Genomic DNA, 57671 nt, shown 5'->3' with positions numbered 1-57671 from the left:
TGATTGAAAATGCCGGACATGGTGTTGTTGTTTACCTGCGGCAAGAAGGACGGGGGATTGGGCTGATTAATAAGTTGAAGGCTTACTCGTTGCAGGATATGGGACTCGATACCGTAGAAGCGAATGAGCGATTGGGATTCCCCGCTGATTTGCGAGACTACGGTATGGGAGCGCAAATGCTGATGGATTTGGGGGTGCATAAGATTCGCTTGATTACCAATAATCCCCGTAAAATTGCTGGGTTGAAGGGATACAAGTTGGAAGTTGTGGATCGTGTACCCTTGTTAATTGAAGCAAACGACTACAATTCTTATTACCTGACAACAAAAGCGAAAAAGCTGGGTCATATGCTGTTGCAGACTTATCTGGTGACAGTGGCGATTAACTGGCAAGATGATCCCGAAGCAGTGACCGAACGCTACGAACGCTTAGAAAAACTACGGCATTTAGCGAAAAGTCATGACTTATTGTTACAGGAAGAAGCACGTCCTTTGGCGATCGCCCTGTTTGATAAGCCATCGTTAATCGTACACTTGGGTTTCGACCAAGCGAACGTTGCAACACACGATTGGTACAAGCAGAAAGGTCATCCTTATGTACAGGCGATTAGTCAAATCTTGGATCAACTCGTCAGTTTACCTGACATTGAAAAGCTAGAATTTCTGATGTCACCAGGGGTTGATCCTTTAAGTAACCTGCAAGTGCAATTGGATCGGCAGACGTTCCCCCTAGGGACATTGCCTTCGTCTATTTGTTGTGACCAGTTGGACACGCAAAAGATTTATAGTTTTAGTCGGTCTTATTGAGCTTTCGCTGCCTTAAACGATACTGTTGGCAATAATGTAGTAGGGTGAGCAATGCCCACCCTACAATGAAAAGTTTTCATAATTCGCCGACAACCTTTTATACCATTTCACTTTCAGGTTGCTACAAATCGGTAGCAGGGAGCAGAGGAGTACAACAGCACAACAGCACAACAGCAGGGAAGAATTATGTGTAGCCCTAACTAAGGAATTGGTATTAGGAGGAGAATTCAAGCCTGCCGGATCAAAGATTTAAGACAGTGGTTAATAACCAATACAGTTTGATTAACCGCGTCTGTGATCTGACGATCATGCTTTTTCGTGATCTGCGTTCGCGTAGCGGCTGCTTTGCAGCATCGTTCCTCACAGTCTCACCTTGACATTGCCCCTACCTTCTCGATAGAAGTTGCGGTGCTTCTTGCCCTTGCAGCAACGGCGCACTCACCACTTCGGCTAGTTCTGTACCCTCTGTCTTTAACAATGCTTCCCAATCAGCTTTTAATTCTGGATCATTGGGACGAGAGGTACGCAAACGGACTAGGGTGGCAATAGTGTCTTGCCAAATTCCAGCTTGTGCATAGAAATGGGGAAGCTGTTGTGGGCTAGCATTTTTGAGCTGTGTTGCCAGTTGATCTCCCGGTTGAATGCGTTTGATGGCTCCTTCAACTACGCGATCATGAGAACGTGCTTTGGGATTGCAAATCACTGAGAATGACCAACGATACTGCTTACCTGGTTCTAATGACGCCGTCGTTACGGGAATACTGACAACTCCAGCTTTGCCACTCGGTTTATAATATTGCTTGCTCAGAACATTACTTTTGTTTTCGTCCGAGATTACCAGTTCTAGCTGTGCTTGGGTAGAGGTTTTAGGAACATAAAATAGCAACACGGGATTTGCTACTGTTGTTAACCCTAGGTTCGCTTGAGGCATTATAGCTGTCAGACGTTTACTACCTGTATCTGCGAAGCATTGACTGTCCCGCGCGGCACCAGCGACACGTCTACCTGGTACTCCTAAAGCGGTTGGAGCCTTGAATGTTATCCGAGCTTCTGCAGGTGTAAAAGCGATCAGGACAGACGATAACCCTAATATGGCAGTCAAGGTGGCTGCTGTTAAAGAGCGGTCTTGTAAAAAGGTCTTCATAAGAATCACTGGTAAGGTGAAAACCTTGGTGGTAGATGCTTAAAAAAAGCTTACTCCACCATACGTTTTATAGCTAACAACAACAATATTATTAGCTATAAGTATTATACGGGGAGTTCCTTAGAGATTATGCAAGCAAAACTTTTGCTCTGATGTCTCCCAAAGCATGCTATAGCTTGCTCCTATGGAATTTTAGCAACAATTTGTAGAAATTTAGGAATATTCATGAACAACTATTAAAAGATTTGTACTTTACTGTCATTTTGCAACTTGACACGTAAGAGAAATTGCGGTTAGTTAACCGTAATACTACAATATCAAACCCTCACACCTTTCCCCCCTCTGAATTGATTTGTACCGGGCAGCGTTGGCACCGAGGGATTTTTGATGGGTGATGAGTACCAACATAGCTACATATAGAAGCCAAAACAATGATTAGTCAAGTTTCAGAAACAAAGATGCACTTCATCAGGTGGCTGCTTGCTATCGGCTGGCTGATGCTAATCTTCTCTTTATTTTACGATCCAATCTCACCTTGGTTGACACAACCCTACAGTATCGGCGCACGCATCTTTTGGACAGTCGTTATTCCAAGTGCGATTGTTATTTTGCTGGTGTTCGGTCATGAATTTTGGCGACGGATTTGTCCATTGTATTTCTTCTCCCAGATTCCACGGGCGCTAGGAATCCAACGCAAGCGTAAAACAGTTTACTCAGATACGGGTAGCGTTCGTTCGGAATTGGCAGGTATAGAAAAAGAGTCTTGGCTGGGTCGCAATTACCTATTCCTGCAATTTGGTTTGTTGTACTTGGGCTTGAATATCCGCATTTTGTTTGTGAATGGCGATCGCATTGCGATGGGGTTTTTCCTGCTATTTACGATCGCCTCAGCGATTACTGTAGGTTTTCTTTACAAGGGAAAAAGCTGGTGTCAGTATTTCTGCCCAATGGCACCTGTACAAATGTTTTTCACAGGACGACGGGGCTTGCTGGGCAGCGAAGCTCACCTCCAGCCACCACAGAGTATAACCCAGTCTACTTGTAGGACAGTTGATAGTTCTGGTAACGAGAAGAGTGCATGTGTCAGTTGCCAATCTCCTTGTATCGATATTGACGCAGAGCGTTCTTATTGGGAAGGAATTACCAGACCAGATCAGAAGCTAGTCTTTTACGGTTACTTCGGTTTGATGCTGGGATACTACGTCTTCTTTTACTTGTATTCCGGGAACTGGGAATACTATTTTTCTGGTGGATGGCTGTATGACCAAAACCCCTTAGGCACACTCTTGGGACCAGGATTTTACATCTTTGGTCGTGCAATTCCGATTCCCAAAATCATTGCAGCTCCCCTCACCCTCGCTGTTTTTTGCGCCGCTAGCTATTTCGCATGCGAATTTTTAGAAAGACTTTATAGAGCTTATCTGAAAAAGAAAAACAAATACCTTAATGAAGAACAAGTCCTGCACGTCTGTTTTGTTTTGTGTACTTTTGTATCGTTTAATGTCTTTTTTGTCTTTGGCATTCGCCCGATTTTAAACCTACTGCCAGATTGGGCGATCGTCGGGTTTAACATACTTGGCGTGCTCGTCAGTAGCTTATGGCTGGAGCGCAGTTTGGGGGGTAGCAAAGAGCGTTATGCTCGTGAAAGCCTGGCAAATAGTTTGCGCCGCCAGTTGAACAAGCTAGCAGTAGACTGGTCTAAGTTGCTTGAAGGACGTTCATTGCAAGACCTGATTCCTGATGAGGTGTATGTTTTAGCAAAAGTCCTCCCGGGTTTTAGACGTGTAGACCAAGTGCGAGTTTACCAAGGAGTTTTGCGTGATGCTCTAGAAGAAGGGAATGTGAGTTATGGAGAGAGTTTACACGCCCTCAAGGATTTGCGAAACCAATTGAACGTCACTGATGAGGACCATTACTCTGTTTTAGCAGAACTTGAGGTCGAAGACCCTACCTTACTCACTCCGCAAAAGCAACCCAGCCGCGAAAATAAATTGCGTATTGAAAGCTATCGGCGGGCGTTAGATTTGCTGATCCAAAAAATGGTGGAAAGAGGGATACCTCTAACAGAGGCCATTGATCGTAAGCAAAAGCAAATTCAGGCATTGAGACAGGAGTATGCGATTACTGTAGATGAACAGGAACAAGTTTTAGCTGAGATGTTTAATCAAAACGGCGTACTACTGCGGACAGCAGAAACACTTTTGGCTCAGTTGCAAGAATTGGCAGTACGCGATCAGATCCTGTACAACTCAGTAGTAAACCCCCAAGCGCCTGTTTATGTTTTGCTACGCAAAGCAGTGCAGGAGAAGAAAAAACTGATTGCCACCCAGTTACTCCGCATCTTAGAAATTTTAAAAGAATCTCCGGAAGCTCTCAATATTGCTCGTTCAACAGGCGTACTGGCGGCAAATGTGATTGCAGAAATTCTGGAAGTGAACGAAGAGCAGCCAAGCTGGCAAAAGCGTTTAAATCCAAGAGTTCTCGCTTCATTACGACAACAAGACCAGCTCAGCCCGCCTCTGCAAATATCAACACAACTTGGTATTGATGGGAACATTCATCAGGATCCACAAAAAAAACGCTATTCTCTGGATGTGACCAATCCTTTAACGAATATGCGTCTACCTCGTTCAGAAGCAATTCATCAAGTTTTGGTCGAACTCCTAGAGGACTTGGATCCCTTAGTGCAAGCTGCCAGTCTTTATGCACTGTATCAGCAGAATCCAGCAGTTGGTATGCAGTATGCTCGTCAAATACTGAATGTTAAGCAAAACAAAGATTCGCTTGTACAAGAAACAGCTCGAAGCATTGTTGGTCAAAGTCAGCACCAGAAGCAGCCTGATCATGTACCGACTTTGATTGTTCAGATCAAAGTCATGGGACGCACAGAAAGGCGGGTTTTCCAACAGCCGACAATTCAAGTCGGACGAGGACACGAGAATGATATTGTGATTTTGGATAACCGTGTTTCCCGACAGCACGCCATATTTTATTTAGATGAAACAGGAGTGAGTGTTAAAGATTTGGGAAGCAGCAATGGTCTGCGTATTGGTAAAGAAAATGTTCACGACCAGCAAAAGCAACTCAAACAGGGAGAAATTATTCGCCTCAGCAGTGGAGATGACTTGGTTATCCTTGTGCAATGGCAAATGCAATCCCCACAAGATCAGGCGATCGCCCACTCAGCAGGAACCCTAGAAAAGCTGTTATGGCTTTATGACAGCAGTTTCTTCCAAGGGCTGAAGGCAAATGTTTTGATTGAACTTGCTCGCAATGCAAGCGTGCGGGAATATCAGCCGCAAGAAGAAATTTGCCGGATGGGAGCAACTGCTGTTGAACTGATAGTCCTGATTGATGGCCAAGCAATGGTACTCTCAGGCAATACAGCGAATAATCAGACGATTTTGCCTGGGCAAACTATAGGTGAGCTAGAAGTCTTGACCCACAGCTATTATGTGGTAACAGTCGTAGCACTAGCGGAAAAGACTCGAGCCTTAGCTATCAAGGCAAAAGATTTCGAGGCGGCGCTTTCACATAATCCACCACTCGCGATCAATGTCTTAGAAATGGTCAGTCATCGTCTTCAAGAAAGTTTAGGGCAAGCTGCAGCTGTGACTCAACTTTAAAGATATTGCCGCCGTTCAAAGTCCATACTTTCGCCTTGGGCTTTGGGCGGCGGCGTTTTTGACTTTTGAGCCACACGAGCTAGGGTGGATATGAGTATATTGCAAAGACAAAGAGAATTTATATTCATTATTAACATTAACGTTTTTAAATACACATTAAGTATGCTTAAAATCAAGCTAGTAGATCCTAATACACCAGACCAGCTAAAAGACGTAGACTTAAAGCCAGAAACCAAGCCGAATCATGAGTGCCTGATTGGTCGCTTTGTGAACTGCGATTTAGTTCTAGACAGTGCTGAAGTCAGCCGGATGCATGGAAAAGTTTCCATGAAAAATGGAAATTATTATTTTGCTGATTTAGGTAGCAGAGGTGGTTCCCGGATTAATGGCGAAAAGGTGCAAATCAATCAAGATTATCTCCTCAACCCAAGCGACACGATTCAAATCGGTCGGTTTGTCCTGATGATTTCACAAATTGGGTCACAAGAAGACAAAACAGTTGTTGAAAAAAAAGGAGAACAACTCAGCTTTCGTCCGTCGAACTCTCAGGCAGTACCACAATCTTCTCCTGTCTCTGCCAAGAAATATATGCCTCTGGCGATGCTAGAACCAACCGAGTTGCAACGCTGGGTGAAGGGAGAGTTAACAGTGACCTGCATAAGTGTAATCGATGAAACAGATGATGTCAAAACCTTTCGCTTTGTGGCAGATCCTCCGGTATTGTTTACTTATAAACCAGGTCAGTTTGTCACCCTCAAGCTGGAAATCAATGGCAAACAGGTTTCGCGTTCCTACACTATTTCCTCAAGCCCCTCTCGTCCCCATACCTTAGAAATTACTATCAAACGTATTCCTCCTCCTTCCGCTTCGCCATTGGGGGAACCAGAAGGTTTCGTGTCTCAGTGGTTGCACGATAATATTACTGTTGGTAGTAAAATCAAGCTCTCAGGACCACTAGGCAAGTTTAGCTGCTTAGCCAACCCCTTCCCAAAAATCTTATTTTTAAGCGCAGGTGTCGGTATCACACCGATGATGTCCATGTCCCGGTGGGTGTGTGACACTGGTTCTGATTGTGATATAATATTTTTCCACAGTGCTCGTACTCCGCGTGATTTCATTTTCCGGCAGGAACTAGAACTGATGTCAGCACGACATCAGAATTTTCATCTGGCGGTTTCCACGACTCGTAGAGAACCTGGACAGACATGGTTTGGTTTAACTGGCAGGTTGGATGCAACCATGCTTCAAGTTGTGGCACCGGATTTTCGGGAGCGTAGTGTGTATGCCTGTGGCCCACATGGTTTTATGGACAACGTCAAAGGGATGCTGCAAGCTCTTGGTTATTCAATGCAAAACTACCATGAGGAAAGCTTTGGACCTGTGCGTAAGACTTCCAAATCTATCATTTCCACGCACAAGCAGACTGTGGTGGACAGTTCGAGTCATATTGTCAATCGTGAAATTAATTATAATTCAAAACAAAATTTTATACATTTACCCCGAGAAACAGTTTCTGACTCAAGTGTAAGCGATGCTGCAAGATATCCCACCAGCCAATGTTGTGTTCTTTTCTCTAGGTCGGGAATAGAAGTCAACAGTGATGGGGAAGAATCAATTCTCAATTTGGCTGAACAGCAGGGATTGAAAATTCGTAATAGTTGCCGTTCTGGAGTGTGTGGTAGCTGCAAGAAGTTAAAGTTACACGGACAAGTCAATTTAGAAGCCGAACCTGAAGGCTTGGACGAGAGTGAACGTCAGGAAGGCTACATTCTGACTTGCATCTCTTATCCTATTGGACGAGTTGTCATTGATGCATAATGATATGGAAGAATGGAAACACGCAAACCCTGGAAAAGGAAAGCTCCGAACTGCTATGATCCTATGGGCGATCGCCGAACGGGGCACAAGCATTGCCAATCGCACCGAGTTCCCGCTTTTTGGGCGATGCTCCCTTTGAGAGCCGCCTGCTTGCGAATCGCACATTTGTTGGAAATTTATAACAGTCTAAAAAATATAATAATTTTTTTTATATTAACTTGATAATTGCTTATGCTTGCTAGTTTAAAAAATCTACTGACACAGCCTGCGGTTTTTGCTAGCGCAATTGTAGGTGTGTTGCTGGTTACGGCTCAACAGTTGGGAGTACTAGAGCACCCAGAATTAATAGTTTTCGACCAGATGATGCAAAGGCGTGCAGATGTAAATCCAGATCCTCGCCTTCTGATTGTGGCATTTACTGAAAATGATATCCAAAAATTAAAGCAGTCATCGCCCAATGGCGATGTTTTGAGTACAGTCTTGAGCAAGCTAGAGCAATATCAAGCAAAAGTTATCGGTTTAGACTTTTTTCGTGATGTACCAGTGGAGCCTGGTCACAAAAAGCTCCTGACACGCCTCAAACAGAGTTCGCGCATTGTAAGTATTTGCAAACTTGGTGATGAAAGGGAGCCTGCTGTACCACCTCCACAAGGTGTAGCACCGGAAGGCGTAGGATTCGCCGATCTGTTGGAAGATGGAGATGGGGTGATTCGGCGGAATCTACTCATTGCTTCACCCGATCCCAAGTCAAAGTGTGCAACCCAAGCTTCCCTTGGATTTCAACTGGCTATCAACTACCTAAACGTTGTACCAAAATTTACTGAAAAGGGAATGCAACTCGGTAATACCGTGTTTCAACCTCTAGAACCTCATTCTGGGAATTACAGGAATCTTGATGCCCAGGGTTTTCAAATATTACTAAACTACGGTTCTAGGAAAAGCATTGCTCAAGAAGTCAGTTTCACAGATGTGCTGAGCGATCGCATCAATCCTAGTTTGGTCAAAAACCGTATTGTCTTGGTTGGCACAACTGCGCCCAGTTCCCAGGATATCCGCGTCACACCTTATAGCGGTGGCAACAAGCAGAACAATTCTGGCAAAATGGCTGGAGTTGTCATCCATGCTCACGTAGTGAGTGAAATTCTAGATGCCGTTTCAAACAAAAGACGACTGTTTTGGTTTTTCCCTGAGTGGGGAGAAATTCTCTGGATGTGGGGCTGGACTTTGGCGGGTGGAGTTCTGGCGTGGCGCATTCAGCATCCACTCGTTTTGGGGCTAGCAACGATCACTTCCTTAGGGATAGTGGTTTTAAGCTGTTTTGCTATCTTGACTCAGGCAGGGTGGGTACCAGTAGTCTCTCCGATTTTAGGGTTTCTTGTAGCCGAAGCGGGTGTTGTTGCCTACACGGCATTCCAGAACAAGCAACAGAAAGAAAAAGTTGCCCTGCAGATTCAAGAGCAAAAGGAAACCATCTCGCTATTGCAAGCGCTTCTCAGGGACGGTGGAAGTCAGGGAACGCAGACACAAGCGGGAATGGGTGATGGCTTACAACTACAAGCAATACTGAATAAGCGTTATAAAATCGTTGAATTGCTTGGTTGTGGGGGATTTAGTTATACCTATCTGGCTGAAGATACTCATCGCCCTGGGAATCCTCAATGTGTGGTCAAGTACTTGCAACCTGCTCGTAAAGATGAGGTCTTTTTAGATGTAGCAAGACGTCTTTTTAAAAGTGAAGCAGAAATTTTAGAAGTTTTAGGTCAACACGAGCAGATTCCACAATTGATGGCTTATTTTGAAGAGCGTAGCCAATTTTACCTTGTACAAGAGTATATCCAAGGGCATTGCTTAAATGAAGAACTGGTGCCCGGTAAGCGCTTTTCTGATGCTGAAGTGGTGGATTTCCTGAATGATGTTTTGCAGATATTAGACTTTGTTCATAGTCACGGTGTCATCCATCGAGATATAAAACCTAGCAACTTGATGCGCCGAGAAAAAGATGAACGAATTGTGCTGATTGACTTTGGCGCTGTCAAACAAATTCAGCCTCAGCACCCAACAGAGAACCCTACAGTCGCGGTGGGTACTGTAGGGTATGCACCTCCTGAGCAATTTATGGGACAGCCAAGGCTGAATAGCGATATTTATGCTTTAGGAATGATTGCTATCCAAGCTTTAACTGGGACACCTGCTAAATATCTGGAACGAGACTCTACAACAGAACTTATTTGGCGAAATTTTGCAGAAACTACGCAAGAATTAGCTGCGGTTTTAGACAAAATGGTGTCCTTTGACTTCCAAAGGCGATACCAATCAGCAAAAGAAGTTTTATATGCTCTGCAAAGTTTTTAACCGACTGGAGACTGGGGATTGGGAACCACCCCTTCGGGGAAGTCAAAATTCAAAATTCAAAATTCAAAAAAAGAATTTTACTTTTGACTTTTGACTTTTGACTTTTGAATTGTTTGGTCCCCAATCCCCTTTACAGCCAGTTGCCTACCAAAACATAGGGTGCCCAATAATACGGATGCTTGTACAAAGGATTCTTCTTCCACAACGACAGTTGAGCATCCTTTAAGGCTTGTGCTTTACTGATATCGGGTTTGCTTAACTGTTTGTAAAACTCACCCATGATGTCAGCAGTTGCTTCATCGTCTACAACCCAAAGCGACGCCAATGTACTACGTGCCCCAGCCTGGATAGCGACTCCAGCAATTCCCAATGCGGCTCGGTTGTCTCCTGCAGCCGTTGAGCAAGCACTCAGAACAAGTAGCTCAATTGCACCCCTTTGGTTGGTTGCTCTAGTTTTGAGTAAGTCACTCAACTCGTTGACCTTGACGCGACCATCAAAAGTCAAAATGAAAGTCTCTTCTGCATTAGAACTAAATTGACCATGAGTTGCCAGGTGAACCACTGGTGCATTCAACGATTTAACAGCCTCTTTAATAGCATCGGTGGTAAAGTCCTCATTAAGCAGCACGTCACTCTGGCGAACTGTTGATTTGATTTCCTTAAGTTCATCTTCGACAGCAGGGAGTGCCGGAAAGTTTGGCCTAGCTTCGCTGAGTCCACCCGCAATAGTTCGCCGTTCAGTGCGTGCAAAAGGTTGGGGGTTTAATAGCTCTAAACCTGGTGTCAGAGCAATGTTATATTTCTGGACAAGATAGCTCTTTCCATCATACAACGCCGCCATAGGGATGCTTCGCATCGGACCATCTAAGACAAACACCAAGTTTTTGATTTGGCGTTTTTCCAATTCCGATTCAATTGGTTGAATGATCCATTGATAAACTTCTTGGGACGGAACCTGAAACTCAAAAGTCGAGCGGGTTTCTAATTTTTGCCGCAGATCCTCAAGCTTTTGTTCAACTTCGTTTTGGGGTAGATTCTTTGTGTAGTTACGTAAGTACTGATTCTGATTCTGTTTCTGTTTAGTTGAGGAGGAAGGTAGCGAGACGATGACCTCCAAGCGATCCGGCAAAATCACTGGATAAATCACTGCTGCTGTGCGATCAATTTGGTCAATCTGGACGGGTGTTGCGTCTACACAAGCTCTGCGGAAGAAGTTGTCTAATTCTGCTACTTTGAGTGATTCTATGACATCTCTAGCTGTGTCAAGGTCATCTTGGCTAGTTTGCTTATTTCCTGACTGCAACAACAAACTCACTAGTTCGCGATAGATTGGCTCAACTTCTTCTTGAAAAGAATATTGCACCTCGCGCATGGCAACTAAATCGCCGCGTATAGACTTGAGGTTACTAACAGCTTTGGTGTATGCTGCTTTCGCTCCTGTCTGATCTCCTCTAGTTTTGAGAATACGACCCAACTGCCACTGCCAACGATAGCCAATATCCGGTGCTGGAATATTTTCAGCTAGTGCTGAGGCTTGCTGAGTGAGTTTTTGTGCTTCTGTCCACTGCTGAGTCTGCTCGTACAGTCCGCCCAAAGTCCCCAACGCATAAGCTTCAGCACGCTTATCTTGCAGGCTTTTGGCTTGCTCAACAGATGTTGCCACTATTTGGGCGATCGCCTTCCATTCTGGAATGTTGTTTGTTGTGATATTTTCTGCCGATGTTTCTTGTTTGGGGCAATTTACATTTACTCCATTTATTGCCGTTCCTGTTGCCTCATTTTTTTGCCTTAGACAAGCTAGAGTTTGGGCATAATTTATCCTAGCATAAACCGTCTTACGACTAGGTGCTAAGCTGTCAAGCTGAGATTGAATTTGAGGCAATAAAGTTTGCTGCAAGTTTTGGTAAGAAACCTTTTGCCCGGCTTCTTTGGGCTGTTCTTGTGGCTCTTCTAGAGATAACCGCAGTTGATTGATTTGCGCCACCACCCGAGTTGTCGGCGAAGCAGAAGACGCAGCAGCTTGTCCGTAATACTGCATCGCTGCATCAGTTCTTTGCAATGCTTGGGCTGTGTTCCCCAAACTCAGGTAAATTTGTGATACGAGTTCTCCAGAGTTGAGTTTAGAAGCTACATCCTTACTTTGCTCTAAGGCTTGTTTGGAACCAAAATTTTCTATTTCCTGTGGCTGTGGTTGTTTCTGTTGCTGTTGCTGTTCTTGTGGTTGTGTCTTATCTAAAACTCCCACGACTCGTAGAGCATTACCCAAGCTCAACAGTCCTTTTGCCTTAAGCAGAGAGTCGGGTTGCGCCTGCAGCCGTTTATTTATGTCTGTTAAACTTAGGCGAGCGCGACGGTAAAGCCCCAACGCTTGCAGTGCCTGAACCTGGTTAATTTTGCTACCAATCTCGCCTTCTAAATCCCCGTTTTTAGCGTAGAGGCTAGTTGCTTCCTCCCAACTGGCAAGAGCTTTTTCAGATTTCCCTTCGGCTAGTTGAATTTGACCTAGGTTATTAAGTGTTTGGGCGCGAACTTTTATGTATTCTTTAGAATTTCCCCGATTTTTTTGTAACAGATCCAAACTCTCTGCTATGGCCGTGTTTGCTTGGGGTAACTGTCCAAGCTGCTGATATGCCAATGCGGCATAGTTCAATGCTAAGGCTTGATTCAGGAAATCGCCTTGAGTTTGAAATGTTTTAGCTGCTTGTTGTAAAACCTGCACAGACCTTGAAAACTGTTCTGTCTGGTAGAGTTGCAAGCCTTGCTGCAACAGTTGTCTGCCATCCCTTTGCTGTACTACTTGGGTCGGCTGACTTTGTTGATGCGGATAATTGCTGCGATCAGCTGCCACAAGTGGGCTTGTAGCAACTGCAATTTGGGCAATTGCAGCTAGAAGAATAAGTCTAGACATAAGCTTTTAAACATTTGATTTTTATAGTGGTGGTTATGAGTGGTGGTTATGATTCAATCAGTACCAGCCGCGTCGTGGGTAGTAAATAGCAAAAAGAACCTTAATACTCGCGCTCGTCGCAAAGCGTCCCGTGAGAAATACGCTCTCTACCCATCTACCCAACTGATAACTGTTAAAATGATTGAGTATAAACAATGGAAAAATATAGACCCTTCTCTTGTAAACTTTCATCATCGCGTCTCACATCCACAAGAGGAATGCCGTAGTCAAATCTGGCACTTAAATTATTGCTTTGCCACAGTAATCCTACTCCTACAGAAGCGAGGTCACTAGCGTCGAGATTGGGGTTTCCAGAGCGATTCGAGGCTGTTCCATAGTCAACAAATGGAGTAATTTGTAACACGCCACCCACTTGGGGAATTCGTAAAATAGGATATCTTAATTCAGCAGATGCTAAAAAAGCATTATCTGTTAACAGCAGGTCTTGACGATAACCGCGTACCGTCCGTTGTCCTCCCAAACCAAACTGCTCTAAAGGGACTAATGCTCTGTCGGCTAATTGAGCATCTGCACGGAGTAGCACTATGGTATCTCGAGCTAAAAGCCGCACCCACTGTGCCTGTCCTCGCCAGGAAAAAAAGCGACCATCTGGTGAGTTGTCGTTGGTGGTAGCATCGAAGACATCTAAGCCAAAGCTAAATTGCGATCGCGCCGCTAGCACTTGTTGACTACTGCGCTGAGTCCACTCTTGAAAAAACCGCAATATTGATAAGCGAGTTTCTCCATCATCATTAGCTCCCGGTTGGGGAAATCCCACGCGGCGACCAACAAGCGATTCCAAAAAGCCAACGTCACTTTCCCGCCGATTTAAGCTCAGTCCGAGGGCAAATACTTCGGTGGGGGTTTCCACAATTGGTTGACGTAGTGTCAGAGCAAAATCTTGTGAGGTTCCTTCGATATCTAATACATCAAAGGGTTCTTCAATAACAGTGCTGTCTGTATAGTTATAGGCAAATTCCAACGTTCCATTATAGGCATTTATAGGATAGGTATAGCGGGCTTCGACATCGTTGCTACCATCAGTATTGGCGTAGCCGACACTTAAACTATCTCCCTGTCCCAGCAGGTTAGCTTGGTTCAGTTGAATTTGCCGCTGAAAGCTGCCAATACTAGGGTTACGATTGTTGTCTAAGCTAATTTGGGCAGAAAATGTTTTTGCCTCCGTCACAGTGACATCTAGCACATTACCACCAAGCGTTGATCCAGCCGCAAGTTCGGCAGAGATATTTTGAATTAATGGATTGAGCTGAAGCAGTCGCAGTGCTTCTAGCAATCTATTCAAGTTCAGGGGTTTGCCAGTAGCGATCTGCAAACGGCTGCGGACATAATTGGGGTTCAACCGCTTCAAACCTCTAACCTGGATATTTTCCAAGCGACCTTCCACCACCTGAATTTTGACGACACTTCCTTTAACGTTGTAGGTTTGCTCTGCTGGAAGGAAAGCCGCAGAGGTGACGTAACCTTTGTCGCTGTAAAGTTTAGTTATAGCTTCAGAAGCTTGGAGCAATTGAGCAAAGGTAATCGGTGTGTTGATGAATTGTTTGGTTGCCTCAGCTAGTTGTTCACGGCTGAATACAGTGCTACCAACCACTTCAAAACGCTCAACTTGGATAGTTCCAGGAAACGCATTCGGAACTGCTTCGGGAGTACGAGGAGTCTGGGGAGGAGATGGAAATAAGTTTTCTGGAGGTGGAAGGACTGGAGGTGTTTCCGGTGCGATTGGGGGATTTTCTCGTTCTGGTCGCCGGAATATGTCTGATGGAACCTGAGTTTGGGGAGTTTCAAATCCTGGCTGAGGAACCTGAATTGTATTCACCGTTTGTGCTGACAACGGCTGTTGCTGCCAGCTGCTAAATAGCATCAAGGTGAGTATAAATAGGCTGGACGAATGCCAGTTGTGATAGAAACTTGGGACGCTTTTATTTAGCATAACAACAAGCAGATACCGGAAAGTCATACAGATAAACGGTTGTAGCAAAGTGAGTCATAAGGACACATTGGTTTTCTTTAAAAGCCCAATGAGTCGTTGCTACAGTTAGGGCAACATTAGGATGAGAGATGTTCTCTATCCTAAAGGGGTTTTTGAGGAAAGCCTGTTTGCTAGTGGACGCAGAAAAGCGCTTAAATCTGCTACTTAGTGTCAGGTTTCCCTACACTACATCAGTAGTTTTAGCTGTTGCACAAACAGCAGAAACTATATAAATAATGACTATAGTGTATTCCAAAAGAATGCGGTTTCTTGTTAAAGAAAATATAAACAATCTTACTCAATAGGGATGGAAATCCCTTAAAAATTAGCCCAACGGTAGTATTTTACTGCTAAAAGCAGATTTACGCAATTCTACCGTGTTAAGCAGCAGGAGGCGAACCTGGTATTTTCAGGGCTGTATGCAAGTAGTACAATTCGTCAGAAGGCACAAATGCTATTTGTATAAGGTTTTTGTTCTTTTTAACGGTCAGATTATTTCCGCACCTGTTGTACTTATGCCGCTTTTTTAAAACTCAAAAGTCTTCTTGCCTTTAACTTTCGGCTTTTTTGACTGTAGTTAGTTACTTCTGCGGTGCCTCAACTAGTAAATCTCAAGTTTGGCTGCATTTGTTCAGACAACACTGGTAGCAAAGAGTCCGACTCTATATGAATTAAATTTGACTAAAATTGTTACGTATGTTAATGATGAGCAGAACTTGGTCAAATTCCTATGTGCAACCGTTACAAGTAATGCTTTTAGTATCTTTTTACAGAAGCAGAATGAGTGTTAAAAATATTAAAGACTCTTGCACAACAATGTTTAGATGTAGATAGATGAAACATCGATAAGTTTTATGGATTAAGCTTTCCTCTTTATCTAAAAAGTTGTTTATTTACTAGTAGTAATACGTTGGTATCGTGCAGTTAATAACACCTGCATTGTTGGAGGAGGGTGGTATGTCCAAAAAGAGTAGTTGTTGGGGTTGGTACTTAGGGCTGGGGATGATGATTGCTAGTGCCTACGTTGGCTGGGCAAAGTGTGCGATCGCTCAAATCTCCCCTGATGGCACTCTACCCAATAATTCCACCATCAACATCAACGGGAATATCTTTGATATCACTGGCGGAACCCGAGCAGGAAATAACCTGTTCCACAGCTTCAGAGATTTTTCCGTTCTTAATGGTAGTGAAGCTCACTTTAACAATGCAGTTGATATTAACAACATCATTAGCCGAGTCACAGGTTCATCTGTCTCGAACATTGATGGTTTAATCAAAGTCTTGCAAGGCAATGCCAACCTGTTTCTACTGAATCCTAATGGCATCATCTTTGGACAAAATGCCCGTTTGGACATTCGCGGTTCGTTTGTCGCGAGTACGGCGAACAGCATCAAATTTGCGGATGGCTTTGAGTTTAGTGCCAAGAATGCTCAAACTACACCGCTACTGACAATCAGCGTTCCCCTTGGTTTGCAATTTGGGGCGAATCCGCAAAGGATTCAGGTGCAAGGCGATGGTCAGGGGGTCAGGGGAACAGATATTTTAGAAGATACTCAAAATGCTCTGCGCGTGCAGCCTAATCAAACCCTAGCTTTGGTGGGCGGTGATGTCAGCTTAGAAGGAGCAACGCTCAAAACTGCTGGGGGACGGATAGAATTGGGCAGTGTTGCAGGTGAAGGTCTAGTCACTCTCACGCCCATCAACAAAGGCTTTTCTTTAGGTTATGCAGCCGGGCAAAACTTTGGCAATATTCAACTATCGCAAAAGGCGGTAGTTGATGCTTCTGGTGCAGGCGGTGGCGATGTACAGGTAACAGGTAGGCGTGTCTCTCTCAAAGGTGGTTCTCAGATTGAGGCAAGTACTTTGGGATCACAGGCTGGAGGAACTTTGGGACTGAACGCTAGTGAATTGCTGGAAGTGAGTGGTTCCGGGAGTGGTTTGTTTGTTGATGTTTACTCACGCGCAACAGGGGCGGGGGGAAACCTGACGATTAACACACCTGTGCTGCAAGTGAAAGATGGGGCAATTGTCAGTGCTAGCACTTATGGTGCAGGAAACGGGGGAAACCTGACGATTAACACACCTGTGCTGCAAGTGAAAGATGGGGCAATTGTCAGTGCTAGCACTTATGGTGCAGGAAACGGGGGAGACCTGACGATTAACACTGGTACCCTACAAGTGGAGAATGGCTCACAGGTTAGAGCTAGCACTTTTGGTGCGGGTAGGGGAGGAAATTTGTCTGTCATCGCTGACTCTGTCAAACTTTCAGACAGCTATTTGAGCGCACAAGTTCGCCAAAATGCTACCGGGAATGCAGGAGACCTCACAATTAAAACTGGTACTCTGCTAGTGGAGAATGGAGCACAGGTCAGTGCTGGCACTTTTGGTGCAGGGAACGGAGGGAAGTTGACGGTAGATGCCTCCAAAAAGGTAGAAGTGATTGGCACTTCCGCTGATGGAGAAGTTTCCAGTGGCTTGTTTACTCAACAAAATACAGAAGGTGCAACAGGGGCGGCAGGAGACCTGACGATTAACACACCTGTGCTGCAAGTGCAAAATGGAGCATTAGTCAGTGCTAGGACTTTTGGTGCAGGAAACGGGGGAGACCTCACGATTAAGACTGGTACTCTACAAGTGGAGAATGGAGCACAGGTGAGTGCTGACACTTATGGTGCGGGCAAGGGTGGAAATTTGACGGTAAATGCCTCCGAAAAGGTAGAAGTGACTGGCACTTCCGCTAATGGTCGAAGAGCATCATTGTCTACGGATACTGATTCAAAGTCAAAAGAGGCGACAGCGGGAAACCTGACGATTTACACACCTGTGCTGCAAGTGCGGGATGGGGCAATTGTTAGTGCTAGCACTGATGGTGCGGGGAATGGGGGGAATTTGACGGTGAATGCCTCCGAAAAGGTGGAGGTGACTGGCACCATACCCAATGGTCAAAGTGGCAGCCGTTTGGCAGCTAACACTTCAGGCACGGGAAATGCAGGAAATTTAACTATCAACACTGGGCGTTTGGTTGTCAAAGATTCACAAGTAGGAACTACGACTTTTGGTCAAGGAAATGCAGGAATTCTCACAGTTAAAGCTTCTGAAATAGATTTGAGCGGAGTACTCTTTGGCGAAACGGATGATTATCCTGCTGGCTTGTTTGCTCAGGTGAACTCACAAGGTACGGGGAGTGGGGGTAAGCTGAACATCGAAACTGGGCGCTTGAGTATCAGTAATGGAGCCAAAGTGCAAGTCGCTACTTTCGGTCAAGGTGATGCTGGAGATTTATTCATTCGTGCCTCGGAAATAGACATATTTGAGACGCCTAGAGCCAGATATACCTATTTTGCTGGAGGTATATATGCTGGTGTTCAAACAACCCGTGATGCTCAGCAAGCACCTAAAGGTTATGGAGGTAGTGTAGAGATAGTCACAAATCGCTTGACAGTTAGAGATGGGGGGACAGTCACAACAAGTACAGAGGGGCAGGGCGATGCAGGTACATTGAAAATTCGTGCTACTGAATATGTGGAAGTTTTTGGCAGATCCCCAGGCGACCTGTTTAATAGTGAAATAAGTGCTGCAACTACACCCCTAAGCACAGGTAATGGGGGTTTGTTGAGCATTGACACCGGGAAGTTGATTGTCAGGGATAGGGGTATAGTCACTGTGCGGAATGAAAGAAAAGACGGAACCAGCCAAGCAGGTAACCTAGAAATCAACGCTCGCTCTATCAATCTAGATAATGGAAGCCTCACAGCTACGACCAAATCGGGTAACGGTGGGAATATGTTCTTAACCGTAAAAGACTTGTTACTCTTACGCAATCAAAGCACAATTTCCGCTACTGCTGGAACTGCACAACAAGGTGGCGATGGTGGCAACATCAATATCCAAGCTCCCAATGGCTTTGTCGTCGCTGTTCCCAACGAAAATAGCGACATCACTGCCAATGCTTTTAGTGGCAGCGGTGGTAGAATAACTATCAATACTACTGCTAGATTTGGGCTTGTACTACGTAGTGGAACAGACATAGCGAGGTTGTTGGGAACAACTGAGGCAACCCAACTAGACTCAGGTCGGCTACAAACAAATGACATCACGGCGTTTTCTCAACAAAATCCTGACGTCAGCCAGTCGGTAAGAACTGTAGAAACCGATTTTAATTTTGAATTAGTGGAACTGCCCACAGTAGTCGTCGATACCTCAAACTTAATTGACACTAGCTGTGGTGCCCTTGCTAACGGAGAAGGTAATCAATTTACCGTTACCGGACGCGGCGGTTTGCCTCCTAGCCCATACGAACCCCTCAGTACTGATGTAGTTTGGTCAGATACTCGCTTACCAGCTACCACAGCCCGGCAGGATCGAGAGCAGACACCCAGCGCAAAACCAACTTCTAAACCTGAAGCTGTGGCAATTCTACCCGCCACTGGTTGGGTGTTCAACGATAAAGGTGATAAAGTCACGCTGATCTCTCATGCATCAAGTGCTGCCAGTTTGGGGTCTACTGCTGCTAGCTGTCCTCAACGGTGAAACCACACATTATTAGTTATCAGTATCAGTTATCAGTTAATTATTCTGACTGTTCACTGTTGACTGATAACTGATTCGGTCAGCGTGTTAGTGAGTTTACGCTTGTTGGCGAGAAGTGATATACGGTATCGTCAGGGGCAAGACGAATAGCTGTGTTATAATCTGTCATGGCTTTTAACATATCCCCTATTTCATGGTAAAGCTGACTGCGCCAAAGGTAGAAAAGGGCGTTGTCAGGATGGAGATGAATAGCTTGGGTATAATCCTCAAGTGCTCCCTCTTTGTCCCCTAGATTTTTGCGACGAAACTTAGCTCGTTCAGTATAGAGGTAAGCATTGTGGGGATGAAGACGAATTGCATTATTCAATTCAGCAACCGCTTGTTGAACATCTCCTTGTCGCCACGAAGTATAAGCTTTTTCAATGTATGTAGCCGGAGTAATCTGTTGACTAGCAGATGTGGAATTTTCAGTAGTAGTAGGTATACGTTTCTCTTCTCCTGTACGCACAGAATCTGCGGTGCTTGAAGAAGGCTTGCTCGAATTAAGACTCGAATTAAGAGCTTTATGTACTACACAAACAGTCGAGCCTAGGGCTAATATAATTCCAACTGTCACAAGTACTGCTGCAAAATCATTCCCAACACTGCTACTAGAGCTATGAAAGTCTTTTACATATTTTCCCACCAGAGGGTTTTCTTCGACTGTACTGGCTTCTGCCGGTTGGAGAACACCTGTACCAATGAGTCCTGCTGTAGTTAGCAGTGGTTCGGTAGCAAGGATTTTTTGCTTTATCATCTGGTGTACTCCACTACATTGCACAGCGTTTGAATAAGTAACATAACTAAAAAATAATTGATTTGATAAAAAAATAATTTAGCTAGATTACACTTGATTTTTCACCAAACTCTTTACGCGGTAGATCACCATAAAATCTTATTCTCCCAAAGTCGGTCTTATTTGACTTGTATAAATCGAACTAGTCCGAAGGAAAAATTATGACTCTATCTAAGATAAACTCTACCACCCTAGGGCAGGTATCACAGTATAGTCCCTGATCAACCATTATAGAAACTTGCGAGTTGATAAATAATAAAGTGAATCATAAATAAATAGGGTACGTTAACCTGGTCTGATGCACAGACTAAAATGGTGTGTTACGTTGCTGCTCGCCTTTGTCAGTAAGAAAAACTCTTGTATGAAACCGCCTAAGGCACCCTGTAAAAACTTAATAAAAATTTAATATTTTTTTATAATTGACCTGCTATAAAAAGATTTAGTTTCAATTTTAATCTTAATAGCAGCTTTGTATATATGAAGTCCTATTTCTCTACTTAAATGTTTATAAGCAAATGTTATGATAAAGAAATAAAACTGTCAAAGAATACAAAGATTATTGTAAGCGAATCGCAATAAACAATAATAGCCGTTCTCACTTGCATACACAACAAGGTGGGGCATAGCTTGTAGTGTATAATACTCGATTGAAAACGGCTATATATAAAGTTAAAGTTCGGCTTCCTCTAAACCTTTAAAGAAAAAGTGAAACTAGCGAGCTGCACAGGAAGCAGAATTTTGCAAAGAAGGGTGAGGATTATTCGTGGTTGCACTAGAGATGAGAGTGACTTGCCCTTTACCGTTAAATACCCAACCAGTCGCAGGGACAATTTTTACAACATCAGCTTGTTTGGATGGTGGTTTCACTGCGGTTACTTGTGAAGGTTGCTGCTGTGCTGTAATATTTGGAATGCGAGTATCTGACCAAATCACATCAGTGCTGAGGGGTTCGTTAGGGTTGGGAGGCAAACCGCCGCGTCCGCTTATGATAAATTGACCATTGGTTGCCACATTAGTAGCAGCACAACTAGAGGCAATTTGGGTTGAGGGATCAACTGGATCTGCGGGCAGTTCAACAAAGGCTTGGGTGGGATCAACATCCGATCTGTTGATATTGACTGTACCTGGCAAGCCAAACTGAGAACTAGCATCAATGTCATTTGTGTTTGGTGTTGACCTGCCCACCCTAAAACCGTAAATGCCAGAGGTTGTGATTGTAATATTGCCACCATTACCTCGAACGGCATTAGCAACGATATCATTACTTTGACCAGGAACGCCAACAATAATACCGTTGGCAGCGTCAATATTTATGTTTCCACCCTTAGCTTCGTTGAAAGCTTGTGCGGAAATCAAACTATTATTTTCCATCAACAGTTGGTCTACGTTTTGTAGCCTGATATTTCCCCCAACTTCTGCGTTAGTTGTAGCAGTGAGTTTTCCGTTGTTGAGGCGAATGTCGTTAGCTGTAATAGTCAAGCTTCCTGCTTGACCTAAACCTTGTTGACTCCTGACGGTCACTTGTCCACCATCTCGGACATCTAAACGAGGAGTTTGAATGTTCAAGTTGCCTGCTTTTCCAGAAGATGTGGCTTCAGCAGACAGCGTGCTGGGTACTGGTGTGGAACCAATAGTTCCTGTGCCTATCACTTGAACAGACTCGCTAGCTTTTACGTCTATATTCCCGCCTTCACCTGAACTAAGAGATCCAGCCCTGACTTCTCCTCCGTTTTGAATAACCAACTTCCCAACATCCAAGTTCGCAGTTCCTCCGTTACCAAAACCGCGAGTCTCTGCTGATATTCTGGCTCCATTTTCGACAGTAAGTACTCCGGTGTTGATGTTTAACACCCCAGCATTCTTGGTAGATCCTGTATCAGCTAAAACAAAAACTCCACTCCTATTTCTGTCGTCTGGTGTTGGTTGCGCTTGCTGTGAAGCTCCACTTAGGAAGATAGAATTTGGAGCATTTATGGTCACAGTTCCCCCGCTACCTTGACTCCGGGCAGTGGTTGATATTTGTGCCCCACCTAGAACCTCCAGCTTTGGAGTGTTAATAGTCAAATTTCCAGCATTACCTGTTGTGGGTTGTCCTGAAATTGTTTGAACTTGAGCAAACAAGCCACTGGGGTTGTTATTTGAACTCCTACCCTCCACCTTCACTAACTCACTGGCGTTTACTATCAAATTGCCTGCATCTCCGGCACCAAAAGTACTGGCTGACACCTGTGCCCCATCTCGGACAATCAGCTGTCTAGTATCAATTGTTAGTGTTCCACCTTTGCCTTTAGCTCCTGATTGAACTCGAGCCAACAGACCAGCAGGATTTTGAGCGGAGCCACCTGTCAGTTCTACTGACTCCGAGGCATTCACATTCAAATCTACTCCTTGACCACCATCAGTACTTGCTGATATTTGTGCTCCATCACGGACAATCAGCTGTTTAGTTTCAATTTGTAGGCTTCCTCCTCCCCCTTGGGCTCCGTTCCGGACTCGATTGAACAAACCAGAGGGACCCAGACTTGTAGCCCCTGCTAGCTCTAATTGCTCTGAGGCGCTTACCTTTACATTCCCTGCTTCATTTTTCTTAGTAGCAGAAACCACCTGGCTACCCCCGGTGAGGGTCACGTTCCTCCCCTGAATCTGGATATCGCCACCTTTATCGCTCTCGGTATTAACATAAGCTGCGTTAGATAGGCTAATGTCTTGAAAGTTTTGGATACCTTCGTAACCTAATACCCAACTTTGGTCTATTTGCTTGAGGCTAACTGAGTTATTACCTGCAACACTCCCTAACTCAATCCTTCCTCCTCGTGCTGTCAAGAAACCGCCATCTAGAACTACATCACCACCTACAAGTGCTAAGGTTTTCCCAGGTTGTACCTGTAGACCAACCTCACCATTGAACTGGGATTGATTTTGAATGCTTGCCGGATTTGCCCCAAATTGCAGACCCGTTGGAACACTTATAGTCAGCAATGGTGTTGTTTGGGTACCGTCTGTTCTAAACTCTGTGCCATCAGCAAATTTCAGGCTACTAGCCGTACTTGCAAAGAAAGAGCCGCCAATCTCCAACCGCGCTTTTGATCCAAATACAATTCCATTGGGATTAATCAAAAACAGGTTAGCACTACCGTTGGCGCGGATGAAACCATCAATATTAGATATTGACCCACCTGTGACACGACTAATTATGTTTTGAATATCTACAGCATTGTTAAAGAAAGCTCCACTATCAGTGCGAACAGAAAAATCCTTGAAACTGTGGAACAGATTACCGCCTGCTTGGGTTCCACCTGTAATGTTGAAGGTATTCCCGTTTATGTTGACGATGGAATTATTGGGTAGAGTGGTATCTGGAACAATCTGCGCTGTAGTTGGTTTAGGAGCTAACAGATAAGATAGAATACACCCGCTTAAGAACCAGAATTTTATGGTAGATGCTTGCATTGCTTGTTTTAGAGGCTTTTGCTTTAGAGTAGCTGGGTTGCAATATACATATGTGTCAACTTAAGCTCAAACACCCAATTTACCGATCGTTTTAGATCCCCCAACAGAGTTAAAAAGGGGGCTAAGGTTTTATTTCCCCCCTTTTTTAGGGGGGATTCAGGGGGGATCAAAAATCTCGATGGTACCTTGAAAAATGTTCCAATGCTTGTCAATAATTACTTTTAGCTTAAGTTGACACCAATGTGCAATAATATACTCGTCCTAGAGAAATAAAAATACCCATCTAGAGGTAGATTAAGAAATCAAATATCTATCTAAAGATGGACAAATTGCTGGGTTACACTCTCATAACGCACTTTCTCATCTAAAAATCTTCGGGAGTGTGGAAACCTTGTGTCTTTAGACCAAGGAGGAAACATGACTCGGCGTTATTTTTAGCCGTCAAATGCCTTTAGATACCATTACCGCCTTGGGGTTACTTGAATCGGTGTACTTTTGTGATGTACTTTCAATGGGACAGTTACCATTTCAACTCGTTCACCCCAACGGGAGAGCCAGTTCCCTACGGCGGGAAACCCGCCTTCTCCTAGCGGAGACGCTGCGCGAACAGGACTGGACTCACCTGTACGCATAATGGTTTGCTCCGTAGAGCCTCCCAATAGGGGTTAAGTTAGCTTCTCCCAAGGGGAGACGCTGAGCCCTGCGGGCACGCTGCGCGAACGCGAACGACAATGTTATTAGTCGGCATATCCATTTATACACTGGCTTAACCCATACACCTGTTTAATCTTCTGGTTCTAGAGCCTGGAACTAGCACTCTCCTTCCAGGGTAGGAACTTCAGCACTTGCCAATAACGTAGTACACGCGCGTACTGAGTCTGGTAAGCTAGGGCTTCAGCAAATGTTGAAGCCCCTGGATTGAATCCAGGGGTTGCTTACAACGCACTTACAACATAGCCCCATAAAAAAAATATAGCGGTTCTCCTAAGAATCACATACACCACTACGAATAATGTGAAAGTGCATGCACTTTCATTACAGCCGTGTATTGCACGTAACCGAGAAGCGCTATAAAATCTATGTTTTCTGTAGGGTGGGCATTGCCAAGAATATCTCAAAAGCCCATCAGCTTTTATGGACAATGCCCACCCTACGATTTGTGATCTAATTCTTTGAAGGGCGCTGTAAGCCATTCAAATTTATTTCATCTTGCGCTTTAGTAGTAAGCCTGCGCTCAATACTGCCAAAGCTCCTAAAGTGGCGCTAGGTTCAGGGACACTGACGCTAGGTTCAGGGACAGTAGTACGCCGCACGGCTACACCAGTCTTATATAATATTCCCCCAACAATATCTTGTGGAACCCTAGGACCTGCAGCAGTAGCAATTGTCCCGTCTAGCAAGCTTTTCTCCAGTATGTATGATAAATCGTTAACCGCACGTTTTTTATCAAAATTGCAATTACAAGGGTCGAAAATTCGCTGATTTATCTGTGCAAGAGAACCATCTTTTTTAGTTCCAGAGATAGTATATTCAATTATCTCTAAACCATCATAGGTTGGAATTAACTCTGCTTGCAAATTACCCACATCAAATAATTTTTCTTCTGGGGTAAAGGGGATTTCAAATAGAGCAAAACCAGAAGAATCTCTCACAACTTTTCCTTTTTCGTCCACAAGCAGCCTTCCAAAACCTATTTGATAATTTTCAATAGCCCCAAAAAAAACACCTACGTTGTCGTTTTCTGGTTTCAAATCAAGTATCAAGTTCCCGCCTCTGTCTTCATCAAACAAATTAAACTCAGTACGAACAGTTGGTGATGTCCCTTGATCGTATGTCTCACCCGTTTCTCTTCCATATGCCGATTGCATAAAACCTGACATTACAGGAACTGTAGCCAAAGTCATCGCCGCTAAGAACTGAATTACTTTCATCGTGGTTTACCTACCTGTACTATCAAGAAATAAAGAACTAACAAAAGCTTTCCATACAAAAGATTGAGTATCCTGTCGGAGGATACTACACTGATGCCAAGGATTATTTTTCTTCTTATTTCAAGAATTTACTACCCTTGCTCTGGTTAGATTACCCTATAGCTAACACACCGATAGATGCATAACTGAAACCTTTTACCCTATAGCTAACACACCGATAGATGCATAACTGAAACCTTATTCCTGGCAATCAGATTCATCAAATCACGCATTGAATCGTCTCCTGTTGCTGTTTCTTGATACAAGCTAATTGCTCAGTCATCACCTAATAATCAACTCCTCTTAACTTTCTTATAGAGGGTTGTTCTAACTGTGGCTAATATTGTTGAATTATCGGTGTTTTTGCAAAATAAATATTATTTACTTAGACTTTAGTGAAGCTCTTATTATTGTGGGTGGTCAGTAATCATTTTGATTGCAGTTATGTGTTCATACGGATATTAGTATGTTGCTGGCTGGTTTACAAGAATTCACTGAGTAACTTTATAGAAAAATTACAAACCAGACAATTTTGTCCGGGTTTTTTGCAAATTTTTAGAAAAAATAATCTATTTTATGAGAGAAAAAATTTACCAGTAGAAAAAACATATTTTCAGCTTGATGTCAATGAACAATCCTTATTTTTAGGCAGCATCCCAATGCATGCAAAAATACCCGGCGAATAGAATTCGCGGAGTTTACGGGCACACCAATCAAGTCCGCCTGCGCGGACTAATGACGCACCCTGGGTCGTCAGGCTTTGTTTTTGTAGCCCCAGACTTCCAGCCTAAGGGCAATTTACACATTTGGGATGTTTATGGTTTTTGATAAATTCAGGGCTTCCTAAACGCGAAGTTGTTTGTATACTTGTGGATCGCGTCCATACTTGGCTATTCGCTCCCGAAACTTAATAATTCCGGGATGAGGGTTGATTTCCTGCGCCTTTCGTTGCTGGTGACTCCACTCCAGCCAATCGGCAAAGTATTTACCAATTTCTTCCTTGGTGAGGGATTGGGGACTGGGGACTGGGGATTGGGAATTACCGAATCCCTAATCCCTAATCCCCAATCCCTCATCCTGATGCACGTAAACTTTATACATCCCTGATGACATCCGATTGTTCCGAAATACTAAAAATTCTGGAAAATAGTATATGTAGTCGAACATTTTAAGACTAACCCAATTTTCTCTTGGAAAATATGACTTCTACCTTCCTGGAACGCTTGCACAGTCCTACGCACCCAGTCATCGTCTTCGACGGTGCTATGGGAACCAACTTGCAAACCCAAAACCTCACGGCTGAAGACTTCGGTGGCGCACAGTACGAAGGTTGCAACGAGTACCTCGTCTACACCAAGCCGGAAGCGATCGCCAAAGTTCACCGCGACTTTCTCGCCGCAGGTGCAGATGTGATTGAAACGGATACTTTTGGCGCTGCGTCGATTGTTTTGGCTGAATATGACTTAACAGATAAGGCGTATGAACTCAACAAAGCAGCAGCAGAACTCGCAAAGCGCGTGGCTGCGGAATTCTCAACGCCAGAGAAACCCCGGTTTGTTGCGGGTTCTATGGGACCAACCACAAAACTGCCAACTTTGGGACATATCGACTTTGATACCATGAAATCATCCTTCGCTGAACAAGCGGAAGGGCTATGGGATGGTGGCGTTGATTTATTCATTGTTGAGACTTGCCAAGATGTGCTGCAAATCAAAGCGGCGCTGAATGCAATTGAAGAAGTTTTTGCCAAAAAAGGCGATCGCCGTCCGCTCATGGTTTCAGTCACAATGGAATCTATGGGCACAATGCTGGTGGGGACGGAAATCAACGCCGTGCTAACAATTCTGGAACCCTACCCAATTGACATTCTCGGTCTGAACTGTGCCACTGGTCCAGACTTAATGAAACCACATATTAAGTATCTCTCAGAACATTCGCCTTTTGTGGTTTCCTGTATTCCCAACGCAGGTTTACCGGAGAACGTCGGCGGTCAAGCTCATTATCACCTGACACCAACGGAATTACGCATGGCGTTGATGCATTTTGTTGAAGATTTGGGTGTCCAAGTGATCGGGGGTTGCTGTGGGACACGTCCAGAACACATTCAACAATTAGCAGAAATTGCCAAAGACTTAACGCCAAAAGTCAGACAGCCTCAACAGGAACCAGCGGCTGCGTCAATTTACAGTGTCCAACCTTACGACCAAGATAACTCTTTCCTGATTGTCGGCGAACGCCTCAACGCCAGTGGTTCCAAAAAATGCCGCGAATTGCTGAATGCGGAAGATTGGGATGGACTGGTATCAATGGCGAGGGCGCAAGTCAAAGAAGGCGCACACATCCTGGATGTGAACGTTGACTACGTGGGACGCGACGGCGTGCGAGATATGCACGAACTCGTGTCACGTCTGGTAAATAATGTCACACTGCCATTGATGCTCGATTCCACCGAATGGGAAAAGATGGAAGCGGGACTGAAAGTGGCTGGTGGTAAGTGCCTGCTGAACTCCACCAACTATGAAGACGGAGAACCGCGTTTCTTAAAGGTGTTGGAAATCGCGAAGCAATACGGTGCTGGTGTCGTTATTGGTACCATAGATGAAGAAGGAATGGCGCGGACTGCTGAGAAAAAGTTTGCGATCGCCCAACGTGCATATCGTCAAGCCGTTGAATACGGCATCCCAGCACACGAAATCTTTTTTGACCCCCTAGCACTGCCAATTTCCACGGGTATTGAAGAAGACCGGACCAACGGCAAAGGCACAATTGAAGCCATCCGCCGTATTCGTCAAGAATTGCCTGGATGTCATGTAATTTTGGGCGTTTCCAATATCTCCTTCGGGTTGAATCCAGCGGCGCGGGTTGTGCTGAACTCAATGTTTTTGCACGAGGCGATCGCTGCTGGGATGGATGCAGCAATTGTCAGCCCTAACAAGATTTTACCACTGGCAAAAATTGAGCAACGTCATCAAGAAGTTTGTCACCAGTTGATTTATGATGAGCGCAAGTTTGAAGGCGATGTCTGCGTTTATGACCCATTAACACAACTGACAACACTGTTTGAAGGGGTGACAACGAAACGCGACAAAGGCGTTGACGAAAATCTACCCATCGAAGAACGCCTCAAACGCCATATCATCGACGGTGAACGTATCGGTTTAGAACAACAACTCACCAAAGCTTTAGAAAAATATCCCCCTCTGGAGATTATCAACACCTTCCTGCTAGATGGCATGAAAGTTGTGGGTGAGTTGTTCGGTTCTGGCCAAATGCAGCTACCTTTCGTATTACAATCTGCGGAAACCATGAAAGCAGCGGTTGCTTACCTGGAACCGTTCATGGAAAAGTCAGAATCTGGCAACAATGCCAAAGGGACATTTATCATTGCCACGGTGAAGGGTGATGTTCATGACATTGGTAAAAACCTGGTGGATATCATCTTGTCGAACAACGGCTACAAGGTGATTAACCTGGGAATTAAGCAGCCGGTGGAAAACATCATCGACGCGTACGAAAAGCACAAAGCTGATTGTATTGCTATGAGTGGCTTGCTGGTGAAATCCACCGCGTTCATGAAGGAGAATTTGGAAGTCTTCAACGAAAAGGGAATTACTGTCCCTGTGATTTTAGGCGGTGCGGCGTTGACTCCCAAGTTTGTCCATCAAGATTGCCAAAACACTTACAAAGGTAAGGTAGTTTACGGCAAAGATGCGTTTTCTGACTTGCACTTCATGGATAAATTAATGCCAGCGAAAGTGGCTGGTGAGTGGGATGATTTGCAGGGATTTTTGAATGAAACCACAGATGGACACAGATTAACACAGATAGAAGAAGCTCAGGAGCTATCTGTATCCAGCAATGGTTCTGTATCCAAGGTAGAACCGCAGGAAGTTGATACCCGCCGTTCCGAAGCTGTGGCGGTGGATATCGAACGTCCGACGCCGCCTTTCTGGGGAACGAAACTACTCCAGCCGCAGGATATTCCTTTGGACGAAGTGTTCTGGCATATGGATTTACAAGCTTTGATTGCTGGACAATGGCAGTTCCGCAAGCCAAAGGAACAATCTAAGGAGGAATATCAGGCTTTCTTGGATGAGAAGGTGTATCCAATTTTGTCGGAGTGGAAGCAACGGGTTATTGAGGAGAATTTGCTGCATCCGCAGGTGATTTATGGGTATTTCCCTTGTCAATCTGAGGGGAATACTTTGTATGTTTATGAAACGAACCGCCAAGACGCCAAGGACGCAGAGGTAAGAGCAAGTTTTGAGTTTCCGAGACAGAAGTCTTTGAGAAGACTGTGTATTGCAGATTTCTTTGCGCCGAAGGAGTCGGGAATTATTGATGTGTTCCCGATGCAGGCGGTGACGGTGGGGCATATTGCTACGGAGTTCGCCCAAAAGTTGTTTGCAGATAATCAATACAGAGATTATCTGTATTTCCACGGTTTAGCGGTGCAGGTAGCAGAAGCGCTAGCTGAGTGGACACACGCCCGGATTCGTCGGGAGTTGGGCTTTGCGGCTGAGGAACCGGATAATATCCGGGATATTTTGGCACAGCGTTATCGCGGTTCGCGGTATAGTTTTGGGTATCCGGCTTGTCCGAATATTCAGGATCAGTACAAGCAGCTGGAGTTGTTGGAAGCAGGACGTATCAATTTGTACATGGATGAAAGTGAACAAATTTATCCTGAACAGTCTACGACGGCGATTATTGCTTATCACCCAGTAGCGAAGTACTTTAGCGCGTAACCTCACCCCCCTCCCCTCTCCTTAGTAAGGAGAGGGGTGCCCGAAGGGCGGGGTGAGGTAATTAAACGGATGCCAAAGCTAAATTGATGTGATTAGGTTGATATATAATATCAGCTTAGTTATGTAAAATGACCAAACTATATAACAAATCCTCTGAAAAAGAAAAACGGCGACAGCTACGCCAAAATATAACAAAAGCTGAAAAGCTTCTTTGGGATAAAGTAAAAGATAGACAGATAGAAAACTGCAAAATTCGTAGGCAGTACAGTGTAGATAAATTTGTTATAGATTTCTATAGTCCTGAATTGAAGCTAGCGATAGAAATTGACGGTGAAAGTCATTTTGAGAATGGTGCTGCTGAATATGATAAAGAAAGACAAGCATTTCTCGAATCAGCAGGAATTACATTTATCAGGTTTACAAATAATGATGTGTCTAGGAGTTTGTCTGGTGTTTTAGAAAGTATTGCCCAGAAGATAAGAGAGTTAAGAGATAACATGAACCAAGTGAGTTAGTAATTCAGCAAACAGTTCCAGACACGACTTGCCAAAATCGCAGTACAACGCCATCAGGTAAAACTAATTGTATACGACCCTATTATGGAGGTCATTGTACAGTGGAAAATTTAGAGCATTATCGCCAATGTATCCAAACCATTCTAACTAAACACGCCAGCTTTAAACCGAAGTGTGGAGATGTAGAAACAGAATTAATTTTTGATACAACACACGATCACTATCAGTTAATGTATGTTGGCTGGAATGGGTTAAGTAGGGTGTATCACAGCGTAATGCATTTTGATATTAAAGATGACAAGATATGGATTCAGCAAAATATGACTGATGTAGACTTAGCCCAAGAACTCCTTGAGATGGGAGTAGTAAAAGAGGATATTGTGCTGGGTTTACAGCCGCCTTATAAGCGTCCGTACACGGGATATGGGGTGGCGTAGGTGGATCATGGGAAGAGGGTTCAACTGATGGTAGGTGAGTTACGGGTGTGCCTAACCCACTCTAAAAACTGCAATCATTGCTTATCATCCTCTAGCATTGTATTGACGCCCAACAAAAACACCAAAAATTGACTGATGAATACTGCATCGCTGTGACGTATCAGAGTTTAACATTACTATTATCGGAAGATGCCCAGGAGGAGCTGTTAAGGAGTAGTTGATGTCAGAGTAATATACCCAGTCGCCCTCCTTACGCCAGCCAACAATATCGCCAAAGTTTTGTGCAATTTCTGTATTATAGTGTGGGTAAGGTCTACCACCAAGGCTTTTCCAAATACGCTTTTGTACGCTAAAGCCAAATCTCCCGTTGCTGTGCTTTAGCCAAAGATTATTGATAAGATTTAGGTCTTTCTCAGGAAGCACTCTAATATGTTCGTCGCTGAAGTAGTTAACGAACAATGTATATCTGTATTGGGAACCCTCTGGCAGTTCTTCTCTAGATAGCTGATGTATAATCTTTTGTGTTTCTTTATCAGCTTCTTTCCATTTCCTTTTCCGGAGTAATTCCTCCAGTTTCTGCAGATTACCCCCTACTACTTCGGTGAAATTCTTAGAAGAAGTATAACTATAAGTTGTAGCTCGTTTTACTACTTCTCTCGCCGCCTCAGTTTCATCATAGGCTTTTGCTGTAACACCAGTAAAAGATTTTCCCCACTTAAAAAGCTTTTCTTTGACTTTCGATTTTCTACGGGCTTGTTCCGCTAGTTCACTGGCAACTTGTGTCTCAGCATTTTCTTCACTGTATCCCTGATTTTTGAGTTCAGTTATTAATTCACGAATCTTAGTAGCCACATCTGAAAAATCTTGATTAATGTAAATACAATCCCCTTGTATCTCAATATTGTCACCATGAATACATTCGTTATAGTTACCTTCTGTATAAATAGTGCGAGGCTCAGTTGTAGTATTGTTATCAGTAAAGCTGCTGTCTAAGTTGTTTTTTGTGCGTTTAACTCTACAAATGAATAAATAACAACCTACTCCAAACAGCAGTATGCCAAGAAAATATAAAAAAAGATTTTTATAGTTTTGTAGAACATAATTTGCAGCGACTTTTAAGCTGTTATAAATAACCTCGAAGGCAGCGTTAGCTCAAACTAGACTCAAAAAGCAACATATTATCTTCTCTGCCAACGAGAGCCGATTATTCAGAAGACAGAACTGTCGTAATATTTGCTTGATTTGACTTTTCATAGTTCAACTTCTGAGAAGTGCTTCATGGCAGAGGAATACCTGATAATCTCAAAGCTAACTTAATCACCTGTACCGCAGCTTCCCCTATTACACTATTTGCAGCAGCATCACGCACATACTGCCCCAACTTGATCAGTTTTCCTTTGGCTTTAGGGTCATTTTTAGCTTCATTTGCCCAATCATTGGCAACTTTCTGTTGAGCGTCTGTTGAACTATATCCCTTAAATTGTAGTTGAGTCAGCAGTTGTTGTATCTGAGCAGCAGCTTGAGATAAGTCCTGACCCATGTTGATGTAATTGCCATGTACTTGTATATAATTTCCTGGTATGGATTGGTTAAAATTACCGCCTATGTTGCCTATGTTATAAGTATTACGGTTTTCGTCGCCCATGTAAAAACTCTCTAATATGGATTCATAAAGTTATACTACATGAGACTAATACCAGTTTAGGAAAATACTATATGTGACTAAAATCACAACTCCGTAGGTTACATTACGTGAAGCGAAGCTCAACTGAAATCATTAAAAGCATAACCTACCAGTTGTATTAATTGAGAACAATAGAATGCCCTTATAAAGATAATCCTGTTTTTTCTGGGTTTGCGATCGCCTCTTTGAGACAGCTCCTCTGGAGGTTCGCCTGAAAACTTTATCTGCGCTTCAACCAACTAAATACTTCATCAACGGATAGTATTAGATTTATACCTTCTAATACTGGTAAAACATCTGCTCCAGCTAATAAATCAGGCAGGCGATCGCGATGATAAATAAAGATAGAGCGTTCACTCGGATCAATCAACCATCCTAGTTGGCTGCCATGTTTGAGACAATGTAGAATATTCCCTGTTACCAATGAATATTTTTTCTTTCTTTATGGCGATTTGGAAACCCAAATTTATCTGTACCGCACATCTGTCTAGTACCATGACCATTAGATGTAATCAATAATGGTTTAATACCTTTGATATTTAACGTTGGAGTTGATTGACCAACACAAGCTGCATCAATCCAGTGACTTTTGGGTAATCCAAGACTTGTTCTGTTGAACTTTGTTAGCCCTCCCGAACCACATTCAACTGGTAAATCCGTTGATTTCAAAACCTCTAGAAGCTTGTATCTGGTAGCGTTGACTGCTGCTGCATCAGCTAGTGGTTTCTTGGCTTGCAACAGGATTTTTTGTAACTTGCCAGGGTCTTTTTTGAGAAAGTCTCTAATATCTTTAGTGCCTTTTTTGATGTTGCATTTTTCGCAACTCAAGGTAAGGTTTGTAATTGAATTAGAGCCTCCTTTTGAACGTGGATGAATGTGTTCAATCTGCAAAGGTACGTTTTGCACCTTACAGTAAGCACACTGCCTATTCCACTTTTCAAGTAAGTATTCTCTGGTTTCATAACCAGCTAATGTTCCTTGTTGGTATTCCTTACCTTCGATTTCCGGATTACGCATCAATTGCATATCAAACTTGACTAACTCGGTGCTAATTGCTGTGATGGGCGCAAATTTGTGTAACCTGTTTACCCATGTTTCAACATTATGAACCCGACTCATTAGGCTTTGGGGTAGCCATCCCTCTGCTCTAGTTCTGTTGAAAAATCTAGGTTTTCTGTAACGAGTTTTGCGATTCCTTCTACTTCTACGTAGTTGTCTACGAGAGGTGAGAGATTCCCTAATTGCTTCAGCACACCTTGGGTGCAGCAGGGCAAGGAGTTTTGGTTTTTGAGGCGGATGATGGTTCGCCGCAAATCGTCACAGCAGCACAAATCGCTCAGAATTTAGAAAGTTGTCGCGTGCCGATTTTTATCTTAAACGCTTGCAAATCCGCGACTGAGGGAGAGGAAAAATTTTCTTCAGTGGCGACGCGCTTGGTATCCTTGGGGGCTAAGGGTGTGGTAGCAATGGCTTATTCTGTGTATGCTCAAGCTGCTAAACATTTCATGGGGCGGTTGTATGGCGAGTTGGTACGGGGAGAGAGTCTGGAGTACGCGGTAGCTTTAGGACGCAAGGAACTTGTGAATAAGCAACTGCGCCCTAGCCCGAAAGGCGATAAGCCACTGCAAGATTGGCTGGTACCAGTGTTGTATCAGCAGGAATCCTACAAGCCCTTTACTCCGGTAGAGGATGATATCGAAGATTACTTCGAGGAAGTTGTGAGCAACTTAGTGGAGTTTCCACAGGAAGGACGCTACGGCTTTATTGGGCGAGATTACGATATATTGCGTTTAGAGCGGGCGTTTCGCCAAAACAACATCGTGCTGTTGCAAGGTATGGGCGGTGTGGGCAAAACTGAGTTAGCCTGTGGTTTTGCGCGGTGGCTGGATGAGACTCAAGGACGCTCTACAATATTCTTTACTTCTTTTGAACATGGCGCAACCCTGAGTCGTGTTGTCAATCTTGTGGGTAGGAAGATTTGGGGAGATAAATTTTCCCAGTATCCGGAAGAGAAACAAGTTCAAGGGGTACTCAACTATCTGAAAAAAAATCCTTGTTTGCTGATTTGGGATAACTTTGAACCAGTAGCGGGATTTCCTACAGGAAATGAGCCGTTATTGAGTGCAGATGAGCGAGAGAATTTGCAACGATTTCTCAAAGAATTGCGCGGCGGTAAATCTTGGGTATTGATTACCAGTCGTCGCGAGGAGTCTTGGCTGGATTGTGCGTACAGTTTGGTGAATTTGGGGGGACTGCAAAAGCAAGATGTAGAGGAGTTAGCGGCGAAGATTTTGGAAACGGCGGGGGTAGATAGGAAGAATCTGCCAGCAGAGTATTTGGAGTTGTTGAAACTTTTGGGAGGACATCCGCTGTCGCTGCGGGTGGTATTGCCTCATTTAAAGACGCAGAGTGCAGTGCAGTTGATTGAGGCTTTGCGGAAAGGACTAGATACTTTCTCTGGTGCAGAGGAAGAAGGAAGAGATAAATCCCTCACAGTGTCGCTGGATTATTCCTTTGCTAAGTTGTCGGAACAAGCGCGTCGGCATTTACCATTTTTGGCGTTGTTTTCTGAGCGAGTTTATGCTGATTTGCTCAATTATTTATCATCAAATCGTGATGACGAATTTGGACAAGTATATCAGGCGGTGTTTGGGGAAAACTTGCAGATAGCTGATTGGCTCAGGTTACTCAATGAAGCTGTAGCAGCAAGCATTCTAGAACATCTGGGTTCAACTATCTACAAAATTCACCCAGCACTGCCCTGGTATTTACGTCAACAGTTAAACTCAATAAGTTCGCAGGAGGTAATCAGTGAACTGGAAAAAAAGTTGCTGGTTTTTTACGCGATGTTCGCGGATAGATGCAATAGAGAACTAATCAGCAATGCAGAACTGGCAACCTTTGCGCTGCAAGTTGAAGAACCGAATCTGTTGCAATATTTGCGACTTGCCGAACAGCATCAAGAATGGGCTGAAGCACAGGCAATTCTACAAGCTTTGGCAGAGGTGTATGAGCGGTGGAATCGTCAACGAGAATTTAAGTCACTGCGAAAACGAGCGCTCAACAAAATTGGCATCCACTTGGCAGATGCGAAAGCAAAGGGTGAAAGTGCTTTTAATTTCTGGAAGTATCTGCGGGGAAATGAGGCTAACGAGGCACTTCACAAAGCTGACTTAGAAACGGCGAGGAAAATCTATCAAGAAATTCTGGATGAACTGACGCCTTTAAATGACTCCTCAGTGAATGACACGATTGCTGTTTGCTATCACGAGCTGGGCATCGTAGCCCAGGAGCATCGGCAGTTTGAGGAGGCGCGCGCTTATTACCTCAAAGCTTTGAAGATTAAAGAAGATGCTGGGGATTTGTACAACGCTGCTAAAGGATATCATGAACTGGGCATCGTAGCCCAGCAGCAACGGCAGTTTGAGGAGGCGCGCGCCTATTACCTCAAAGCCCTCAAGATTAAAGAAGATGCGGGGGATTTGTACAACGCTGCTATAGAATATCACGCACTGGGTATGGTAGCCCGAAAGCAACAGCAGTTTGCACAAGCGCGCGCCTATTACCTCAAAGCTTTGAAGATTTTGGAAGATGCGGGGGATTTGTACAACGCTGCTATAGAATATCACGAACTGGGCATCGTAGCCCAGCAGCAACGGCAGTTTGAAGAGGCGCGCGCCTATTACCTCAAAGCTTTGAAGATTAAAGAAGATGCTGGGGATTTGTACAACGCTGCTGGAGAATATAACGTATTGGGCAACGTAGCCCAGCAGCAACGGCAGTTTGAAGAGGCGCGTGCCTATTACCTTAAAGCCTTTGAAATTTATCAGCAATTCGGCGATTGGTATAGAACTTCAATAACATTCAGAAATTGGGGCAGACTATTAGAAGCCCAAGAAAATTGGACTCAGGCGCTGAAAATTTCCATTTACATTTTAGCCATTGACCTAGAGCATAACCAAGAGTGGATTGAATCAGATATCAATGATTTAGGACGAATGCTCAAGCAATTAGGAGAAAGCCAATTTAATGCAATTTGGCGCGAGTTCACAGGTGAAGATTGTGCTGGAGAAGTGCGCGAGGCAATTTGGGCAGCGCGGGATACTCTAGAAGCACAGTGATAGGAGAAATATTATGCAAGCTTACAAACTCAAGGGTAAAGTCGATACAGCAGGTAACTTGGTGATTACCGAACCCGTTCAAATCCCACCCGGAGATGTGGAAGTGATTGTCTTGCAGGCAGTTGAAACGGCTGCTAATTCCACAGTTCCAGAAACCGAGTCACAGCCAGAAACACCCAAGAGAAAGTCAAGAGTGAAAGCATTTGAGGGTTTATTTGAAAATGCTCCTCCCGTTCCACCTGACTTTGATCCAGAGCAGGCTAAGTGGGAGTATTTAAAGGAAAAACATAACTTGTGAAAGTCCTGCTAGATACAAACATCATTCTAGATGATGCTCTTGAACGTGAGCCTTTCTTGGAGGCGAGCGAACAAGTTTTAGTACTGATTGGGAGGCAGAGCCTCCTATTAGGCATTCCCATGCAGAGCATAGGAACGAGAGAACGAGAGATACTATCTTCATTTAACTGTATTCGATATCAATAATATGGAAACCCAACTCACCAGCAGCGAAATCAAGGAAAAGCGGCAATTGTTACAGGATTACAGCCCTGCAATTGAGGCGTTGGCTATCTTAGAAAAAAACAACGGTAGCCTTGATGCCAGTTTTGATGAGCTGTGGGAACAGAAAAACGGCATTCCAACTTATGGCAAAAAATCTCTTTGGCAAGTCACGCTTGGTGAACTTCGCAAGGAACTCTGCGGTGACGGTGGTTTTCGCAGCAAGGTAAAAGAATACACTAATAACCCAGGTAGTGCGCCTTTGTTGACGGGGTTAATTGTCTCGCTTGTAGGTATAGCAGGAGCACACGGGTTGCCAATTGACCCAGCGATCGCCACTATTATTGTTTTATATATTGTCAAAATCGGACTCAATATTTTTTGCGAATATACTCAGGCTGATAATAACTAGGGAGTGGGGTGATTGAAGTTTGTTTACTTATCGTATTAGCAAAACCCCACCCCGCCCTCACGGGCACCCCTCTCCGCAGGTTCGGAGAGGGGATGGGGGTGAGGTGATACGCATGAAGGCAGTTGAGTATAAATCTACACAGAAGCTTTCAACTGTTCCTCAGAAACCCAAGCACCGTGGAACCCATATGGTACTCGCTGGGGAATTAACACCCGCGCCACTGGTTCACCTGTGATATCCTGAGCATTAACCACCACCAGTTCAGAAGTTTCCTCTACGGTATCGTAAACAAAAGTCACCAGCCAGCCATCATCTTCCGCTGTTGCACCAGGACGCGGTACAAATACAGCTTCACCGCCATAACGTCCCCTTCCAAATTCATGGGTTTGGGACTTGTCAGTGCTGAGGTCGTACTTAATGATACCCTCGAACAAAGGCATGGAACCTTTTGCCGCTTTAGCAGTGTATCCGTATCGGGTTTTTTGTCCTAACAGATTTTCATTGATACGGGGAAATTCGGAGGCGATATCATCCAGCATCTCTTCGCTGACTTTGCCCGTTTTCACGTTAAACCGCCAACGATGCAAGCGGGGGATATCTCCTTCCGAATCAGTGTGTGTGTCTTGCGGCACATCCAAAACAGTGGTAGAATTCATGCGACAAGCAATCAGCACGACCTCGTCTCCTTCTTCGTAGGCATTGAGAGTGTGGAAGATATAGCAAGCAGGGCTCTCAAACCAGAGAATGTTACTGTTATTACCGTAACGGGGAACAATACCAAAGCGACTGGGTTTGTCGCGCTCAAACTTCATCATTGGTTCGCCCCGTTTCATCCTTTCCTTACTGAAAGTCAGGGGTAAATCCATAAAAATTGTGTAGTCTTCAGTGATGGCAAAATCGTGCATCATCACCGCCGTTGGTATGTCAATAGGTTCCGTCTGCAAAAGTTCGCCTTCTGGTGAAACAACGCTGTATTGCACGTATGGTGGTGTAAAACCGTAACCAAACAACATCATCTCACCCGTCACTGGATCTACCTTGGGATGAGCAGTCACCGCTGAAACCAGCTTGCCATTGTAGGTATATTCACCAATTGTCTTTAACTCAGGAACCCTAATTGCGTGAGGCGCGCCCCCCTCCCACAGCGCTAAGAGTTGACCTGCATGCCATACAAGAGCTGTGTTAGCCGGATTCTTGATTGGTTTGGGAAGACTGTTCTTTTTGGGCGGTTCTAGTAAGCCAGTCCAAACAGCTTTACCCACTTCGTTCTCGATTTTCCAGGCTTTTGTCCGCACATAACGGTTGCGATAGGTGGCTTTGCCGTTGCTAATTCGTACCCCATGCAACATTCCATCTCCATCAAACCAATGATACTTTCCGATGGGTGTCCATTGGGGATTAGGACCATTGCGCACGAACATTCCTGATAAGTCGGGAGGTAGTTCACCTATGACTTGCAGAGTGTTAGCGGTGATTTCTTCATCCACTGGCGCAAAATTACCATCAAGATAAGGATTGACTTTTGTTGTTGCCATGATTCCTGTCCGAAGCTGAAATGACTATATTATCGGCACTTCGTTATATTAGCCATAGCCCTTACTATAGATAACATTTCCAGGAATTTGAAACTGCCAATAGTACATGGGAGTACAAGCACGACGTGTGTGGTAGGCAAAGAAATAACTCTTGACAGATGACAAAGATGTAGAGACGCTTTCATTCAGCGCGTCTCTACAATGACAATGACTAGTGACCAGTGAGTAATCTAAAATCTCAATAGCTATGAGTCTAACTCTTTATTTCCTCCGTCATGGACAGACACAATACAGCCGTAATAATTTCTTCTGTGGTTCGATAGATCCAGAACTTACGCCAGATGGCTTGGAAATGGCTAAGGCTTTTGCTGCTGCATACAGTTCTACTCCTTGGAAGGCAATTTTTTGCAGTCCTATGGGACGAACGCTCGCCACAGCAAAACCTTTGTGTGAAGCAATAGAAATGCAACCACAACTGCGGGATGGCTTGAAGGAAATCAACTATGGCAAATGGGAAGGCAAAACACCTGAGACGGTGAACCTAGAATTTCATGATGATTATATTCGCTGGTTAGCAGATCCGGCTTGGTATGCGCCAACGGGCGGGGAAATGGCAGTTGCGATCGCATCTCGTGCTACCCAGGTTATTGAAGAAATCAAGCAACTTTACAGTAGTGGCAATGTTTTAATTGTTTCCCACAAAGCAACTATTAGAATTATGCTGTGCAGTTTGTTGGGAATTGATGTGGGACGCTTTCGCTACCGATTGGGATGCCCAGTTGGGTCTGTCAGTGTTGTAGAATTTGGCTCACATGGTCCTTTATTAAAGGCGTTGGCTGACCGTACTCATTTTAATGAGCGGTTGCGTAATTTACCTGGGACTTAACTGAGATATGGCAGGCAAGATGCCTGCCCCACAAGAAAAGACTGAATATAGCGCTGCTCACTTCGTTGCAAGACATTCGGAACCCCACCCCGGTTTTGTCTTGCGCCAAAACCTCCCCTCCCCGCTTGCGGGGAGGGGATTAAGGGGTGGGGTTAAAGCGTACTGCATCCAAACGAAAATCGCTATATTATTGTGGGGTGAGCGTCTCGCCCGCCCTAATTCACTCAGCTTCGCCAATGAGGGTAAACGCTGCCCAGTCCCGAGGATGGTAATGCTTTTTCATTGTTGACAGCATAGCGTTTCGCAATGCAACAGCTTTATCTGGGTTTCGCCGCAGATTTTGATAAAACTCCGTCATCAGCATTGCTGTAGAATCATCCGACACTGCCCATAAAGATACGATAATACTGGGTGCGCCCGCAGTAATCAAAGAGCGAGACAAACCGATAACACCATCGCTTTTGATGTCCCCTCTGCCAGTATCGCAAGCACTCAAAACTACTAAATCAGCATCAAGTTTCATGTCGAAAATTTCACTGCTTGTCAGCAACCCATCATCTTGACCAGAGGGAGCAAGGGCAATCGCTCCCGGTACGCCCAAGCCTTGTTGCCGATTTGTTTGGCAATGGGTAATGCTTGAGTATAAAACTCTAAGGCTTTCGCGTACTGACCCAGCTTGTAGTAAACTAACCCAATGTCATTAAGGGTCGAACCTTCCCCCGCCTTGTTGCCGATTTGTTTGGCAATGGGTAATGCTTGAGTATAAAACTCTAAGGCTTTCGCGTACTGACCCAGCTTGTCGTAAACTAACCCAATGTAGTAAAGGGTCGTACCTTCACCTTTACGCTGCCCAATTTCTCTGACAATCACTAAAACCTCTTGAAACGTCTCTAACGCTTCTCGAAACTGACTTTGCTTATACTGCTCTTCACCTACTTGGTATAGCCGCCACGCCTCAGCATTCCGTTCTTGTGTCGTTTGCGCTTGTGCCGATGCAGTCACCATCCCCAAATTAGTTTCAGTCAGTGGTATCGCAGTTAAAGACACTAGCACAGTCGCACTCAGCAAGGTGAAGCCATGAAGCCTGTTTTTGAGTAAAGCGAAGGAAAGGTGATGCACCGCAGTATTCCTTAATGTTGCAACTACATGATGACTGTCTTACTTTTATATCTGTGGTTTTTTGAATAAATTACGCAAGTTTGGCAAAAGAAGCTGTGGAACTTAAGTTCCTAACTTATGGCTGAACTGACTTTTCACGGTATCGGTCGAACCTCGCTTCCATTCCTCTCTCCTGCTTTTGAGAGGCTTTAAATTCTCCCCCTTCCCTGATCTACGGTGTACACACAAGTGGGAAAACCTGATCCACATTGGCTTTCATCTAGTAGGGTGCGTTATGGACATTAGTCCTAACGCACCAAAAATCTTGGATGGTGCGTTAGCCTGCGGCATAACACACCCTACAAAACGGGATTTGGGATGATTAAATAATTTGTGTGTACACGATAGCTTCCCTGATAGGGAAGGAGGCTGGGGGGTTAGGTTTCGCGTTGGTTTTTGCAGATGGCTTAAAATGGACTAAAACCCTAATTTTGCAAGTATTTAGTCCTCTTCAGAGGAATGAGCGCTATTAGCCAGGGGTTTATAACCCCTGACGGGTGATAATACAGGTGCAATATCTCAGCAAAGCAATTTTTACCATGCTCCCCACTATTTCTACCATTCCACTGCGCCACATGGCTTCAGGCGATATCTTATCCCTGCAAGTCTACAAATTTGTTGGCGCTCAACCGGGCAAAAAAGTTTATATCCAATCTAATTTGCACGGTGCTGAAATCGCTGGTAATGCTGTTATTCACCAACTCATTGAGTTTTTGCAGACAATCAATGAGACAGATTTGTCTGGAGAAATTTGGTTAGTTCCTGTTTGTAACCCAATCAGCACTAATCAGCGATCGCACATTTTTTCCTCTGGACGATTCTGTAGTTATGAAGGAAAAGATTGGAACCGCATATTTTGGGACTACGAAAAACATGCTGATGATTTATTGGCGTTTGCTAAATCTCAAATTACATTTGAACCAGAACTTGTCAGAAAAAACTATCTCACTCAAATTCAGCAAAGTTTTGCCAAAAATTTAGAAAAAATTAACTCCTCCAGTGGAGTTCCTTACACTGAACGCTTTAGGTACAAACTGCAATCTCTTTGTTTAGATGCAGATTATTTGATTGACTTACACAGTTACACTAATCAAGCATTAAACTACCTTTATCTCTTTCGTAATAGAGAAGAAAGTGCAAACTATTTCTTACTTCCATTTGGAATTCAATTTGTTGAATTTGATAAATGTGAAGAAGATGCTTTTGATAAAACCTTTATCCAACCTTGGTTAGCTTTGGAAGACTATTTCAAACAGCTTGGTAGAGAAATTAGGTTTGATATAGAGGCTTGGACACTCGAACTTGGTACGGGAATGCAAATGAACCCAGATTCAGTGGAGAAAGGTCTTCGAGGTCTGAAAAACTATTTAGCACACAAAGGAGTTTTGCAAATCTCTGGGTTTCCTCTCAAAGAAAGCGCATCTTATCAGATGCTTTTGAAATCAAGAACTCAGATGAAAAAATATTACGCTCCAACAGGTGGAATGATTCAATCAAGAGTAGAATTGGGAAGTTCAGTAAAAGCTGGAGAACGACTTTATCAAATTTTGAATTTTAATAAAGAAGGTAAGTTACCTACTGTGATTGATGTCAATGCAGAACAAGATGGATTAGTTTATGATATTTCTGCCAATCAGGCGGTAAACGAAGGCGAGTTGGTACTAGGAATTATTGAGTAGTCTGTTACGGTTTCAGCCTAGGAATGAATATCATAAGGGTGTGCCTAAACCAAGGCTCCTCCATTGGAGATAATTATAATATTTTGCTTTTTGCTATACCTAGTAGGTAGTGATAAGTAGGTCGGTACAAATAAAGTTAACGAGTTTCGGCAGTCATTAGTCATTAGTCATTAGGAGCCAGTACTGCAGGAGGGTTTCCCTCCGTAGGTATGTGGCGTTCATTGGTGAGGATTTTCGAGGGTTTTACATTTTTTAACATTGTTCAGTTTATTTCTACCTATCTACTTAGATAATTCAGGACTTACGCAAAAATGCCAAAAAGCCCAATTTATCGAACCGCCAAGACGCCAAGAACGCCAAGAATTCGTAGACTATGCGTAAGTCCTATAATTAATAGTAACTTAAACTTAAGTTAAAGCAATTGCTAGAAATTCCAGGGTGATTTCATGTTTGTTTTGTGTTTGCACAGAAAACTCAGTAATTCTAAATCTAAAATATGACGGTGGAGCCACAGGTAAATAGTAGTCAATATGACATCTTCTCTATGTCAGGAGAAGTGATGATTCCACAGGCTCCTCCTGAATTCAGGTCAGGTTTTATCGGCATTGTTGGTCGTCCAAATGTCGGTAAATCTACGTTGATGAATGAATTAGTAGGACAAAAAATTGCCATCACATCACCAGTAGCACAAACGACGCGCAATCGGTTACGAGGAATTTTAACCACTCCAGAAGCGCAGCTGATTTTTGTAGATACCCCAGGAATTCATAAACCCCATCATCAATTGGGGCAAGTGCTGGTGCAAAATGCCAAAATAGCGATTGAATCAGTGGATGTGGTGTTGTTTGTGGTGGATGGATCGATTGCTTGTGGTACAGGCGATCGCTTTATTGCCGATTTACTCACTAACAGCCCAACACCAGTAATTTTGGGCTTAAACAAAATCGACCAACAACTCCAAGATTCTCAGACAATCGATGATAGCTACATTCAACTGGCAAAGTCATATCAGTGGGAAACGGTAAAATTTTCTGCCAAAACTGGTGTAGGATTACCCGATCTACAACAGTTATTGATTGAACAGTTAGAAACTGGACCATACTACTATCCACCTGATTTAGTCACGGACCAACCAGAACGCTTTATTATGGGCGAATTGATTCGCGAACAGATTTTGCTGTTGACTCGTGAAGAAGTTCCTCATTCAGTAGCGATCGCCATTGACTTGGTGGAAGAAACACCAGCTCTTACCCGTGTCCTTGCTACCATACATGTTGAGCGCGATTCCCAAAAAGGAATTCTCATCGGTAAAGGTGGAGGAATGTTAAAAGCCATTGGTAGTGCAGCGCGGGAACAAATCCAAAAGTTAATTGCTGGAAAAGTTTATTTGGAACTGTTCGTCAAAGTGCAACCAAAATGGCGTCAGTCTCGGACACGTTTAGCAGAGTTGGGATATCGCGTGGAAGAATAAAAAAGAGACGCGCCATGGCGAGCCAGCGCTATGCAGGAGGACCTCCCTCGTGCCGGCTCTGGCGTCGCGTCTGTACATTTTTGTAGAGACGCGCCATGGGGCGTCTCTACATCTTTGTCAGGAACTATAAAAGCTTATGTGATAGACATTTGAGATATTAGTAGGCAATGCCCACATTACAGAAAACTAAATTTAAAATTAAAAATTGATAGAAAATGTCTCAGGATAATAATTTTCGCTTAAATCTACCAGCCAATGTTTCTGTGCTGCGGATTTTAATTGTAGAAGATGATCCGATGATGCAACTGGGGTTAGAACAGTCATTAATGGCTCATCCGCAGTTGGAGATTGTCGGACAAGCGGAAGATGGTTACTTAGGTGTGCAAACAGCACTCAAACTGAAACCCGATTTGGTGGTGATGGATATTGGTTTACCCCGGTTGGATGGGATAGCTGCAACACAGCAAATTAAGGCAGCTTTGCCAGAAACTCATGTCGTGATGCTGACATCTCATCAAACTGATACCGAAATTATTGCAGCGCTTTCGAGTGGTGCGGACGCGTATTGTATCAAAGGAGCGAGTGTAGAACGACTTTTGAGTGCGATCGCCGCCGCAGTTGAAGGTGCAACCTATCTTGATCCCCAAATTGCAAGGCGAGTCATTGACAATCTCAAACCACCTTCTCCTAGTGGAAACGCAGCCAATTTATCTCAGCGAGAGTTAGAAGTGTTGAGACTGATGGTAGAAGGCTTGAGTAACCCAGAAATTGCACAAAAGCTTTATTTGAGTCCCAACACTGTCAAAACTCATGTGCGCGGGATTATGAACAAATTATCTGTTGATGACCGCGTGCAAGCAGCAGTTGTTGCATTGCGTTCTGGGTTGGTGTGAAAAGCAAATGCCCACCCTAAGTCCTAAATGTATTTCTCATGGGATAAAAAGGTAATCAAAGCAGTGGGGTAATCGTCTCCATTGTCTCTTTCGACGGGACTACAGGTACGATCTCGAATTCGCCTAGGTCTTGCCACTGTAACACCCACTGCTGCAACAAGCGCAGGTCATCGCATTCCATCAGTTGGAAGCAGCGGTCGAAGTTAGCTTCAACCCAACTGCCAACGTAATTCAAACCCTCAGGCATCATCCGCCCTTGCTCCCGGAACCGGCGATAAATCGGCACGGCATCACGGTTCTTAAAATGCTCGATGACCATGAACAGCATTCCGCCTCCTTTGTAATTAGTTGTTTTCAAAAAAAGCCAGGAACATGGGTTCCTGGCTTATCGCTTGAGTTAGTTAAAACTGAGATCTTGCAAGAGTTGCAACACTCAGTCGACGAAGCCTCCAAACCCTCGTTACCAGGTTCAACCTGGTAACGAGATATTAGAGCCTCTGGCTCTTGTTGGGTGCAAGATTTGAGTTAAAACAGAATTAAGCTATGGAAGAGAATTTATTCGCAAACAAGTTATGGCTGCTTATTTAGCTTTAGCGTACTGTTCAGCAACAAAGTCCCAGTTAATCAACTGGTCTACAAAAGTTTGCAGGTAGTCTGGACGACGATTTTGGTAATCCAGATAGTATGCGTGTTCCCACACATCAGCAGTTAACAAAGGAGTTTGACCGCTGGTGATAGGGTTAGCAGCATTGGGTGTTTTCACAACCTTGAGTTCACCGTTCTCTACCACCAGCCAAGCGTAACCACTGCCAAACTGGGTTGCTCCGGCTTCTTTGAATTGTTTTTTGAATTCATCCAAGCTACCGAACGAAGCATTGATTTTTTCGGCTAATTCCCCAGAAGGACTGCCACCGTCTTTCTTCAAAACATGCCAGTAGAAGGTGTGGTTCCACACTTGCGCAGCATTGTTGAATATACCAGCTTTAGACGAGTCATTAGCAGTTGCCAATATGACTTCTTCCAGTGACTTGTTAGCAAGTTCTGTACCCTCGACAAGCTTGTTAAGGTTGGTAACGTAACCAGCGTGGTGCTTGTCGTGATGGAACTGTAGGGTCTGAGCCGAGATGAATGGCTCTAGAGCGTTGTAGTCGTATGGTAATGGGGGAAGTTCAAATGCCATTGTGTAAATCCTCTCTTTACCGTATCCAGTTTAGAGCTTATGTGGTAGCTCTGGAAATGACAGATTTGTGCTTGGCAGTTCTTGCTGCTTGGCACTGCAATATAAAACTTAACAATCCGATTGTACTAGCAAATGTCGCTTTCATTGCCTCGTCAACAACTGGGATATGTTCATTAGGACACAGTCTAGAGTCTTGAGTAAAAACGACAAGCGGAACTTTTTAACATTCATTGCTCAGGAATTAGCACTGATCAATGAACTTTGACTACTCATACGGCTATTTTTTATAGCAATTCCCTTTATCTCATGCTCTAAATCAGCCGCATTAACCTAGCTTGACAAAAAGGGCAAGGGGAAATTATCGATACTAAACATAAAGTAAAGTAATTTTACGTATATATAGCAATCCTAAATGATTCGTGAAAAACAAGATCCCCGACCACTCTTACGAAGTCGGGGATTTGAAAGGTAGTCAATTTTTATAAATGAAATAGGATTCCTATAACAAGCTTTTTATTTCAATCAAGACTTTATAAAATTTCTACTTTTTTAGTCTCGTGAGCGCTATCCGACTTTTACCTATCCACAAATCAAGGACGGATGTGTGCAAGGTAACTTGATTAATTTGCCAAAGTTAGGCAATATCAAGTTAATCCTGCACCGTCCTATACCTGAGGGATTTAAAATCAAAACCGCATCTGTCACGAAAAAAGCTGACGGATACTATGTAACTCTCAGTTTAGAAGATGCAACAGTTCCTACAATTAAGCCTGATATTAATCCTCAATCAATAACGGGGATTGATATGGGTTTGAAGGAGTTTTTAACAACTTCTGATGGTGAGTCTGTAGAGACGCCCTAGCAGGGCGTCTCTACTCAACACTACTGTAAGGTTCAAATACTTGTTATTCAAAATTGAGCCACTCCCCTAACTTCTAGTTAGGGAATTCGGGCAAAGGTGGCGTTAGCTTTTCGTCCTTAATGACTATCTGGCTAACGTTTTTACCCTAACCGGGAGAACTGCTCTAAGGGTGAATGACACAACCTGCTTTCACACGCGGTTACTTGCTCGCAGTTTGTTTGAAACTCTTTCCATGCCTCCTGTAAGAACGGCTCCGTCCTTTGATACTGACGCTTCAGCATCATGCATAGAAAGATTACCTTCGTCAACCCTTCTGCGTTACCACAAAGAAGAGTAAGACGATCGGGAGCAGAACCACAAATCCTAATGAGCCAAGCTGCGTCAAATTATCGAATAGCAGGAAATGGTGGGTTTGCGTGAGGTGGAACAAGAAGTGCGGTACTGCGAAGACAAGCCAGCTAACCAGTGCAACCTGGGTTAGATGCCGTTCGAGCAATACTGCTGTCGCGACCAGCAGCACGCCAAGGGCAAGATTGGTCGCTCCATAGTCCCGAACCAAGTGTTCGTTGTAGGGACCTAAGATAGAAACCCAATGTCTGCCGGAGAGCGGGAAGATATCGTAAAAGTGGTAGGGAGCTAATAAAGCCCAGAAGCCAATGCTTAGGGAAATTGCCGCCAAGAGCAATAAGCCCAGCCGGAGCCAACCTCCAGCTACCAGATATTCAAGGGATTTGCTGCTCATAAACATTTTTCCTTTGTTGTCAGTTCTTTTCTAAATGGAGCCTTTGACTCAAGAACTCATCCCAGCGAATTTTGCCGTACTTTTGGTCGGGGCATAGCTGCGCTCCTGCACGGAACGCTTGCGCAATCTTGCCAGGAATTGGAACTTCCACGATTCTCCGTTTTCGCCCAGTTGCTTGAAAGTATGCTCTGGCAAGCTCTGCGGCTGTCCAAACTTCTGGTCCACCTACATCTGGAACACGCCCACCGGGTGCTGAAAGAGCCAGTTCAACCAGGCGATCGGCAACTTCTCCAGTTTGGATAGGCTGAAGCAGAAATCCTTTGGGCATCATCATGACGGGGAGACGATCAAGGAATTGAATGACCTTGAACACAAATTCCTGAAATTGCGTGGCTCTGAGGATTGTCCATGGAATAGAAGCCTGTTCAATCATCTGTTCAACTTCAAGCTTCATTCCATAGTAAGGATAGAAGGGGTTGCGATCGACACCAACGATCGAGACAAAAATGATGTGGGAAACATCTGCCCGTTCTGCTGCCTGAAGTAAGCGTTTCGTCCCTTCCACATCGACTTGGCGCGGATTGCTGGGGCTTGAAGCGCAATGAACAATGACATCAATACCTTTTACTGCCTGCTCTATCCCTTCACCAGTTAACAAGTCTCCTTGAACTGTGCCAGGGCGTCCACTACGGCTGAGGGTATGCAAGTCGCAACCAACAGTTCGCAGGCGATCGACCACCAGCGAACCCAGTGAACCTGTCCCTCCTGTCACCAAAATTTTTGATGTATTCATTCCAAAACCTCCTTTTGCTGAGGTGGGAGTAAGGATTTAAGCGCAACACCTGTGAATGAAATCAATAAGGCATCAAACCGAGATACCTGCACATCCGGAAATTAAGGCTGAAACTATTATCCTGCTTAGGTTTGGTAATTTGCTACTTCTTTGTACTTGGGGCAGATATAGCGTAGCTGACACCAGTATATAAACTAAACGTTTACAGGTGCGATAATGAAAAAACTAGCTTGAACGGTGCGATCGCGCTACGCGCCCCAGATAGAAAAATGGTAACGCAGAAAAAATGCCAGTTCACGTAGCTAAATTGGATCATACAGGGTTTTTCATCAGCGTTCTCCAAAAATGATTTTTTTATCTAAGAAGGGAATAGGGAACAGGGAACGGGGAACAGTTTCCTGTTCCCTATTCCCGGATGGGATCAAAGAAAGCGACTTACCAGTCGCTTTCTTTGAGGTGGGGTTTAAATCCCCACCTCAAAGAAGCTGTTGCCTGTTGCCTGTGGCTTTTTTAATTCAAACGTTCGATATAAAATCAGCGACAACAGTCGAGCATTTGCGAATTGACTTGGTGTACACTTTTTTCAGCACCACTTGAATGCCATGTTTGGGTCGTAAGGGGTTTGCACCGTAAACCCCGTCAAGCGCTCAGTCAGGAGCGGGTCAACCGTATCCTGGAGGTGGCACAAGCGCTGTTTGTGACGGAGGGGTATAGTGCGACAACAACAAATGCGATCGCGGCGCAGGCGCAGGTGCCGATCGGGTCGCTCTACCAGTTTTTCCCGGATAAAGCTGCAATTTTGCAGGCGTTGGCCATGCAACATACAATGCGATTGCGCAAGCATTTGACGGAGTTCTTGGATACGCCAGAAGTGGCGGCGTTGCCGTTGCCGGAGTACGTTGATCGATTGATTAATGCCATAGATCAATTTTTCATGGAGAATCCTGGCTATCACGCCATCTTTATGGAAGCGCAGGGTACGATGCCAGAACTGGTCGAAATTGACCAAGCGTTGGATATGCAGTTGGTTCAGGATTTGAGCGCAGCCTTTTCCCGAAGAAATGCGGCATTAACTCCAGAAGATTGCGAGGTGATCGGGTTTGTGCTGGTTAAGGCAATGGGGAATCTGTTGTGGCTATCCCTTAACCAAAAGCTCGCCTTCCGCCAACGTCTAGTCGCGGAAACGAAACGATTGACACTGAGTTATTTGCAGAGTTATTTTCCTATCTAGACCCTAGACCTCTACAATTCCCCATCCCGCCAAGCTGCGCTGTGACGGGATGGGGAATTGTGGACGCCAGTTTGCTCAAGTCGGGAAACCCGCCCACGCAACTGGCTTGGCAATTGGGTTTAAATAACGAACGTTAATACGGTGTCTACAATCGGTTGGGGTTTAAATCTTCAACAGAAGTGATTGATTCTGACGAAGGATCCTGAATTCTGACTCCTTTTTTAATTAAAAAACTATACTTCAGCCAATACCTAAGCGAAAATCAATTAACTCTGCCCACTCTGGAAAATCAATGAGTGGATTGCGATTACCTTGCTTTTGGGAACTGGCGATCGCCATATTTCTGTGTTTTTCATGTTCAGTCACTGGATATTTCTTATGCCAGTCAAGTAATATTTCCAGGTTTTCTGGTTTGTACTCTTGATTAGAATTATTAATGAAACCAGGGTAACGTAGCAAAAAGTAAAGAGTTGCCCGTGCTGCTTCCCCTTTACCAAAGCCTGGTTCAAACTTTTTACCTTCTGATTTCCCACAATTGTTGCGGATTGCTTCTGAAAAGTCAGGAAAATCAGTGAAGGGGCTATTGCTTCGGAAGGAGTTACACTGTGTTTCACATGCAAATAAATGGTGCAAATCGCCTCTCATAGGCGAAGCTTTGTCAAACCATGATTGTGGGACAACATGCTCACAGTTGAAAGGTAAATTTGCTTCAAGGACATTTACATTTTCTATAAGTTTTGCTGTCGTGAGCGACTCTCTCAGCATAATTTCTTGCAAACGAGATGCCCGCATTTTTTCTATCTGCAAGTCCTCTTGGATAATTTGTTCTGGTGTAAACTCAAGTTGCGAGTAAATACTTCTAATCTTTAAATCCGGTTGCAGATCTACCCAAGGATATAAATGTTGTTTTGGGTCATATGATAATTGTTTTTTATGAGTTGTCTTGAGTAACTGCTGTAGACGGTTATACAATTTAGACTTGTTTAACGAATTGAGTTCTGAAAGGATTTCGCTGTAGTATTGATCGCGATCGCGCTTATCTTGAGCTTCATCATAGTAAGAAATCTCTCCTTGACGAAGGCGCTGTAATTGTCTGAGTTCTGCCTGTAATTCAGAATCGCCTTCAATGTCTGGTAGTTCAGCAGCAGGTTGCTGAGTGTTGATAACTTGTGAATCTGGAGTTGGACTCACTGTCACTGAAGGAGGTTGAGTTGATGAAGCGATTGATGCTTGTCCAAAGTTCACACTGACTTGAAGAGGAATCGTCCAGGTAACAGTACCGTTATTTATACTATTAGTCATCGGTTGCTTCTCGTTAGTAATAGGTACAACAGGCTTTGGTGGCTGACTTCCGTCAAACAATTGAGAACGCAAATTGCGCTGAATCTGAGATAGATTTTGCTGCTTTTTAATGTCTTCAACGATTCGACTGACGCGAACTCCTTCATTAGCTACCCAAGCAATGCGATCTTCTCCCATTGCTGGAGTCCAGATACTTCCGTCAATCGTTAAGTAGTTACCTTGCTCATCCATTTTGGGAACTCCGGAATGATGGAGTCCCACAACTTCCCACTGATCATTAAAAACAGGTGAACCAGAAGAACCCGGTGCTGTGTCAGTTTGATAATGCAGGAAATCATCTAACAAATCGACTAATTGATTTTCTCTCAAGGCGACTTGCTTCGGTTCCCCTCCTGGATGTTGAATGATGTTAAGGTATTCCCCTAATATGACTTTGCCTTGCTCTTCAATCAAAGGATTCCAGCCAAACTCACTTAACGGAAGACCATTTGGTTTTTCTTTAACAGCAACTAGGCTATAGTCAAGGTCTTTATTGGTGATAAAAAAAGTGATGGGATCTAATTCATAAGCAGAGGACTGCAACATTTGTCCATCTGTGCTGCTTTGATAATTAAATTCTGCCAAAGCTGACGTAGCGTCTTCTATCGAAGACAGCACATGATTGTTCGTCAGTAGCAGACGAGGAGAAACCATGCACCCAGTTCCATAGCCTACAACTCTCCCACTACGGCTACGTAAAATAATGCGACAGATAGACCGCGATACCCGCAACCCGTATTCTAAGTAAGAAATGCTCATTAAATCTCTTTGACCAAGGATACGCTCTTGGACAATGCGATTAAACTCCTCGGTAGATAAATTATCTATAGAGATTTTGGCAGCTGACAATATTGAAGTCGCTACTGGATTACGAGCAATTCTCTCTAAACGCCTGTTGACACGTTCAGGTGTGTCTACATTGAGAACTGAACCAACTGAAAGTTTACGAAAATTGCGATCGCGAGATGCAGAACGCGTTTGATATCGTTCTATGGTTTCTTGAATGACCTGCTGAGGAAGAACCATTGAGAAATCCTTAAGTACAAAGGTTTATAAATTCGTAGCGTTATCTGTGCCAGAAACAAAAGTTGGCAATAAGCGCTCTTTACTCTTACTACAAGCAACTCTCGAATCTTTACGGACTTATGCACTCCTGTACTTAGTTCGGTGACTTTTGATCATCTTAGGACTTACGCAAAATAAACGTTTTGTAGGGGGAATTCATGAATAGCCCCTACGTGAATTTGTTGTTTCGGACATTTTCTGGGTAATATCAGGTTCGGTTGATTAGTTATGATTCCCGTGATATCTGAACCCCACCCCGCGCCGCCCCTCCCCGAGATCGCGGCGAGGGGCGGTTTTGGCGCAAGACAAAACCGGGGTGGGGTTCTTCGGGATTTATAAGCAATTAAGTAAAGTTGATATAAGTCCTAAATCTCTTTCACATTATCATTTCTTGGACTTAAATTTGATTTAGAAAGTTAATCTTTTGACTTCCTTCCAACACAAGATTACCTATTTTTATCAAAGGTTAAGAGTAAGTAAACCCCAATTTAACCTTAGTTTTACCTTTTTTCCTAGTAGGTATTTTTTGGGGGCGAAACGAGTAAATACATAGGGTAATAGGGTTCAGTTAAGGATTTTTGGTGGAATTCGCGTTTTCTGTAGAGACGCGCCATGGCGCGTCTCTACATTGCGGTCGTGATAAAGATTCTGGTCTTATCACCAAGCGTATTGATGCATAGAGTACGTTAAAAACAAAGTAACGCACCATTAAAAATGGTACGTTACTAAAATTTAATCTTTACTTTATAAATGACTGCTAATGCTACCGAACAAAAGTCCACTCTAAGGTTTTTATCGGTGCCGTCTGAAGCGCTTGTGTCAGTTCTTCGTTACTGTCAAATTTCAATTGCTGTAGGTAGGTGGCTTCGACATTGACAGTAAACTTTTCTTCAAGGAAGGGCCAAGGTTTTACTGTTACCCCATCACCAGACTCGATCACATCGTAGCGGTTGCCGTCTGGCAGAGTCGCAATTTCTAAGGCACGTTCACCCACAGGTACTACGTGGTTGCAGAGGATGAGTGAAAGGCGATCGCACCATTGAAAAAACTCATAAGCTTGCGCTGCTTCGTCTTTTGTAATATTCAATTCCTTTCGCCATTGCTCTTGATGCTGGAGTTGTTCGTCTAAAAAGCTATCCAATTCTGGTGATTCTCCGCGCTTACCTTCATTAAGAAAGCTGATGTGCATAGAAATCAGCATTGCTACCCATCGTCCGCGATATCGGGCATTTAGTGCAAGTTGCCGCAACCTCTTTAAATCAGTTTTCTTGTCTAGGGTAAAATCTAGCGGTGCGCCAGCCTCAGTGAGGTGATTGCCTTCCCATTCCTTTTCCAAATCGTCGTGATGGGAAATTGCCGCAATTGTCTCCAGCCAACGCAGCGGGCGTTTTTCTGGATGCCAATGTCCCGCTATTTGAGCAGCAAGTAAAGCGTGGGCGCGATGGTAAATAACTTCCCATCCTTTCTCATGTAAATTAGCAATCATGAATTAGGCTTAATGGCTTGTGTAATATTAATTTGCTCTTTGATCTTGCACTTATCCTAGATGGCAATTCATCCGTCAACAGCACGAAAAAAAGCATCCTATGAATAGATTGACAGCCAAAGATTGGGTTCTGATCTCACAGCGACTGACTCCTTACTTATTTTTGCTGCCGGCAATGGTTATCTTAGCATTAACCGTCTTTTGGCCCGCACTGCAAGCGTTTTACCTCAGCTTTACCCGCTACGAATATGACTTGACTCAGATGCCGCAATGGGTGGGTTTTGCAAACTTCCAGCGCTTGTGGAAAGATCCAGTTTTTTGGCAAACCTTGGTTAACACCTTGCTGTACCTTGTGGGTGTCGTACCAATTTTAGTTATTGGTCCCTTAGCACTAGCAATTTTAGTCAATCAGAAACTGCGCTTAATGCACTGGTTTAGAGCTGCATACTACACGCCAGTAGTCATTTCAATGGTCGTTGCAGGAATTGCCTGGAAATGGCTGTATGCAGAAAATGGCTTACTCAATCAGTTGCTCAAGGGTATTTTCCCTGAAGGAATTCCTTGGCTCACAAGTCCCCGCTTTGCATTGTACAGCGTCATGGCTGTGACCATATGGAAAGGATTAGGATACTACATGGTGATTTATCTAGCTGGGTTGCAATCCATCCCCACTGATATCTACGAAGCTGCTGCAATTGATGGTTCAGACGGTGTCCGTAAGCATTGGGATATCACTGTACCCTTGATGAAACCATACATAGCTCTGGTTGCTGTGATTTCGGCTATTTCTGCCACCAAAGTGTTTGAAGAAGTTTACATCATGACTCAAGGCGGACCACGCAATAGCTCGAAAACAATTGTTTACTATTTATATGAACAAGCATTTACTAATTTGGAAATTAGCTATGCTTGCACAATTGGGTTAGTGCTATTCCTAATCATTTTAGGGCTATCTGTTGTGCGATTAATGATTAATCAACAAGGCGGCGATAATATTACAGCATAATAAGCTGAAAATCCTGTAATTTACATACCATATTTACAGCAGTTTTCACGTATTTGAACCACACTGTAAGGGCACAGCAATGCTGTGCCCCTACGGCAAATGTGGTCTATTTACCTGAAAATAGCTGTAAATCAAATTTTTGTAGTGTGGGCATCCTGCCATGCGTGTCAACTTAAGGCAAAACCCTTCTAAAATCTCGTTTCCAGGTTCCACCTGGAAATGCCCTTGAAGCGGCTCTGCCGCAACTAAGGCAGGCAGAGAGAGCCTCCCAGTAGGCATTCCCAGCCTCAGGCTGGGAACGAGGCAATCTCTAAAAGCTTGTTCTATACTGGTTTTCACCTTAAGTTGACACGTATGGCATCCGGTTCCCCCAAATTGTGCAAATTAAAGGCACAACAGCTTAGAGTGTAGCGGGAACTGCATAAGTTAGCTTTGTCTACAACTAATAATCAACAGTTTACAGAAGTATGAAACCACACCGTCGCCCCCTTAACACACGAAAGGGGGTTTTTATTTTCCTCAGGCGGTGGGCGATTGCCCAAGGGGCAGTGCCAAAGGCGATCGCTCTTTCAACCTCAGAAATCGCCCAACTTTCACCTTTGACCTTATATTGAAAAATTTTTCTAGATTATGTACAAAGCACTGCGTAGGCGATCGCCCTCGTTTCCCCTGCACTCTCGTCCCTTTGGGACACGCAAAGAGCGTTCGCGCGATCGCTCTCGTAACCGAAAAAATCGCCCAATTTTCACCTTTCACCTTAAATTGAACAATTTTTCTAGATCATGTACAAAGCACCTGCGCAGGCGATCGCCCTCGTTTCCCCTGCACTCTCGTCCCTTTGGGACACGCAAAGAGCGTTCGCGCGATCGCTCTCGTAACCGAAAAAATCGCCGAACTTTCACCTTTCACCTTATATTGAAAAATTTTTCTAGATCATCTACGCGCACCTGCCCAGGCGCGAGCGTGCATATGAGTGCGGATAAGCAGGTATACAGCTTAAAACTTGATTTCTACCGTTGTACATAATCATGCTTAACTGAAGTTACTGCAATCAAGGTGCTGGAGGATGCAATGTTTAGGATGAATACTCGTTGGGCTTGGTTCATCGGAATTGCGACAACTTTCTGGACAAATTACGCCTTGGCTCAAATTACACCCGATGCCACTCTACCGAATAATTCTATCGTCACACCCTCTGGTAATATCATAAATATCACTGGCGGAACTCAAGCGGGTGGCAACTTATTCCATAGCTTCAAAGAGTTTTCTGTAGGCATTGGTAGCGAAGCTTTCTTTAACAATACGGTTGACATAGGGAACATAATTAGCCGTGTAACAGGTGGGTCAATCTCTAATATTGATGGTTTAATCCGAGCGAACGGCACTGCTAACCTATTCCTGATAAATCCTAATGGCATTGTTTTTGGAGCGAATGCACGGTTAAATATTGGAGGCTCGTTTATTGGTAGTACTGCGAGCAGTCTAAAGTTTGCCGATGGTACGGAATTTAGCGCAACCAATCCTGGTGCCACTCCTTTATTAACGATCAGCGTTCCACTGGGGTTGCAATTTGGTTCAAATCCTAAAGAAATTCAGGTCAAAGGACTAGGGCACGAATTTTCATATCAAGAAGATATCATCGAGTATAATGACGATAAAGCCAATCAACCCAATCCCCTTCTTAACAGTAACCAACCAGGATTGGAAGTGAGTGAGGGGAAAACCTTAGCACTGGTGGGAGGGAATGTGTCAATTTCGGGTGGCATTCTCAAGTCACCAGCAGGACGTATTGAAATCGGCAGTGTTGGCAGCAATGGAAGCGTAAATCTCGCGCCGATAGAACAAGGTTGGAAGCTGGGTTATGAAGGCACAAGCAGTTTTGCAGACATCGGGTTAACAGAGAAATCGTTTCTGGGTGCTACAGGAGATGGCGGTGGTGCGATCGCAATTACTGGTAGAAATATCAATATAACCTCTGAATCAATAGTACGAGCTGATACACTGGGCGACAGAAATGGGCAACAAATCAGCATTGTTGGCGATGCGATCGATCTCGATAGATCCAACATCGGCGCTAACAGCTTCAGTTCTGGCAATGGCGGACAAATAAAGCTGGAAGCCAACAACATTACGTTGAAGAATAACGGTGGTGGAGGAACTCAGGCAACAGCATCGGGAAGCGCGGGAGACATTACCGTCATAGCTAAGAATTCTTTTGTTGCCAGGGATTACGGTGGGCTAGGCAGCAAAACCTCTTCTACAGCTACAGGGAATGGCGGAGCAATAAACATTAAAGCTAATTCTTTTGAAGTTAATAATACTGGGCTAGTCAGCTATAACTATGGTGCAGGTAATGGCGGAGTCATAAACGTTGAAGCTAATTCTTTTGAAGTTAATAATAATAGTGGGCTAGTCAGCTATAACTATGGTGCAGGTAATGGCGGAGTCATAAACGTTGAA

The 57671-nt window shown here is 44.1% G+C and carries 41 protein-coding genes and 3 pseudogenes (1 of these 44 running past the window's edge); 24 read left to right on the top strand and 20 right to left on the bottom strand.

What is annotated here, in order from left to right; genetic code table 11:
* Nucleotides 1-806 carry the final stretch of a bifunctional 3,4-dihydroxy-2-butanone-4-phosphate synthase/GTP cyclohydrolase II gene (gene ribBA / locus ACM0OZ_RS05640; protein WP_414581827.1) on the top strand. It extends 883 nt beyond the left edge of the window, so 806 of the gene's 1689 nt are visible here — the last part of the coding sequence; its start codon lies beyond the left edge, outside the window; it ends in the stop codon at nucleotides 804-806.
* A 385-nt stretch (nucleotides 807-1191) separates the two neighbouring features.
* Here the strand turns inward: ribBA and ACM0OZ_RS05635 are convergent, their stop codons facing one another.
* The gene (locus ACM0OZ_RS05635; RefSeq protein WP_414581826.1) at nucleotides 1192-1950 is read right to left on the bottom strand and encodes a DUF928 domain-containing protein; all 759 of its coding nucleotides are present in this window, start codon (nucleotides 1948-1950) and stop codon (nucleotides 1192-1194) included.
* A gap of 431 nt (nucleotides 1951-2381) precedes the next feature.
* On the opposite strand from ACM0OZ_RS05635, the gene ACM0OZ_RS05630 reads away from it, so the two are divergent.
* The 3 genes from ACM0OZ_RS05630 to ACM0OZ_RS05620 all read left to right on the top strand — a co-directional run bounded on the left by ACM0OZ_RS05630 (nucleotide 2382) and on the right by ACM0OZ_RS05620 (nucleotide 9746).
* Complete coding sequence (locus ACM0OZ_RS05630; protein ID WP_414581825.1) at nucleotides 2382-5576, top strand: FHA domain-containing protein; 3195 nt, start codon at nucleotides 2382-2384, stop codon at nucleotides 5574-5576.
* 162 nt (nucleotides 5577-5738) lie between these two features.
* Complete coding sequence (locus ACM0OZ_RS05625) at nucleotides 5739-7394, top strand: FAD-binding oxidoreductase (protein ID WP_414581824.1); 1656 nt, start codon at nucleotides 5739-5741, stop codon at nucleotides 7392-7394.
* A 231-nt stretch (nucleotides 7395-7625) separates the two neighbouring features.
* The gene (locus ACM0OZ_RS05620) at nucleotides 7626-9746 is read left to right on the top strand and encodes a CHASE2 domain-containing protein (RefSeq protein WP_414581823.1); all 2121 of its coding nucleotides are present in this window, start codon (nucleotides 7626-7628) and stop codon (nucleotides 9744-9746) included.
* A 130-nt stretch (nucleotides 9747-9876) separates the two neighbouring features.
* Here the strand turns inward: ACM0OZ_RS05620 and ACM0OZ_RS05615 are convergent, their stop codons facing one another.
* Together ACM0OZ_RS05615 and ACM0OZ_RS05610 are read right to left on the bottom strand one after the other, a co-directional pair.
* Nucleotides 9877-12654 (bottom strand): CHAT domain-containing protein, encoded by a 2778-nt coding sequence (locus tag ACM0OZ_RS05615; RefSeq protein ID WP_414581822.1) that lies wholly within the window; start codon nucleotides 12652-12654, stop codon nucleotides 9877-9879.
* Nucleotides 12655-12826: 172 nt separating this feature from the next.
* Nucleotides 12827-14575 (bottom strand): ShlB/FhaC/HecB family hemolysin secretion/activation protein, encoded by a 1749-nt coding sequence (locus ACM0OZ_RS05610; protein WP_414581821.1) that lies wholly within the window; start codon nucleotides 14573-14575, stop codon nucleotides 12827-12829.
* 1065 nt (nucleotides 14576-15640) lie between these two features.
* On the opposite strand from ACM0OZ_RS05610, the gene ACM0OZ_RS05605 reads away from it, so the two are divergent.
* Nucleotides 15641-19213, top strand: a complete 3573-nt coding sequence (locus ACM0OZ_RS05605) for a filamentous hemagglutinin N-terminal domain-containing protein (protein WP_414581820.1) — start codon at nucleotides 15641-15643, stop codon at nucleotides 19211-19213.
* A gap of 79 nt (nucleotides 19214-19292) precedes the next feature.
* On the opposite strand, the gene ACM0OZ_RS05600 is transcribed toward ACM0OZ_RS05605, so the two are convergent.
* Entirely contained in the window at nucleotides 19293-20009 is a 717-nt protein-coding gene (locus tag ACM0OZ_RS05600; RefSeq protein WP_414581819.1) for a tetratricopeptide repeat protein, read from the bottom strand.
* A 750-nt stretch (nucleotides 20010-20759) separates the two neighbouring features.
* Complete coding sequence (locus ACM0OZ_RS05595) at nucleotides 20760-23498, bottom strand: filamentous hemagglutinin N-terminal domain-containing protein (protein WP_414581818.1); 2739 nt, start codon at nucleotides 23496-23498, stop codon at nucleotides 20760-20762.
* Nucleotides 23499-23943: 445 nt separating this feature from the next.
* Between ACM0OZ_RS05595 and ACM0OZ_RS05590 the strand changes: the two genes are divergently transcribed.
* Entirely contained in the window at nucleotides 23944-24132 is a 189-nt protein-coding gene (locus ACM0OZ_RS05590; protein ID WP_414581817.1) for a hypothetical protein, read from the top strand.
* Between the two features lie 565 nt (nucleotides 24133-24697).
* Here ACM0OZ_RS05590 and ACM0OZ_RS05585 read toward each other — a convergent pair.
* A complete protein-coding gene (locus ACM0OZ_RS05585; RefSeq protein WP_414581816.1) occupies nucleotides 24698-25429 on the bottom strand; it encodes a PEP-CTERM sorting domain-containing protein in 732 nt (243 codons plus the stop codon).
* 960 nt (nucleotides 25430-26389) lie between these two features.
* Here ACM0OZ_RS05585 and ACM0OZ_RS05580 point away from each other — a divergent pair.
* The 4 genes from ACM0OZ_RS05580 to ACM0OZ_RS05565 all read left to right on the top strand — a co-directional run bounded on the left by ACM0OZ_RS05580 (nucleotide 26390) and on the right by ACM0OZ_RS05565 (nucleotide 31168).
* On the top strand, nucleotides 26390-26575 hold the full coding sequence (locus ACM0OZ_RS05580; protein ID WP_414581815.1) for a hypothetical protein: 186 nt from the start codon (nucleotides 26390-26392) through the stop codon (nucleotides 26573-26575).
* Nucleotides 26576-26667: 92 nt separating this feature from the next.
* Nucleotides 26668-30216: a methionine synthase gene (gene metH, locus ACM0OZ_RS05575; protein WP_414581814.1), complete on the top strand. Its 3549-nt coding sequence runs from the start codon at nucleotides 26668-26670 to the stop codon at nucleotides 30214-30216.
* A 128-nt stretch (nucleotides 30217-30344) separates the two neighbouring features.
* Complete coding sequence (locus ACM0OZ_RS05570; protein WP_414581813.1) at nucleotides 30345-30731, top strand: endonuclease domain-containing protein; 387 nt, start codon at nucleotides 30345-30347, stop codon at nucleotides 30729-30731.
* Between the two features lie 101 nt (nucleotides 30732-30832).
* Nucleotides 30833-31168: a XisI protein gene (locus tag ACM0OZ_RS05565; protein ID WP_414581812.1), complete on the top strand. Its 336-nt coding sequence runs from the start codon at nucleotides 30833-30835 to the stop codon at nucleotides 31166-31168.
* An 84-nt stretch (nucleotides 31169-31252) separates the two neighbouring features.
* Here ACM0OZ_RS05565 and ACM0OZ_RS05560 read toward each other — a convergent pair whose 3' ends face one another.
* The 4 genes and pseudogenes from ACM0OZ_RS05560 to iscB all read right to left on the bottom strand — a co-directional run.
* The gene (locus ACM0OZ_RS05560) at nucleotides 31253-32020 is read right to left on the bottom strand and encodes a GUN4 domain-containing protein (protein ID WP_414581811.1); all 768 of its coding nucleotides are present in this window, start codon (nucleotides 32018-32020) and stop codon (nucleotides 31253-31255) included.
* A gap of 424 nt (nucleotides 32021-32444) precedes the next feature.
* Nucleotides 32445-32813, bottom strand: a complete 369-nt coding sequence (locus ACM0OZ_RS05555; RefSeq protein ID WP_414581810.1) for a hypothetical protein — start codon at nucleotides 32811-32813, stop codon at nucleotides 32445-32447.
* A gap of 259 nt (nucleotides 32814-33072) precedes the next feature.
* Nucleotides 33073-33276, bottom strand: coding sequence for a hypothetical protein (locus tag ACM0OZ_RS05550; RefSeq protein WP_414581809.1), 204 nt, complete (start codon nucleotides 33274-33276; stop codon nucleotides 33073-33075).
* Between the two features lie 11 nt (nucleotides 33277-33287).
* Nucleotides 33288-34097 (bottom strand): annotated as a pseudogene (iscB, locus tag ACM0OZ_RS05545) (RNA-guided endonuclease IscB); the annotation flags it as partial.
* Between iscB and ACM0OZ_RS05540 the strand changes: the two are divergent.
* The 4 genes from ACM0OZ_RS05540 to ACM0OZ_RS05525 are packed head-to-tail and all read left to right on the top strand — an operon-like array spanning nucleotide 34094 to nucleotide 37883.
* A complete protein-coding gene (locus tag ACM0OZ_RS05540; RefSeq protein WP_414581808.1) occupies nucleotides 34094-36973 on the top strand; it encodes a tetratricopeptide repeat protein in 2880 nt (959 codons plus the stop codon). The pseudogene iscB and the gene ACM0OZ_RS05540 sit on opposite strands and share 4 nt — an antisense overlap.
* A gap of 13 nt (nucleotides 36974-36986) precedes the next feature.
* Nucleotides 36987-37271, top strand: a complete 285-nt coding sequence (locus tag ACM0OZ_RS05535; protein ID WP_414581807.1) for a hypothetical protein — start codon at nucleotides 36987-36989, stop codon at nucleotides 37269-37271.
* On the top strand, nucleotides 37268-37456 hold the full coding sequence (locus ACM0OZ_RS05530) for a hypothetical protein (protein ID WP_414581806.1): 189 nt from the start codon (nucleotides 37268-37270) through the stop codon (nucleotides 37454-37456). Before ACM0OZ_RS05535 ends, ACM0OZ_RS05530 begins: the two co-directional genes overlap by 4 nt.
* A gap of 1 nt (nucleotide 37457) precedes the next feature.
* Nucleotides 37458-37883 carry a hypothetical protein gene (locus tag ACM0OZ_RS05525; protein ID WP_414581805.1) on the top strand — a complete coding sequence of 142 codons (426 nt, stop codon included), beginning with the start codon at nucleotides 37458-37460 and terminating at the stop codon, nucleotides 37881-37883.
* A gap of 134 nt (nucleotides 37884-38017) precedes the next feature.
* On the opposite strand, the gene ACM0OZ_RS05520 is transcribed toward ACM0OZ_RS05525, so the two are convergent.
* Nucleotides 38018-39418, bottom strand: coding sequence for a carotenoid oxygenase family protein (locus ACM0OZ_RS05520; RefSeq protein ID WP_414581804.1), 1401 nt, complete (start codon nucleotides 39416-39418; stop codon nucleotides 38018-38020).
* Between the two features lie 247 nt (nucleotides 39419-39665).
* On the opposite strand from ACM0OZ_RS05520, the gene ACM0OZ_RS05515 reads away from it, so the two are divergent.
* Entirely contained in the window at nucleotides 39666-40304 is a 639-nt protein-coding gene (locus ACM0OZ_RS05515; RefSeq protein WP_414581803.1) for a histidine phosphatase family protein, read from the top strand.
* Nucleotides 40305-40524: 220 nt separating this feature from the next.
* Here ACM0OZ_RS05515 and ACM0OZ_RS05510 read toward each other — a convergent pair.
* Together ACM0OZ_RS05510 and ACM0OZ_RS05505 are read right to left on the bottom strand one after the other, a co-directional pair.
* Nucleotides 40525-40902 (bottom strand): annotated as a pseudogene (locus ACM0OZ_RS05510) (CHAT domain-containing protein); the annotation flags it as partial.
* Nucleotides 40848-41309, bottom strand: coding sequence for a tetratricopeptide repeat protein (locus tag ACM0OZ_RS05505; RefSeq protein ID WP_414581922.1), 462 nt, complete (start codon nucleotides 41307-41309; stop codon nucleotides 40848-40850). The gene ACM0OZ_RS05505 and the pseudogene ACM0OZ_RS05510, both read right to left, overlap by 55 nt.
* A 692-nt stretch (nucleotides 41310-42001) precedes the next feature.
* Here ACM0OZ_RS05505 and ACM0OZ_RS05500 point away from each other — a divergent pair.
* The 3 genes from ACM0OZ_RS05500 to ACM0OZ_RS05490 all read left to right on the top strand — a co-directional run bounded on the left by ACM0OZ_RS05500 (nucleotide 42002) and on the right by ACM0OZ_RS05490 (nucleotide 45505).
* Nucleotides 42002-43141: a succinylglutamate desuccinylase/aspartoacylase family protein gene (locus ACM0OZ_RS05500; protein WP_414581802.1), complete on the top strand. Its 1140-nt coding sequence runs from the start codon at nucleotides 42002-42004 to the stop codon at nucleotides 43139-43141.
* Between the two features lie 496 nt (nucleotides 43142-43637).
* A complete protein-coding gene (era, locus tag ACM0OZ_RS05495) occupies nucleotides 43638-44612 on the top strand; it encodes a GTPase Era (RefSeq protein ID WP_414581801.1) in 975 nt (324 codons plus the stop codon).
* A gap of 215 nt (nucleotides 44613-44827) precedes the next feature.
* Nucleotides 44828-45505 carry a response regulator gene (locus tag ACM0OZ_RS05490; protein ID WP_414581800.1) on the top strand — a complete coding sequence of 226 codons (678 nt, stop codon included), beginning with the start codon at nucleotides 44828-44830 and terminating at the stop codon, nucleotides 45503-45505.
* A gap of 55 nt (nucleotides 45506-45560) precedes the next feature.
* Here the strand turns inward: ACM0OZ_RS05490 and ACM0OZ_RS05485 are convergent, their stop codons facing one another.
* Together ACM0OZ_RS05485 and ACM0OZ_RS05480 are read right to left on the bottom strand one after the other, a co-directional pair.
* Nucleotides 45561-45824 (bottom strand): DUF3303 domain-containing protein, encoded by a 264-nt coding sequence (locus ACM0OZ_RS05485; protein ID WP_414581921.1) that lies wholly within the window; start codon nucleotides 45822-45824, stop codon nucleotides 45561-45563.
* 261 nt (nucleotides 45825-46085) lie between these two features.
* On the bottom strand, nucleotides 46086-46685 hold the full coding sequence (locus ACM0OZ_RS05480) for a superoxide dismutase (RefSeq protein WP_096567119.1): 600 nt from the start codon (nucleotides 46683-46685) through the stop codon (nucleotides 46086-46088).
* Here ACM0OZ_RS05480 and ACM0OZ_RS05475 point away from each other — a divergent pair.
* Together ACM0OZ_RS05475 and ACM0OZ_RS05470 are read left to right on the top strand one after the other, a co-directional pair.
* Nucleotides 46679-46882: a hypothetical protein gene (locus ACM0OZ_RS05475; protein WP_414581799.1), complete on the top strand. Its 204-nt coding sequence runs from the start codon at nucleotides 46679-46681 to the stop codon at nucleotides 46880-46882. The two genes, ACM0OZ_RS05480 and ACM0OZ_RS05475, sit on opposite strands and share 7 nt — an antisense overlap.
* Nucleotides 46883-47238: 356 nt before the next feature.
* Nucleotides 47239-47544: pseudogene (locus ACM0OZ_RS05470) on the top strand (RNA-guided endonuclease TnpB family protein); the annotation flags it as partial.
* A gap of 307 nt (nucleotides 47545-47851) precedes the next feature.
* On the opposite strand, the gene ACM0OZ_RS05465 reads toward ACM0OZ_RS05470, so the two are convergent.
* Both ACM0OZ_RS05465 and ACM0OZ_RS05460 read right to left on the bottom strand, forming a co-directional pair.
* Nucleotides 47852-48289: a hypothetical protein gene (locus ACM0OZ_RS05465; protein ID WP_414581798.1), complete on the bottom strand. Its 438-nt coding sequence runs from the start codon at nucleotides 48287-48289 to the stop codon at nucleotides 47852-47854.
* Between the two features lie 19 nt (nucleotides 48290-48308).
* On the bottom strand, nucleotides 48309-49082 hold the full coding sequence (locus ACM0OZ_RS05460; protein ID WP_414581797.1) for an SDR family oxidoreductase: 774 nt from the start codon (nucleotides 49080-49082) through the stop codon (nucleotides 48309-48311).
* Between the two features lie 622 nt (nucleotides 49083-49704).
* On the opposite strand from ACM0OZ_RS05460, the gene ACM0OZ_RS05455 reads away from it, so the two are divergent.
* Nucleotides 49705-50313, top strand: coding sequence for a TetR/AcrR family transcriptional regulator (locus ACM0OZ_RS05455; RefSeq protein WP_414581796.1), 609 nt, complete (start codon nucleotides 49705-49707; stop codon nucleotides 50311-50313).
* Nucleotides 50314-50553: 240 nt separating this feature from the next.
* Here ACM0OZ_RS05455 and ACM0OZ_RS05450 read toward each other — a convergent pair whose 3' ends face one another.
* Complete coding sequence (locus tag ACM0OZ_RS05450; protein ID WP_414581795.1) at nucleotides 50554-52680, bottom strand: endonuclease; 2127 nt, start codon at nucleotides 52678-52680, stop codon at nucleotides 50554-50556.
* Nucleotides 52681-53482: 802 nt separating this feature from the next.
* On the bottom strand, nucleotides 53483-54205 hold the full coding sequence (locus ACM0OZ_RS05445) for a DUF3891 family protein (RefSeq protein ID WP_414581794.1): 723 nt from the start codon (nucleotides 54203-54205) through the stop codon (nucleotides 53483-53485).
* Nucleotides 54206-54305: 100 nt separating this feature from the next.
* Between ACM0OZ_RS05445 and ACM0OZ_RS05440 the strand changes: the two genes are divergently transcribed.
* Both ACM0OZ_RS05440 and ACM0OZ_RS05435 read left to right on the top strand, forming a co-directional pair.
* Complete coding sequence (locus ACM0OZ_RS05440) at nucleotides 54306-55211, top strand: carbohydrate ABC transporter permease (protein ID WP_414581793.1); 906 nt, start codon at nucleotides 54306-54308, stop codon at nucleotides 55209-55211.
* A 467-nt stretch (nucleotides 55212-55678) separates the two neighbouring features.
* Nucleotides 55679-55825, top strand: coding sequence for a hypothetical protein (locus ACM0OZ_RS05435; RefSeq protein WP_414581792.1), 147 nt, complete (start codon nucleotides 55679-55681; stop codon nucleotides 55823-55825).
* Between the two features lie 9 nt (nucleotides 55826-55834).
* Here the strand turns inward: ACM0OZ_RS05435 and ACM0OZ_RS05430 are convergent, their stop codons facing one another.
* Nucleotides 55835-55960 carry a hypothetical protein gene (locus ACM0OZ_RS05430; protein WP_414581791.1) on the bottom strand — a complete coding sequence of 42 codons (126 nt, stop codon included), beginning with the start codon at nucleotides 55958-55960 and terminating at the stop codon, nucleotides 55835-55837.
* Nucleotides 55961-56291: 331 nt separating this feature from the next.
* Between ACM0OZ_RS05430 and ACM0OZ_RS05425 the strand changes: the two genes are divergently transcribed.
* The coding region (locus ACM0OZ_RS05425; RefSeq protein ID WP_414581790.1) for a filamentous hemagglutinin N-terminal domain-containing protein at nucleotides 56292-57671 on the top strand (1380 nt) is incomplete at its 3' end.

The sequence above is a fragment of the Scytonema sp. PCC 10023 genome, assembly GCF_963920835.1.
Classification (GTDB): domain Bacteria; phylum Cyanobacteriota; class Cyanobacteriia; order Cyanobacteriales; family Nostocaceae; genus Kalymmatonema.
The sequence above is the reverse complement of the archived record's forward strand: the minus strand, read 5'-3'. Positions and strand labels throughout refer to the sequence as shown.

Excerpts from the sequence above, each read along its gene's own strand:
- ACM0OZ_RS05635 (WP_414581826.1), bottom strand. The coding sequence starts at position 1,950 with ATGAAGACCTTTTTACAAGACCGCTCTTTAACAGCAGCCACCTTGACT.
- ACM0OZ_RS05630 (WP_414581825.1), top strand. The coding sequence starts at position 2,382 with ATGATTAGTCAAGTTTCAGAAACAAAGATGCACTTCATCAGGTGGCTG.
- ACM0OZ_RS05625 (WP_414581824.1), top strand. The coding sequence starts at position 5,739 with ATGCTTAAAATCAAGCTAGTAGATCCTAATACACCAGACCAGCTAAAA.
- ACM0OZ_RS05620 (WP_414581823.1), top strand. The coding sequence starts at position 7,626 with ATGCTTGCTAGTTTAAAAAATCTACTGACACAGCCTGCGGTTTTTGCT.
- ACM0OZ_RS05615 (WP_414581822.1), bottom strand. The coding sequence starts at position 12,654 with ATGTCTAGACTTATTCTTCTAGCTGCAATTGCCCAAATTGCAGTTGCT.
- ACM0OZ_RS05610 (WP_414581821.1), bottom strand. The coding sequence starts at position 14,575 with ATGCTATTTAGCAGCTGGCAGCAACAGCCGTTGTCAGCACAAACGGTG.
- ACM0OZ_RS05605 (WP_414581820.1), top strand. The coding sequence starts at position 15,641 with ATGTCCAAAAAGAGTAGTTGTTGGGGTTGGTACTTAGGGCTGGGGATG.
- ACM0OZ_RS05600 (WP_414581819.1), bottom strand. The coding sequence starts at position 20,009 with ATGATAAAGCAAAAAATCCTTGCTACCGAACCACTGCTAACTACAGCA.
- ACM0OZ_RS05595 (WP_414581818.1), bottom strand. The coding sequence starts at position 23,498 with ATGCAAGCATCTACCATAAAATTCTGGTTCTTAAGCGGGTGTATTCTA.
- ACM0OZ_RS05590 (WP_414581817.1), top strand. The coding sequence starts at position 23,944 with ATGCCTTTAGATACCATTACCGCCTTGGGGTTACTTGAATCGGTGTAC.
- ACM0OZ_RS05585 (WP_414581816.1), bottom strand. The coding sequence starts at position 25,429 with ATGAAAGTAATTCAGTTCTTAGCGGCGATGACTTTGGCTACAGTTCCT.
- ACM0OZ_RS05580 (WP_414581815.1), top strand. The coding sequence starts at position 26,390 with ATGAGGGTTGATTTCCTGCGCCTTTCGTTGCTGGTGACTCCACTCCAG.
- metH (WP_414581814.1), top strand. The coding sequence starts at position 26,668 with ATGACTTCTACCTTCCTGGAACGCTTGCACAGTCCTACGCACCCAGTC.
- ACM0OZ_RS05570 (WP_414581813.1), top strand. The coding sequence starts at position 30,345 with ATGACCAAACTATATAACAAATCCTCTGAAAAAGAAAAACGGCGACAG.
- ACM0OZ_RS05555 (WP_414581810.1), bottom strand. The coding sequence starts at position 32,813 with ATGGGCGACGAAAACCGTAATACTTATAACATAGGCAACATAGGCGGT.
- ACM0OZ_RS05535 (WP_414581807.1), top strand. The coding sequence starts at position 36,987 with ATGCAAGCTTACAAACTCAAGGGTAAAGTCGATACAGCAGGTAACTTG.
- ACM0OZ_RS05525 (WP_414581805.1), top strand. The coding sequence starts at position 37,458 with ATGGAAACCCAACTCACCAGCAGCGAAATCAAGGAAAAGCGGCAATTG.
- ACM0OZ_RS05520 (WP_414581804.1), bottom strand. The coding sequence starts at position 39,418 with ATGGCAACAACAAAAGTCAATCCTTATCTTGATGGTAATTTTGCGCCA.
- ACM0OZ_RS05515 (WP_414581803.1), top strand. The coding sequence starts at position 39,666 with ATGAGTCTAACTCTTTATTTCCTCCGTCATGGACAGACACAATACAGC.
- ACM0OZ_RS05505 (WP_414581922.1), bottom strand. The coding sequence starts at position 41,309 with ATGGTGACTGCATCGGCACAAGCGCAAACGACACAAGAACGGAATGCT.
- ACM0OZ_RS05500 (WP_414581802.1), top strand. The coding sequence starts at position 42,002 with ATGCTCCCCACTATTTCTACCATTCCACTGCGCCACATGGCTTCAGGC.
- era (WP_414581801.1), top strand. The coding sequence starts at position 43,638 with ATGACGGTGGAGCCACAGGTAAATAGTAGTCAATATGACATCTTCTCT.
- ACM0OZ_RS05490 (WP_414581800.1), top strand. The coding sequence starts at position 44,828 with ATGTCTCAGGATAATAATTTTCGCTTAAATCTACCAGCCAATGTTTCT.
- ACM0OZ_RS05485 (WP_414581921.1), bottom strand. The coding sequence starts at position 45,824 with ATGGTCATCGAGCATTTTAAGAACCGTGATGCCGTGCCGATTTATCGC.
- ACM0OZ_RS05475 (WP_414581799.1), top strand. The coding sequence starts at position 46,679 with ATGCCATTGTGTAAATCCTCTCTTTACCGTATCCAGTTTAGAGCTTAT.
- ACM0OZ_RS05480 (WP_096567119.1), bottom strand. The coding sequence starts at position 46,685 with ATGGCATTTGAACTTCCCCCATTACCATACGACTACAACGCTCTAGAG.
- ACM0OZ_RS05465 (WP_414581798.1), bottom strand. The coding sequence starts at position 48,289 with ATGAGCAGCAAATCCCTTGAATATCTGGTAGCTGGAGGTTGGCTCCGG.
- ACM0OZ_RS05460 (WP_414581797.1), bottom strand. The coding sequence starts at position 49,082 with ATGAATACATCAAAAATTTTGGTGACAGGAGGGACAGGTTCACTGGGT.
- ACM0OZ_RS05450 (WP_414581795.1), bottom strand. The coding sequence starts at position 52,680 with ATGGTTCTTCCTCAGCAGGTCATTCAAGAAACCATAGAACGATATCAA.
- ACM0OZ_RS05445 (WP_414581794.1), bottom strand. The coding sequence starts at position 54,205 with ATGATTGCTAATTTACATGAGAAAGGATGGGAAGTTATTTACCATCGC.
- ACM0OZ_RS05440 (WP_414581793.1), top strand. The coding sequence starts at position 54,306 with ATGAATAGATTGACAGCCAAAGATTGGGTTCTGATCTCACAGCGACTG.
- ACM0OZ_RS05435 (WP_414581792.1), top strand. The coding sequence starts at position 55,679 with ATGAAACCACACCGTCGCCCCCTTAACACACGAAAGGGGGTTTTTATT.